Here is a 56,706-nt window from a genome sequence, read left to right as displayed (position 1 = left end):
TATCAATTTTCTCGGCCAGCGGCTGCAGCCGGACGGCGCCACGGGGAGCGAATCAGGTTAAACTATAATATTGCGATATGGCAATATTATGAGGGAGTAAGTTTTGCTAGTCATACTCGGATTTATCGTCGTGCTGTTTTCCGTCTTCGGCGGCTTCGCCATGCAGGGGGGCCATTTGGGCGCCCTGTTCCAGCCGCTGGAGCTGCTGATGATCGGCGGCGCCGCGCTGGGCACCTTCTTTGTCGGCAATGACGCCAAGGCCATCCGCGCCACCTTCGCCGCCATTCCCACCCTGTTCCACGGCGCGCAATACACGAAGGCCCGCTATATGGAACTGATGGGGCTGATGTATGAAATCCTCAGCAAGATCCGCAAGGAAGGCTTGATGTCGGTCGAGGACGATATCGACGACCCTTACCGCAGCCCCATCTTCGTGAAATACCCGTACACGCTCGGCGACGAGCACATCCTGGAATTCATCACCGATTATCTGCGCCTGATGGTGTCGGGCAATATGGACGCCTACCAGATCGAAAACCTGATGGATAACGAGATCGAGACGCACCACGAAGATGCGGAAATGCCGATCCAGACGATTTCGCAGCTGGCCGACGCCATGCCCGCCTTCGGCATCGTCGCCGCCGTGATGGGCGTGGTGCATACCATGGCGTCCGTGGGCTTGCCGCCCGCCGAGCTGGGCGTGCTGATCGCGCAGGCGCTGGTGGGTACCTTCATCGGCATCTTGCTGGCCTACGGCTTCATCGCGCCGCTGGCCAGCTTGCTGCGCCGCAAGCACCATGAAACGGCGAAAATGTACCAGTGCGTGAAAGTCACCCTGCTCGCCAGCCTGAACGGCTACGCGCCGGCGCTGGCCGTGGAATTCGGCCGCAAGGTCATTTCCGCCACGGAACGCCCCTCGTTCAGCGAACTGGAAAACCACGTGCGCCAGGTGCGCACGAAGAACTGATACGGCCAGTTGCCCTTGCGCGGCGCGTCAGGCTTCCGGCGCCGTCCAGACCAGGTTCCACAGGTGGCCATCGATATCCTCGAAGCCCTGGTCATACATGAAGCCATGGTCCTCGGGCGGATGCGGGATGCGGCCACCGGCGGCCGCGGCCCTGGCGATCAGACTGTCCACCTCTTCCCGGCTTTCGCAGCTGAGGCAAATGACGACTTCATTGCCTTCCTTCGCATTCGCGACCGGCTTGCCGATCAGGGACTGGAAGAAGGCTTCGGTCGTCAGCATGGCCTGGATGCTGCCGTCGACGATGTTCATGAACGCCGCGTTCTCGCCGCTGAAGCGGGTATCGAAGGTAAAGCCGAGAGCGGAAAAGAAGGCCCTGGATGTCTCCAGGTCCTTCACGGGCAGGTTGAGGATGATCTGTTTATTCATGGCGCTTCCTTGCTTCCCTGGTGAAGGTGGAATGGGCAACCGGTGCGCCCGCCCCCTGCAGCGGGGACGGCATACCAAATTGACACGCTGACGAAAAAATCGCTCCTCTAGAATATCAACAAATTGTGCAAACGTCGCCAAAAGCGCGCTGGATGGCGTGACGCCGTGGCATGGCTGAAGAGCTGCCTGCCGACAGTTTTTTGCGCCCTGCCGAGCGGGTGCCTGTTTGTGCATGCCGCACAAATAATTTCTAGCAACGCCATCTTTCAGATACAGTTGTCATTCTGATCAATATGACAAGGATGACGGTATGCACAACAATACACAGCGGGATCCCGATGCCGCTGCAGCGGTGCTGGGCGCGCCGAGTTTGCAACTGAACTCCTTGTCATGGGCAGCGGCGGGCAGTTTGACCAAGTGGGTCGGCAAGAATGCCGCCAGCGGGATCGTCGGGGCGGCCGCTGGCATGCTGTTCCAGGAATTCCTGGGAGCGGTCGGCATGGGCGGCCCGGACCTGGCTGGCAAGCTGGACGTAATCAGTGACAAGCTGACTGAAGTCCAACGCTCGCTGGACCGGGTCACGTCCATGACCTCGGAAATTCTGTTGAAACTGGACGAGTTGCACAATTTCATGGAAAAGAGCCTGAAGGTGGAAACCTTGCTGACGGCCATGGGACGCATCGATGTCGCCTATGGCTACGCCGACGCCAGCCTGCTGAAGGCCGATGCCACTGGCGGCGCCATCTCTTTGCGGCTACTGACGGAAAATATGCCGCACTTTCCAGGCATGACGCCGGATTATCTGACGAAAGCGGCCCATGAGTTCGCGTCGTACGTAGCCGATATGCCGGATTGCATCGATACCATCCGCCGGGTCTTGGCGAAAGCGGCGTTTGGGCAAGATTCATTGCTCGATCATTGGGCCAAGGAGCTGGCTCAGCAGGTGCGCAACAAGAAGATCAGCCGCGAAGCGGCGTATCTGGTGCTCGAGGGATATTTCCTCCAGGCCGTCTCTGTGCAGCTGAAGGGCCTGTGCGTGCATTGCCTGGCACTCAGTACCGCCCCATTCGCTGCCAAGCGCATCGAGCAATATCTGCAGCAAAACTTCGGATTGTTGATGCGCGAACAGACTGAGGCTTATACCGCCGCAGTTGAGGATTTGGTTTTCCTGTCGCTCGATCCCATCATGCGCGCCGGCATGAGGGACATGGGCATGAGCGCACGCGAGTTTCCTGTGCATGTAGACGAGATACTGCTGCGTAGCGACTTGCTGTGCGCCGCATTGAATCTGGTGGGCCGAAAGTCGACAGGGCCGCTGGCGGCATCCCCGCAAGCGGCGATCCAAGGCATATATGCCCGTTCCCTGTTCCGTCCTTCTGATTTGCGCGATGGCAAAGTCCCGCCCATGGAGGTGAATGGCTACGCACCGGCCCAGGCCGGGCAGCAGCGTCAGGCGCCGTTCGGCTGCCTGGATCTGATCGCCTCCGATGACAGGGCCGTGCTGAGCGATGCAGCGACGACACGCGTGACGGTCGCGCGCTACAGATGGCACTTCCCGGCGACTGCGCCCGCAGTTGACGTATCGATCGATAGCAGGTTCCGTAGCGCCACGCCAGCGCTGTACCCGGTGTTTGGTGCCGACGAGCCGGTGCTGGCTGTGGGCATCTTTAACGGCAGCCCGCTGTGTCGCGGCGTTCCTGCCAGTGTCCCGCAAAGCCGCAAGTACACGCCATTCCCTACAGGCAATCCGCATGTCACGTATTTTAACGAAGCGCACACGCCCGGCAGACACCCGCTGACCAATGGCGAGGGCGAGGTTACTGAGACGTATTTTCAGGTCCAGAATGCCTACAAGGCAGACGCGCAGGAGCACAGTCTGGTAATGCAGCATCTGTTCAGCTACACAGGCCAGGAAATCGACGTCAGGATGCATGCGCAAGTGCTCACCCGATTGCAGGTCGGCCCCCGGGCGGATATGCATCTGGGCGCGGGCAGGCATCACTACTCGGTCTTTCACCGCTTGCTGGTACGTTTTCCCGACGGCACAGACAGGGCAATTTACAATTCGGAAATTGATTTTGATCACGCTGTCGATATACAGCGGGTCCATCATTCCTTCAATAACTTCGTCGATGTGGCGCGCTCGGGCTTGTTCGCCATGGACTTCAAGCTGATTCCAGGCCACTATCACCTGATACTCGACAACGAAACTTACTTTCCACGCGCGGCCAACAAATACAACGGCTGGAATTTAGCCAACCTGGTTTTCAAACTTGGCGGCGTGGCGCTGGAAATGCGCTACCCGACCAGTTAGTTATCACGGGGCAACGAACTGCAATGGGCGGCCATGGCGGTGGCTGGCGTGGAGGGCCGGAACAGCTCGCCGCACGGAGTCATTGCCGTCACCGAAGGCAAGCGTCTGGGCCGGCGCGCCAAGTCCTCCCACCGCCATTTACGGACCCGGAGCCGTTTCCTCCGGGCAGCTGACCTCTTCCTCCTGCGTGTACAGGGTCATCGGCACGCGCTGGCCATCGACTTCCAGTTCGCGCACCTTCGGCGGCACCAGCTGGAATTCGCCCGCCTGCAGCTTTTCGCGCAGGGGCTTGCAGCGCAGGGCGTCTGTGGGGATTTGCCCCCGCGCATACCAGCTGCCATCGTCCTTTTCCGCCAGCAAGACCGACGAGGCGCGCGGATCATTACTGATCAGCAACACTTCCTGCTTGCCGTCGCCGTCGAAATCGAGCAGGTAGGCGTCGCACTGCTGCCCTGCCCGTTTCAGGCAGGCGGGCAGGCGCCAGGCGGGACCGACTTGCGTCCAGTCCTGGCGCAGGAAGCTTTCCGGCAGTTTCGCCGTCGCCGGGCGCAGGGTCAGGTTGATGGACACGTCGCTCAGGGCACCCGTTTCGTCGAGGCGGTTCTGGCGCTTGAGCATCGCTTCGGCGCGGGCCCGCACGATGGCCGCGTCCGGCCCCGTCGTGCGTTTCGTCAATTCCTGCAGGGCCGCCTGGCCGTAGCGCGCCCCTTCGAAGCGCAGGTATTCGAAGTCGAACTTGTCCACGCCCACCTTGCCGCTGTCCAGGCGCGCCATCTGGCTGGCCACGGAGATGCGCGCCGGGTCGGCCAGCGGCGAGAACAGGGCGAACAGCACCAGCAGGGTGACGAAGGCCGTGGCCACGTTGACGTTGGCGATCAGGTGCAGCCAGTCGCCATACTTGCTGGCCGCCCAGGCATAGCCGACGGCGTAGCAGGTGGCGATCAGGAGGCAGGCGGCCGCGATCAGGCGGTCGGCCGTCCAGCCATGCGACATCACGCGCAGGGTCAGGGCATAGATGGCGATGCCCACCACCCACGGCAGCAGCAGGCAGGCCAGGCGCGTGCCCAGGCGGATGCCGCGCGCCACGCCATGCCCCACTTCGCCATTCTGGAAGGCGGCATTGATCAGCACCACCAGCACGCCGGCCATGCCCAGCAGCACGGACGCCGCATGGCGCGTGGCCCACAGGCGCTCAAAGCCGATGAATGGCAGGGTCAGCAGGAAACCAGAAACGAGCACGGCGGCAATCGGCATCAGCCACGACAGCAGCACCAGCAGCAGGGTGCGGATGCCGCGCACGATGGACGGACGCACGTCCGTGATATGGATGGCGAAGGAAAAGGCGAAGCAGATGACGGGAATCACGAACCACGCCTGGCCCAGCAGTTTCTTCAGGAAACCGAGCTTGATCAGCAGGAACAGCTGCCCGCCCAGCCACAGCACCAGCCACAGGCCCAGCACGAACAGCAGGGAGAACAGCAGCTGGATGCCCAGCTTCCAGGCGATTTCAAAATAGGTCGGATAGCGCGCGATGCGCTGGCCGTCCTGGGCGCTGGCCAGCACCAGCGCGTGGGCGATATAAAAGCCCACCACGCTGAAACCGAACAGCTGCGCGGAAATGACGCGCAGCGGCGCGCCCGGCTTGTAGTTGCCCCAGATGACGTGTTCGGCGCCGCGCGCCACGTCGTGCCAGGCCAGCACGGCCATCACGACGCCGGCGCCCGCCATCCACAGGGCGATGCGCTTGGCCGACATGTGGCCCAGGCTGGACACGAGCAGGATGGGCAGCAGCAGGCTGACCAGCATCAGCGGCCCCAGCAGGTAGGCTTCCGTTGCGGGCCACACCTTGTCCTGCGCCGTGCTATACAGCCAGTACAGCAGCAAGCCTTGCAGCAGGCCCGTCACCAGGCGCGTCACCGCGATGCGCGGCGCCACCACCGGATCGAGCAACGCCATGTTTTTTCCAGCGGCATCCTGCTGCATAGTCATTCCCTTAATAGTCGTTCATTGCAGCCATTGTTGCACTGCGAGCACGAGCATTATTGCATTTCGTTATCGTCATCTCAACAACGATTCGCGCGCCTGCCCTGCCCCCGCGCCTGCGCTGCGGCGCAGCGGCAGGCTCTGCGCCACGCCCCAGGCCAGCTCCGGCACGAGGAACAGCCACAGCAGGGGCTGGCCCGTCACCAGCAGCGCCCATGCCATCCAGGTGGAAAACAGGTAGCGGGCCGCCGCGTCGTAGCGGCCGAAGCGCGGCTGCGGGTCGCGCAGGCGCAGCACCGACCAGACCATCACCACGCTGCCAAACAAGCTGCTGATCAGCAAATGCAAGGGCTCGAAGAGCGGCAGCGGCGCGCCACCCAGGCCCACGTTGAGGTCGTTCAAGTGTTCGCGCAGGAGCAAAAAGGTCCACGGCGTGACAAACGGGACCGTCATGAGCACATCGTAAATGGCGCTGGCGCGCACCAGGCGGCGGAAAGCGGAAACGGACAACATGGGAACTCCTGTCGAATGGAAAGCGCCCATTCTCAAGCCTGGAGTACACTCCATGGTCAAGCATTTTATGAAGGAAATCCATGCAGATCGGCGAGATGGCGCAGGCGACGGGCTTGAGCCGCGATACCCTGCGCTTCTATGAAAAACGGGGCTTGCTGCGCGCGCGGCGCGGCGCGAACGGCTACCGCGATTACCCGCCCGAAGCGGCGGAATGGCTGCGCTACCTGCGCACGGCGCAGCAGCTGGGTTTTACGCTGGCCGAAATCGAGGCCGACATGCCGCTGCTGGCGGCCGCCGGCGATCCCGCCACGGCGGCACAGCTGCGCGCGGCGCTGGCGCGCAAGCTGGGCGATATCGATGCGCGCATCGCGGGATTGACGCAGTTGCGCGGCGAACTGGTGCGACGGATGGCGCCGGCGGCGGCGGCCGACTGTCCCTTGCGTGGCGATGCCGATGCTGTCCGCTAAATGGCTGCTGTGGCTATTGCTGCTGGGAGCGGGCGGCGCGCAGGGCGCGCCCCTGGCCTGCGGCGACTTCCTGTCCCGGCTGGGCAAGAAGCCCCCGTATCTAGTCTACCAGGGCTGCCAGCAAAACAGGGAGCGCCAGGACCAGCCCTTCGAAGCCCGCTACGCCGTCGATGGCAAGCATGCGCGGCAGGCGGAAGCGTACCTGCGGCGCGCGTATGGCTTGCCCAGGCTGCAGCGTTATTGCTGCATGTGGGACAGTACGCGGCACTCCTGGCGCGACCGCCGCACGGGCTACGCTTACGCCATGTTCATGGCCACGGGGGAAACGCCGGTGCGCACGCGGGCCGACTGGCCGCGGATCGAGCGCTTTGTGATCCAGGTCGACGGCTACGCGCACGATCCCTGAACGGCTAAAAACCGCCCGTGCGACGCAGCAGGCGGTTTGATCCCGGACAAAAACAGGCTTACTTGGCGGCCTTGCGGCGGCGCAGGAAACCCATCAGGCCCAGGCCGGCCAGCAGCATGGCATAGGTTTCCGGTTCCGGCACGGCAGCCAGGACGGCCACGTTGTCGATCACGGCGCCCGAGTAATTGTCGAACGGCGTGCCGGCCTTGGCGGCGCTGGCAAACGACAGGGTCGCCAGGCCCGTGGAGGCGGCCGTGAAGCTCAGGGTGTTGCTGTACAAGGTGTTCGAGGCGGCAGCCGTCGAATAGAAGTTCTGCGCCACGCCGCCGAAGTTGACGGCCACGCCCTGGCCTGCCGGGCCGCCCGGATTGCGCGCCATGTCAAAGCTCAGGTTATAGGTCTGGCCGGCAACGACGTTGAAACTTTGCGACAGGAAACCAGGACCAGGCGTGCCCAGCATGTCGATGCTGTAGCCGTTGATGGCATTGTAGGCATTGCGGATCAGGTCGACGGACGTGGCGCCCACGGTCCAGCCCGTAATCGCGGACGAGCCATTGTTGACCACTTGAAAGCCGCTGGAAAACGTGGAGCCCGGCGCGACGGCTTCAAAATCGCCATTCGTGATCAGGTTGACGGGGCTGGCGCTGGCGGTGGCGGCAGCAAACAGGGCGACAACTGCGGCGATGGTGGCGATTTTCATGATCAGTTTTCCTTGCCTGATTGATATTAAAGTTACCTTAAGTGAAATGATATCGTAGCTTTGACGGAAATCAAAGAACTTTGCAAAAATATATTGAATGTGGACGATTTGTAACGTTCAAGCGTGGTGGCGTAGCAAAAAAAACGCGCCGGGCGGCGCGTTGCATGGGGTGCTAGCGGCGGTCAGTCGAGTTCCTGGCGCGCCACCAGGATGCCGTCCGCGTCCGCATAGATCCAGTCACCGGGCTGCACGGCCACGCCGCTGATGTCCACGCGCACGTCGCGCTGGCCGGCCCCCGTCTTGCCGCTCTTGCGCGGGTGCGTGGCCAGGGCGCGCACGCCGATCTGGCAGACATTGATTTCCTCGCTGTCGCGGATGCAGCCGTGCACGACGATGCCGGCCCAGCCATTGCTTTCCGCCAGCACGCCCAGCTGGCCGCCCACCAGCGCGCGGCGCAGGCTGCCGCCGCCGTCGATCACCAGCACGTGGCCCTGTCCCGGCGCTTCCAGGGTGCGGCGCACGAGGGCATTGTCTTCAAACACTTGCAAGGTGGTGGCGGGGCCGCTGAAACGCGCGCGCTGGCCAAAGGCACGGTACACGGGCGGCAACACGGCCAGCGTGCCATCGTCCAGCATGGCTGCATAGTCGTCGCACAGGTCGGTGGTGGCAAAAGTCATGCTCGCTCCCTTCAGTAAGATGGTATCCGATGGCAACGATTCTATGCCTTTTGCAGCGCCGCGGCACGCGTTTTACCGCCCACGCCCACGGCCGTGGCGATCGCCAGCGCCTGGAACACGCCGATGAAGACGAACAGCAGGGCCGGATGGTCGCCATCCATCAGCGCGCCAAAGAACAGGGGGCCGACGGCCAGGCCGCTGTCGAGGCCCGAATACACGACGCCGTACACGCGCCCGGTGGCATTCTTCGGCGCCGCCGCCCGTATCATCAGGTCGCGCGACGGTCCGGCCACGCCGGAGGTCAGGCCGATGGCGCCCATCAGCAGCACCGCGCCCCAGACCGGCACGACGGCCATGCCCAGCAGCACGGCCAGCAGCGCGGCGGCGGAAAAGGCGATGGCCACGTTGCGGTCCGGCTGCTGGCTGCGCGCCCCCACCACGCCGCCGGCCAGCATGCCCACGGCCGAGGCCAGCATGTAGGCCGTGTAGGCGCTGGTGGCCAGCGCCAGGCTCATGCCGTACAGCTTGACGAGGGCCACGCTGGCGAAGCTCTGGATGCCGCCCAGGGCGATGGCGGTGATGAAGAAGAAGGCAAAGCACATCCACACGGCCGGCAGGCGCAAAAAGTCCAAGGTGCCTTCGCCGCCGCCCGCCTGGCCCGGCGCGGCCCGTTTCACGGGCTCGGGGCGGATGGCGTGGCGGTTCAGGTACAGCACCAGCAGCACGCCGAACGGCAGCACGGCCGCGCACTGCAGGGCCACCCGCCAGTCGTACTGGGTGGCGACATAGGTCATGAACAGGGGCGACAGGGCCCAGCCGATGTTGCCGCTGATGCCATGCACGGAAAAGCCGTAGGCCACGCGCGCGGCCGAGACGCGCTGGTTGAGGATGGTGTAGTCGGCCGGATGAAAGACGCTGTTGCCCATGCCGGCCAGCATGGCGCCCAGCATCAGGGCCGTGTAGCTGTGGGCGGTGGACAGGGCCAGCGCCGACACGCCCAGCAAGAAGACGCCGGAAAACAGCACGGCGCGCGCGCCGAAGCGGTCAACGACGAAGCCGGCCAGCGCCTGGCCCACGCCCGAAATGATGAAAAACACCGTCATCAGCAAGCCCAGTTCCGCATACGACAGGTTGAAGGCGGGCTTCAGCCAGACGAACAGGGCCGCCAGGATCAAATGATAGAAGTGCGACACGCCATGCGCCAGGCCCACCAGGCCGATGACGCGGGCATCGCTGCGCAAGGAGGGGCGCGGCGGCAGATGCGCGGGGGAGTTAGTTGTTATCATGTCATACCCTGTCTTATACTGGTGAAGCTCAAGTGTATGCAAAATACCATCGTCCGTTTTCCGACAGAACGACATAATTTATCGAATTAAGGCCAAGCTGATGGGTGTACCTATCCTCCACCATACCCGCATGTGTCCGCCACGGGAAGCGCCCAGCGCGACCATACCCGTGACCATGATCGCGCGCGACCTGCAACCCGATGAATTTTTATTACCGCACAGCCACCCCTGGGGCCAGGTCACCATGGCCCTCGAAGGCGTGCTGCGCATCACGGCCAACAACAGCAGCTGGGTGCTGCCGCCCATGCGCGCCATCTGGATCGCGCCCAACGTGGAGCATGCCGTCACGATACTGGAAAAAACCCGCTTGCGCCCCCTGTGCATCCATGCCGCGCGCGCGCCGTTCGCGGGCCGCGACTGCAAGGTGCTGGAAGTGTCGGGACTGCTGCGCCAGCTGATCATGGCGCTGGAACAGCTCGATCCGGGCCAGGAACCGGCGCGCGAGGCGCTGCTGGCCGAGCTGATCCTCGATGAATTGAAGCGCTCGGCCACGCGCCCCATCCGCGTTCCCCTGCCGGGCGACAAACGGCTGAAAAGCCTGTGCGACAGCCTCATCGACAAGCCCGGCTCGAACCTGACCCTGGACCACTGGGCGCAGCAGGTCGGCGCCTCGGAGCGGACCCTGGCGCGGCTGTTCGAACGGGAATTGGGCATGAGTTTTGGCCAGTGGCGCCAGCAGGTGCGCCTGGCCCACGCGGCGCCCATGATCGCGCGCGGCGTGCCGCTGTCGCAGGTGGCCGACGAGCTGGGCTACGCCAGCCAGTCGGCCTTTTCCGCCATGTTCAAGAAGACCTTCGGCAGCTCGCCGTCCGCGTTTTTTGCGCAGGGCAACAGAATGTAAGCAACTGCAAAGCGCGCCGATACGGCGCTCAGGGCAAGGCGGTGCAACGCCGCCATGGGCGCTTTAGCGGTGCGCCCTTAGGCCATGAAGTCGAAGAGGGAATTCTTGCCGGTATACCCCGGCAAGGCCGAATTCGTGCCCATCTGTTCCTGCGCGGAATAGGCTTTCACCAGCGCCTGCGCCTGCGCCGTCAGCGCCTTCGCCAGCACGGCCTTCTTGCTCGTCAGGGTGGTGATGTCCTTGCCCACCGTCTGCACTTCCTTGCGGATGATGCTCGTTTCGCCCGTCAGCTCGCCGATCTTGCTGGCGAACTGGTCCGCCACGCCCTTGCCGTTATTCGTAAACAGCTTGCTGACGGCGTCGGGATCGGCCGCGATGGCGGCCTTGAGTTTTTTCTCGTCCAGCACCAGCTCGCCGCTCTTGCCCAGGGTCACGCCTGCGCTGCCCAGTACCGACGATGGCACGCCCGTGCTGGCCGTACGCAGCACCTGTTCCATCTGCGAGCGCACCTGGCCCAGGGCTGTGTCGGACTTCAAGTCGCCCTGCTGCAGGCTCTGCAGCTTGCTGTTGAGTTCATTGTAGGCCGTGACGAAGCTGGCCACGTTGCTGGCGATCTGGCTGCTGTCCTTGGCGATGACGAGGTCGGTCGTGCCCTTTTTCTTCAGTTCGATGGTGGCGCCCTCGATGGCCGTCGTCAGAGTATTCGTGGCGCTCTTGATGTCCTTGCCGTCGACGGTCAGCAGCGCGTCCTGCGCGGCGGCCGTCTGCTGCATGCCCTTGCCGGCGCCGGGCGCGTAGGCCAGCAGGTTGCTGACGGCCGCATCGCCGGAGACGCTGATGCGCATGCTGCTGTCGGCGCCGCTCTTGCCATTGATCGCCAGCGCATAGCCGTCGGCGCCCTTCACCACGCTGGCGTCGACGCCCTGCTGCTTGAGCGCGGCGGCGATGCCGTCCAGGCTATTGTTGCTGCTGTCGATGGTCAGCGAGATGATCTTGCCGCTGCCGGGCGTAAATTGCTTGCCGTCGGCCGTGCCCACTTCGATCTTCACCAGCGCGGGCGCGCCCGTGCCGACCGGCGTGCTGGACGACTTCTGCGCGCCGCTCAGCAGGGTTTGTCCCTGCGCCAGTTGCTTGACGTTCAGTTCATGGCTGCCGCTGGCGGCCTTGTCGGTGGTGGTGGCGCTGAGCACGTCCTTGCTGCTCGACGTGGCCGAGGTGGCCAGGCCGCTGCCGGCCATGTTCTTGGCCACGGTCTGGAATTTCGCCAGCGCCGATTGCAGCTGGCCCAGGCCCGAAAACTTGGCCTGGCCGCGCGCCAGCGTGGCATTGAGCTTGACGACGCCCGTGTTTTGCGACTGCATCTGGCGCTCGACCTTGGCATACACGTCGGCCGAGATATTGCCCTGTGTGGTCTGCTGCGTATTGTTGGTATAGGTCTTGCTGCTGATGGTCGAATTAAACATGGTGGCTTTTCATCCGGTGAGAGTGTGGACCCACGGTTCAGGCTGGACCGTGCGCCGCGTCTGCAAGAGATGAGGCGGCAAGCGCTCAAGGCGCGGCAGCGTCGTCTCCACTGATTGATAATTATGCAGCATGGCTAAAAGATCAAAACAGCGAGCAAAGCCATGTTTACCGTCGTGCAAACCTGTTTGCACCATTTTAGCGCATTTCAAGGCATGCGCCAGGTCCACGACGGCAGCGGCGCTCCTAGCGCATGAACTTGGCAATGGCGCTGCTGACGGCCATGTCCAGCTGCTGGAAAGTGAGTCCCACCTTGAAACCGGCGCTGCTGAAAATGCAGTGCGACACGGCCGTGCGCGCTTCGATGATGTGTGCCTTGCCATCGTAAAAGAGCTCGAACAGCACCTTGCCCTGCTTGCCCGCCGGTACCGGATCGGCGATCACGGCCGACATCCCGCCTGGCCCCACATCGAGGGTGCGCGCCGCCACTGGCCCCGCGCCATCGATCACCAACATTGCCTTGGCACGCAAAATCTTGCGTGCGCCTTGCCTTTGTTCAACTGACACTGTATTCCGCTTCTCTATCAATTCATGGTCGACACGGATGCGCAAGGCGCATCCATCGGACAAATATTATAGTTCCAAACGGAAATTCTGTTTGACTTGTCTCAAACTTGGCATTTACACCATGCCAACTACTACTCGTGGTCGCGCAGCTTGTTGAACGCCTCGTCGATGCGCTCGACGCCGATGACCTTGATGCCCTCGATGGTTTGCTTGGGCAGGTTGGACTTGGGCACGACGGCCAGGGTAAAGCCCAGCTTGGCGGCCTCGCGCAAGCGCTCCTGGCCCCGTGGCGCGGGGCGGATTTCGCCCGCCAGCCCCACTTCGCCGAACACGACCAGCCCGCGCGGCAGCGGCTTGTTGCGCATCGACGAGTTAATCGCCAGCAACACGGCCAGGTCGGCCGCCGGTTCCGTGATCTTGACGCCGCCGACGGCATTGATGAAGACGTCCTGGTCGAAGGCGGCGATGCCCGCGTGGCGGTGTGCCACGGCCAGCAGCATGGCCAGGCGGTTCTGCTCCAGGCCGACGGACAGCCGGCGCGCATTCGGCAGGTGGCTGGTGTCGACGAGAGCCTGGATTTCCACCAGCAGCGGACGCGTACCCTCCTGCGTCACCATCACGCAGGAACCGGGCACCTGGTTGTCGTGCTGCGACAGGAACAGGGCCGACGGATTCGACACGCCCTTCAAGCCCTTTTCCGTCATGGCAAACACGCCCAGTTCATTGACGGCACCGAAACGGTTCTTGATGGCGCGCACGAGGCGGAAGCTGGAATGGGCGTCGCCCTCGAAATACAGCACCGTGTCGACGATGTGTTCCAGCACGCGGGGGCCGGCCAGCGCGCCCTCCTTCGTCACGTGGCCCACCAGGATGATGGTCACGCCCGTCTGCTTGGCCGCCCGCGTCAGCTGCGCCGCGCATTCGCGCACTTGCGCCACGGAACCGGGCGCCGAGCTGAGCGCGTCCGAATACACGGTCTGGATGGAATCGATCACCACCACTTCCGGCTTGAGGTCGTTCAGGGTGGAGAGGATCTTTTCCAGCTGGATCTCGGCCTGCAATTTGAGTTCCTTGGCGTCGATGACGAGGCGCTTGGCGCGCAGGGCGATCTGCGCCCCCGATTCCTCGCCGCTGACGTACAGCACGCGCTTGTGGTGCGACATGTTGGCCAGCGCCTGCAGCAGCAGGGTCGACTTGCCGATGCCGGGGTCGCCGCCGATCAGCACGACGCCGCCCGCCACCATGCCGCCGCCCAGCACGCGGTCGAATTCCTCGATGCCCGTGCCGAAGCGGGGCACGTCGATGGCGTCGATGTCGTCCAGCGACAGCACGGGCGCCGTCTGCGCCAGCGACATGTGCTGCGGATTCGAATAGCGGTTGTTGCCGCCCGTCTCGGGCAGGGTTTCCACCATGGTATTCCACTGGTTGCACGAGGTGCACTGTCCCATCCATTTATTACTGATGGCGCCGCAATCGCTGCACGTGTAGATGGTCTTGACTTTTGCCATGGTGTTTTTGCCCGGGTAAGGAATAATGCTGTCTATATATACAGTGGATTCACAGTATATACAAACCGCGCTGCCGCGTCACCTAGGCTTCAGCCACGGGCACGCGGGGCGCCAGTGCGCACATCAGCTCGTAGCCGATGGTGCCGGCGGCCAGCGCCACCTCGTCGACCGGCATGCCCTGGCCCCACAGGGTGACGCTGCTGCCGACTTGGGCGCCGGGCACGTGCGTCAGGTCCACCATCAGCATGTCCATCGACACCCTGCCGATGAGTCCCGTGCGCACGCCGCCCACGAGCACGGGCGTGCCTTCCGGGGCGTGGCGCGGGTAGCCGTCCGCATAGCCGCAGGCCACCACGCCCACCTTGACGTTGCCGGCCGCTTCATAGCGGCTGCCGTAGCCCACCACTTCGCCGGCGGCGATGTCCTGGATGCCGATAATCTGGCTGCGCAAGGTCATGGTGGGCAGCAAGCCGAAGGCCTGCGCCGACGTGCCGCCGGGGGCGCCGCTGGGCGTGCCGCCGTACAGCATGATGCCGGGACGCACCCAGTCGCTGTCCAGGTGATGCAGCAGCAGGCCGGCCGAATTGCACAGGCTGCGCGGCAAGCTTGTCCCGATGCTGGCGGCGCCGGCCTCGAAGCGCAGCATCTGCTGCTCCAGGGGCAGGCGCGTGGGGGCCGCCTCGTCCGCATTGGCGAAGTGCGTCATCAGGGTGATCGTGCCGACATGGGCAATGGCGCGCAGGCGCGCATAGGCGGCGGCCACGGCATCCGGCGTAAAGCCCAGGCGGTTCATGCCCGTGTTCATCTTCAGGTGCACGTCGATGGCGTGCGGCAGGCGCGCCGCTTCCAGCATGGCGATCTGCTCCACGCAATGCACGCTGCCATTCAAATGATGCCGCGCCATGACGGGCAAGTCGCTGGCGTCGAAAAAGCCTTCCAGCAGCAGGATGGGCTTGGTCCAGCCCAGTTCGCGCAAGCGCACGGCGTAATCGACCTCGACCAGCGCCAGGCCATCGGCCTCGGCGAAGCCCCGCATGGCCCGCTCCAGGCCGTGGCCATAGGCATTCGCCTTGACGACGGCCCACACCCTGGCGCCGCGGGCACAGGCACGGGCGCGCGCCAGATTGTGTTGCATGGCATCGAGATGGATGATGGCGATGAGGGGCCTGGGCATATGCGTGATTCACGGCGGGTGGGAAAGCCGTATTTTACCGGATGGGCAGGCCACGGATGCGGCGCACGCTCAAGGTCGTGTACAGAGGACAGCATTTACAAAATGCTCACATGTATGTGTATTTTTCTACGGCAGAATAATTAAGTGCGCCTTAGGCAAGCGGATGTGAAGCAGGCCCGTCCAAACTTGGGGTTTGCCGTTTTTTCGTGGTATAAAGCAAGCCAGATATGATTTCAGGCATTCCAGAATGAATCGTGGTTTTTATACCATCATGGCGGCGCAGTTCTTTTCCTCGCTGGCAGATAACGCCCTCTTTTTTGTCGCCGTCGATTTATTGGTGTCCATGAAATCCCCGGCGTGGATCACGCCACTGCTCAAACTGTCGTTCGTGCTGTTTTACGTGCTGTTGGCCGCTTTTGTCGGCGCCTTCGCCGATGCTCTGCCCAAAGGCAAGGTCATGTTCATCGCCAACATGGTCAAGATCTTCGGCTGCGCCCTCGTCTTCTTCCACGTGCATCCCCTGCTGGCCTACGCCGTCGTCGGCTTTGGCGCGGCCGTGTACTCGCCCGCCAAGTACGGCATCCTGACGGAACTGCTGCCGCCGGAAAAGCTCGTGGCGGCGAATGGCTGGATCGAAGGCTTGACCGTCACCTCCATCATCCTCGGCACCGTCATGGGTGGCGCGCTCGTCAGCGGCCATGTGTCCGACCTGCTGCTCTCCATCGACATCCCCCTGATCGACACGGGCATCACCAGCAAGACGGAAGCAGCCTTGTGCGTGGTGGTGGGCATCTATGCGCTGGCGACCCTGGCCAACCTGAAGATTCCCGACACGGGCTGCGTGTATCCGCACCAGGAACGCAATCCTATCAAACTGATCACCGATTTTGCCAATTGCTATTCCATCCTGTGGAAAGACAAGCTGGGCCAGATCACCCTGGCCGTGACGACCCTGTTCTGGGGCGCCGGCGCCACCTTGCAGCTGATCGTGCTGGAATGGGCCAAGCAATCGCTGAACATGCCGTTCGACAAGGCCACCAGCCTGGTGGGCGTGGTCGCCATCGGCGTGGCGGGCGGCGCCGTGCTATCGGCCCGCTTCATTCCGCTGCGCAAGTCGCTGACCGTGATTCCATTGGGCATCGCCATGGGCGTGATCGTGATGATGATGACGCAGGTGCACTCCGTGTGGATCGCCTACCCGCTGCTGATATTGATCGGCGCCCTGTCCGGTTTCTTCGTCGTGCCCATGAATGCCCTGCTGCAACACCGTGGCCACGTGCTGATGAGCGCAGGCCATTCCATCGCCGTACAGAATTTCAATGAAAACCTGTCCATTCTGACCATGCTGGCCGTGTACTCCATCATGATCCGCCTGCACCTGCCGCTGAACATCATCATCACCCTGTTCGGCCTGTTCGTCGCCGGCACCATGTACATGATCATGCGCAGGCACAAGCTGAACCAGCTGGAACATGACAATCTGTCACTGATTGGCGAGCAAAAACACTAACCCCAAGCAAGGACTGGGGTCAGACTTGACAGTCTGACCGTGGATTCCGTTTGGGGCCCGGCGTCTTAAATCGGTAAGGCACCCGCCAGCCGCCGCGCGGCAGCCTGCTCCGTCCAGTCAGGCGGCACGACAAAACCGCGCGTGCGCTCCACTTCCCAGCCTTCGATAGTATCCACCATGGCCACCATCACCGGTTGCGCCAGATCAAACAACTGCGCGCGCAAGGCAGCCACGTCGAGCACTTCCACCTCGCGCCCCTTGAACGGCGCCAGCCATTGCAGGCGGGGCAAGATGACGTAACGCTGCCCGGGCAACTGCGCGGGCGTGCACCAGAAACCGTGTCCATGTTCGTGAGAAATACCGTCCATGCCCGGCATCGTGCCGATGGCATAGAACAGCCAGCCCTTGACGAGCGCCTGCGCCGCCCGCACGGGCTGCGCCAGCAAGCCTTGCGCGGCCGGATGGCGGGCCAGGGCTAGTTGCTTGTCGAGAATCTTGCGCATCTTCAAGCCCAAGGTATCGGCCAGGTTGGGGCCGATCAAGTGGTGGAAGACGCCGGGATCGGGCGTGCCTTCGAGCAGGTAGAACTTGGTGGCAAACTCCCAGTGCAGCAGATCGTCGCCGTCACGCAGGAGGAAATCGAATTCGCCCACCGTGTCGTTGCGGTTGACCTGCACCTGCAAGCCATGCGCCTGCAGCAATCCCTGCTGCTCAAAATAAAAGGCCAGCAGCTTTTCAGCGTACAGGCCCAGGCGGGAATAGAACTTGGGGCCCAGCGCCGCATCGAGCGGCGCAGGATCGCGCTGCAAGGCGTCCAGCCAGGCGGCCACGGCAGGCGTGACGGCCGGCAGGCTGGCGATGCGCCCGCCCCAGTGGCCGCTGGCCGGGTCGAGCAAGTCGGGCGAGTCGAGCAGCCAGGCCAGCGCCCGCACGCGGGGGTGCGTCAGATGCCCCCAGCGGCGTTCGAAGCGGGCCTGGAAAGTCTCGCCGGCCCCGTCAGCCGCCCGCATGCGTACTTTTCGCCAGGCACAAATCGGCCCAGGCGCGCGCCTTGGCCTTGCCCGTCTCGTCCTGCAGCAACATTTCCGGATGGAAGGTGGCGACGACGGCCGCGCCGCCCAGCTGGCGCACCGTGCCGCGCACGGGCTTTTCGCCGGGATTGATGCCGGCGGCGGCCATCGAACCCAAGGTGACGATGGTGCGCGGCTGCAGCAGGGCCAGCTCGCGGTCAAAATACGGACGGCAAGCGGCGGACTCGGCCTCTGTCGGCAGGCGCTCCTGGCCCGCCTCGTCGAGCGGACGGCATTTCAGCAAGTGCGTGATGTAGACATCGCTAGCCGCATCGACTTCGATGGCTTTGAGCATATTGTCGAGCAATTTTCCCTGCTCGCCCGGCAAGGCGCGCCCTTCCCGCTCTTCCAGGCGCGAGGGACTGCTGGCCAGCATCAGCCAGCTTGCCTGGCGGTCGCCGCGGCCCATGACGACGCCCTTGCGCGTCTTGCACAAGTCGCAGCGCGCACACTTGGCGACGGCGGCCGCCAGGCCATCCCAGTCGAGGGCGGCGATGTCGGCGTCGCTCAACTGCTTCACGGGCGGCGGTGGCGGCGCATCGTCGAACCAGGCCGTGTCGTCGGACGGGGCGGCGGGCATTGACGCTGCGGCAACGGCGACGGGCGCCGCGGCTTGCACCTCAGCAAGAACTTCGGGCACGGGGGCGGGTGCGGGTACCGCGACCGGAACCGTAACGGGCGCAGGCGCAGCGGCTACAGGCTCGACAGGCTCCGCCGGCGCGGCTTCGGCCGCTTCAACGGCCTCGGCTGCGGCGCCCTGGCGCAAGCGCCACAATGGCCCCACGCCCATTTCATCGAGGAAAACGGCGCTACGGCTCATAAGGTATAACGCATCACGATGGCGTCCTCACGTTGCGAGTTGCTGGCCGGATAGTATCCCTTGCGCCGGCCGATCTGGGCAAATCCGTAGCGCTGGTAAATGTCGAGCGCGCGCACGTTCGACGGACGCACTTCCAGCAGCATCGATTCCATGCCCAGCTGGCGCGCGCAGGCGCAGGACCGGTTCAGCAGGAAGCGGCCCAGGCCCTGGCCCTGGATGGCGCCGTCGACGGCCACGTTGAGCAAGTGCGCCTCGTCGACGACGAGCATCAGCAGGAAATAGCCAAGCAGGGTGCCGTCCGTATCGCGCAGTACCCAGGCCGGGTAGCCGCTCTTGAGCGAATCGACAAAGTTGCCATGCGTCCAGGGATACGGATACACGCGCTGCTCCAGCGCCAGCACCTCGGCCAGGTCCGCTTCGACCATCGGCTGGTAGTCGAGGCGCAGCAAGTCCCAGCCTGCCCCGTCGTCGCGCACCTTGCCCGCCTCGCTCATTGCGCGGACTCCGCAGCGGCCTTGGCGGCCTGCATGTCGAGCCGCTCGGCGCTCGTGTAGGCGATCTTGTTGCGCAAATACAAAGGCTGTGCCTCGGCCGCCGTCACGACATGACCGGCCGCAAAGGCGATGCGCGCCAGTTGCCCCACCTGCACGGCGTGCGGCATGATGGCGGCGTCGGCCGTGGCGGCGCACGGCAGCGCGGCCAGTGCCTCGGCATAGGCGGCAAAGCCGTTGCCGCAAGCAATGACGTCGCCATGCGGCGCCACGCCGGCCGGCGCGCTCAGGACGGGCGGCAATACGGCTTGCAAGCCATCCTGGTAATCATATTGCGCCCAGTACACTTCGCCCATGCGCGCGTCGAGCACGGTCACGATGCGCTGCGCGCCATGCTGCTGGTGGCAGGCCAGCGCCATGGCATCGAGCGTGACGATGGGCACGACGGGAAGGCTGGCGCCATAGGCCAGGCCTTGGGCGATGCCGCAAGCCGTGCGCACGCCCGTAAACGAGCCGGGGCCGGAGCCGTAGGCGATGGCGTCCACGTCGGCCAGGGTCACGCCCGCTTCGGCCAGCAATTCCTGCACCATCGGCAGGATGGACTGGGAATGCGTGCGCACGCCCGACGAGGCGCGGGACAGGACGACGTCGCCGCGCAGCAAGGCGCAAGAGGCGAGTTCGGACGAGGTTTCGATAGCGAGGAGAGTGGGTAATAAGGTAGACATAGCGTATTTTACCCTGCCGCGCCATGCTGCGGCACTCCCCGCCCGGGCCTGGCTTGCGCGGGAACGCCATCGCCCGCGGCATGGCGCCCGCACAGCGCCGGCGCGAGGGCGGCTATAATGCAAGGCTCAGCGGCCTTGCCTGGCATGCGTCATGGCGGCGCCGAGTGCCAGCGCGATGCCAGCGCCGCCCAGGCGCCCGGCGATCGTCGCGCAATGAAACGCTGAGCAATACCGTCTTCCACTCTTGCCCTGGTCCGTTCCGTGAATCCACTTCTTGCTAAACTGCAACCATATCCATTTGAAAAGCTGCGCCAGTTGTTTGCTGGCGTGACGGTCAATCCCGAGTATGCGCCCATCAGCCTGGGCATGGGCGAACCCAAGCACCCGACGCCGGCCTTCATCGAGCAGGCCCTGGTCGACAATATCCATGGCCTGGCCAGCTATCCGACCACCATCGGCTCGGAAGCCTTGCGCGGCGCCATTGCCGGCTGGCTGGAGCGCCGCTACGGCATCCCCACGCTCAATCCTGCCACGCAAATCCTGCCCGTGAACGGTTCGCGCGAAGCGCTGTTTGCGCTGGCGCAAACGGTGATCGATCCGGCGGCCGGTTCGCTCGTGATCAGCCCGAATCCGTTTTACCAGATCTATGAAGGCGCGGCTTACCTGGCCGGCGCCGAACCGTATTTCGTCAATTCCGACCCGGCGCGCAATTTCGGCTGCGACTACGACAGCGTACCGGCCAGCGTGTGGGAAAAGGTCAAGCTGCTGTTCCTGTGCTCGCCCGGCAACCCCACGGGCGCCGTGCTCACCCTGACGGACTGGGAACACCTGTTCGCCCTGTCCGAGCGCTACGATTTCGTCATCGCCGCCGACGAGTGCTATTCCGAGATCTACCACGGCGACACGCCCCCGCTGGGCGCGCTGCAGGCGGCGCACATGCTGGGCCTGTCCACGGTCGAGCGCCCGTATGCGCGCCTGGTGGTGTTTTCCAGCCTGTCGAAGCGCTCGAACGTGCCGGGCATGCGCTCGGGCTTCGTCGCCGGCGACGCGGAAGTATTGAAAAAATTCCTGCTCTACCGAACCTACCACGGCGGCGCCATGAGCCCCGCCGTGCAGGCGGCCTCCGTCGCGGCCTGGAACGACGAAACCCATGTCGAGGAAAATCGCGCCAAGTACCGCGCCAAGTTCGACGCCATCACGCCGCTGCTGCAATCGGTGATGGACGTGCAATTGCCGGACGCCGGCTTCTACCTGTGGGCCGACGTCAGCCGCACGGGCCTGTCCGACACCGAATTCGCGCAACGCCTGTACGCCGAATATAATGTCACGGTATTGCCTGGCAGCTACCTGGCGCGCGACGCGCACGGCATCAATCCGGGCCGCAACCGCATCCGCATGGCCCTCGTGGCCGAAACGGCCGAAGGGCTGGAAGCGGCCTTGCGCATAGTAAAATTCTGCCAGCAGCTTTCCGCATCCGCATCAACCCACTAAACAAGACATCATCATGAGCCAACAACTGCAAACCATCATCGACCAGGCCTGGGAAAACCGCGCCGAGATCAATCCGCGCAACGGCACGGCCGAACTGCGCGACGCCGTCTCCCACGTCATCAATGGCCTGGACAACGGCAGCATCCGCGTGGCGGAAAAAACCTCGGGCGACTGGGTCGTCAACCAGTGGGTCAAGAAAGCCGTGCTGCTGTCGTTCCGCCTGGAAGACAACGTCGTCCTGCCGTCCGACGGCACGATGCAGTTCTACGACAAGGTGCCGACCAAGTTCGCCAACTACACGGCCGAAGACTTCGCCAAGGGCGGTTTCCGCGTGGTGCCGCCCGCCGTCGCCCGCCGCGGCAGCTTCATCGCCAAGAACGTCGTGCTGATGCCGTCCTACGTCAATATCGGCGCCTACGTCGATGAAGGCGCCATGGTCGACACCTGGGCCACCGTCGGCTCCTGCGCGCAGATCGGCAAGAACGTCCACCTGTCCGGCGGCGTCGGCATCGGCGGCGTGCTGGAGCCGATGCAGGCAAACCCGACCATCATCGAAGACAACTGCTTCATCGGCGCCCGCTCGGAAATCGTCGAAGGCGTGATCGTCGAGGAAAACTCCGTCATCTCGATGGGCGTGTACATCGGCCAGTCGACCAAGATCTACGACCGCGCCACGGGCGAAGTCACCTACGGCCGCGTGCCGGCCGGTTCCGTCGTGGTCTCGGGCAACCTGCCTTCGGAAGATGGCAAGTACTCGCTGTACTGCGCCGTGATCGTCAAGCGCGTGGATGCAAAGACCCGCGCAAAAACGGGTATCAACGAGTTGCTGCGCGGTATCTGATGACTGCGCCGCAAGGCGCGCGCAACACTCCGAATGTCCCGCCCCGGCGGGACATTTTCATTTCCGACTAGCAACTTCAATCGTCCCGCTGTCCTCTCCCATCCTGTCCTATACTGGATGGCATGAATACTCCTCCCGTATTGATCGTCGGCGCCGGTCCTACCGGCCTCATGCTTGCCTTGCGCCTGGCGCGCCATGGCGTCGATTGCCGCATCATCGACAAGAACAGCGGGCCGGGCCAGGCGTCGCGGGCCATGGCCGTGCATGCGCGCACGCTGGAGTTTTACCAGCAGCTGGGCTTTGCGGACGAGCTGGTGCACCTGGGCATCAAGATCAATGCCATGCACATCCATGAAGGGGGCGAGGAGCTGGTCAAGCTGGCGCTGGGCGAGATCGGCGAAGGCCTGAGCCCCTACCCTTTCGTGCTGAGCCTGCCCCAGGACGAGCATGAACGCTTTCTGATCAGCAAGCTGGCGGCGGCCGGCGTGCACGTGGAATGGAACGTCACCCTCGACTTGTGGACGCAGGACGATAGCGAAGTGCAAGCCATCCTGCTCAAGGATGGCGAACGACAATATTGCACGTTTGACTATATCTGCGGCTGCGACGGCGCCCGCAGCGCCGTGCGCGAGATCGCCGGCTTTGACTTTTCCGGCGGCACCTACGACCACCTGTACTACGTGGCGGACGCGCAAGTCGCCGGCAGCAATACGGATCTGCACGCCCACCTGGGCGCCAACACCTTTGCCCTGATGTTGCCCGTGCGCACCAGCGGCATGCAGCGCCTGATCGGCATCCTGCCCGACCGTCCGGAAGGCGCCCCCGCGCCCGTGTTCGACGACGTGCGGGAACAGGTGCAAGCCCTGCTGGGCATCGAGGTCGAGCACGTGAACTGGTTTTCCACCTACAAGGTGCACCACCGGGTGGCCGGGCAATTCCGTGAGCGGCGCTGTTTCATCCTCGGCGACGCGGCCCATCTGCACAGTCCCGTGGGCGGCCAGGGCATGAACACGGGCCTGGGCGACGCCGTCAACCTGGCGTGGAAGCTGGCGCAAAAACTGCGGGGCCAAAGCAACGACGCCCTGCTCGACACCTATGAAAGCGAGCGCATCGTGTTTGCCCGCAAGCTCGTCGCCACCACCGACCGCGCCTTCCAGGCCATCGTCGCGCAGGGCATCGCCGGGCAATTCCTGCGCCGATGGCTGGTGCCGCACGCCCTGCCCTTCCTGTCCGGCTTCGCGCGGGCGCGCCGCTTGCTGTTCAAGACCGTGTCGCAAATCCAGATCAGCTATGAAGACAGCGCCCTGTCCGCCGGCTATGCGGAACACTTGCGCGGCGGCGACCGCCTGCCGTGGTTTTCCGACGGCACGCAAGACAATTTTATCGCCCTGCGCAGCATGGATTGGCAATTGCACATCTATGGCGAGCCTGCGCCGGAACTGCTGGACGAGGCCCGCGTGCTGAAACTGCCCGTGCATTGCTACACCTTCAACGTGGCCGCCAAGCTGGCCGGCCTGGGCCGCGACGCCGCCTACCTCGTGCGCCCGGACGGCCACATCGCGCTGGCCCTGCACCTGCAGGAAAGCGGCGCCCTGCGCGCCCTGGCCCTGCGGCTTGGGCTACATTTCGGCCCTGCGGAAGCCGGCAAGGCGGTGCCCCGCCCTGTGTAGTCCGCTGCACTCAAGGTTTGTGCTGCATCAACGCGTTGAGATTTAATTTACTTGCTTTGTTTGCTTTGTTTGACTTCGTGTCCTATGCTGAACTATGCGTTTCAAGGATATAGCCATGTCAAACACATCAAACACTCGCCCCCCTGCCGGCAATGGCGACACCGGCACAATTGATGAGGCAGCCACCGAAGCCGCGCATGCTCCAGCCGCGCCCTCGCTGGCCAGACAGCTGGCCGATACGCTGGCTGCCAGCGCCACAGGCTTGCGCTTCAACATTGCGCAAGACACCTTCCAGGAAGCCTATGCATCGCTGCTCGATGCCGTGCCGCGCGATGATCGCCCCGCACTGCTGGCGCAAATGCGGCGCGACCTCGATATCGTGGCCGAGCGCGAACTGAACCTGGCTTCAGGCAGCGACGCACAGACAGGCCGCGTCAGTACCCGGCAATTCATGCGCGGCCTGGAAGAACAGGAACGGCAGCAGCGTGAAAAAGACCTGGCCTCGCACAGCTTGCTATCCGGCCCCGAATTGCGTGCCCGGCTGGAAGTCACGCCGCAGGCACTCAGTGCTGCATTGAAAGCCAGGCGCCTGTTCGCCTTGCGCGGCGCCTCCGGCGAATATGTTTATCCGGCATTTTTCGCCGATCCCCGCCACGACCGCCACACCCTGGAAAAAGTCAGCAAGATTCTCGGCGACTTGCCCGGCGCCGCCAAATGGGACTTTTTTACCGTCCCGCGCCTGTCGCTGGGCGGCAAATCACCGCTGGAAGCCTTGGCCAAAGGAAAACTCGATGCCGTGATGGCGGCCGCCCGCGCCTACGCCGACGAATAGCGGCGCGACCGTGGCAACCTTGCTGCGCCTGCCCAAGCTGGCGATGGCATCCGCCACGCCGCTATCGACCCATCCGGATTTCGGCCAGGTGGCCACGCAACTGGGCATCCGCAGCGCCTGGCCCTGAACCTGCCCGTAACATGCAACAGTGTTGCACTGCCGCATCGGCTGCGCATCGACTGTATAATGACGGCTACCATCGCATTTTTCTCTGGCGCAAGCGCCGCGATCAAGCGAACCGCATTCATTCCCCCTTAGCCCGACCACTATGACCATTACACTCTACGGTATCCCCAATTGCGATACCGTCAAAAAGGCCCGCACCTGGCTGGCCGCGCAGCAGCTCGACTTTACCTTCCACGACTTCAAGAAGCAGGGCCTGGAACGCGCCACCGTCGAGGCTTGGCTGGCGCAATTGCCATGGGATGTGCTGGTCAACAAGAAAGGCACGACCTGGCGCGCCCTGTCCGACGAGCGCAAGGCGTCGATTACCGATGCGGCCAGCGCCCTGGACCTGATGCTGGAAAACCCGTCCATCATCAAGCGCCCCGTGCTGGACAAGGATGGAAAGTATAGCGTGGCGTTTTCGGATGCGCAGTACAAGAACATTTTTTCAGTTTAAACCCGACACCTGCAAGGCTGGGGTCGTACGGGGACGCCGAGTCCCAAAGGTACGACCCCGCTCCACACCATGACCACCTCCAAAACCCTCGCCCTGACCGAAAAACTGATCGCCCGGTCCTCCGTCACGCCGGACGACAAGGGCTGCCAGCAGCACCTGATCGATATCCTCACGCCGCTGGGCTTCGTCTGCGAGACGATACAGTCGAACGACGTCACCAACCTGTGGGCGCGCCGCGGCACCACCTCGCCCGTATTCGTCTTTGCCGGCCACACGGACGTGGTGCCCACGGGCCCCGTCGAGCAGTGGCGCTCGGAACCGTTCATTCCCACGCAGCGCGACGGCAAGCTGTACGGCCGTGGCGCAGCCGACATGAAGACCTCGATCGCCGCCATGGTGGTTGCTTGCGAGGAATTTATTGCCGCCACGCCCGAGCATACGGGCTCGATCGCTTTCCTGATCACGAGCGACGAGGAAGGCCCGGCTACGGACGGCACCGTCATCGTCTGCGACAAGTTGAAGGAACGGGGCGAGCAGATCGACTATTGCCTCGTGGGTGAGCCGACCTCGAGCGCACAGTTGGGCGACATGATCAAGAACGGCCGCCGCGGTTCCCTGTCGGGCCGCCTGACGATCAAGGGTGTGCAGGGCCACATCGCCTATCCGCACCTGGCGAAAAACCCCATCCACGAAGCGGCGCAGGCGCTGGCCGACCTGGTCGAGGAACAATGGGACGCGGGCAACGAGTATTACCTGCCGACCACGTGGCAAATGTCCAACATCAACGCGGGCACGGGCGCGAATAACGTCATTCCCGGCGACATGGTAATCGACTTCAATTTCCGCTTTTCCACGGCCAGCACGGCGGAAAGCCTGCAGGCGCGGGTGCACGCCATCCTCGACCGGCATGACTTGCAGTATGACTTGCAGTGGACCCTGAGCGGCCTGCCCTTCCTCACGCCGCGCGGCACGCTCTCCGATGCGCTGTCGTCCGCCATTCTGGAAGAAACGGGCCTGGCGACGGAGCTGTCGACCACGGGCGGCACCTCGGATGGCCGGTTTATCGCGCAAATCTGCCCCCAAGTGATAGAATTCGGGCCGCCCAATGCCAGTATTCACAAGATCGACGAGCACATCGAACTGCGCCACATCGATCCCCTGAAGAATATTTACCGGCGCACGCTGGAGCATTTGCTGCCCGCCTGAACCTGACATACCGAGGCCCGTCACGGCGGGCCAGAACACCGTCTTTTCGAGAATGCCATGACCCCGAACCCGTTTTCCACGCCACGCGACCTGCTGCGCTACGCCGTCACCCGTTTCAATACCGCCAAGCTGTTTTTCGGCCACGGCAGCGCCGAAGCGTTCGATGAAGCCGCCTACCTGGTCCTGCACACCCTGAAATTGCCGCTCGACCGCCTGGAACCCTTCCTCGACGCCAAATTGCTGCCGTCGGAAATCGCCAGCGTAATGAGCGTCATCGACCGCCGCAGCATCGACCGCGTGCCGGCCGCCTACATCACCAAGGAAGCATGGCTGGGCACGTATAACTTCTACGTCGACGAGCGCGTGATCGTGCCCCGCTCCTTCATTGCCGAGCTGATCCCGGAATACTTCGCGCCATGGGTGCCGGAACCGGACGCCGTGGAAAACATCCTGGAACTGTGCACCGGCTCGGGTTGCCTGGCTATCATGATGGCCGATGCCTTCCCGAACGCCAGCGTCGATGCCGTGGACATTTCCGCCGACGCGCTGGCCGTGGCCAAGCGCAACGTCGACACGTATAAACTGCAGGACCGCGTGCACCTGATCGAATCGGACCTGTACGCCAACGTGCCGGCCAAGAAATATGATTTGATCATCAGCAACCCGCCGTACGTAAATTCCGCGTCGATGGGCGCGCTGCCCCAGGAATACCTGGCCGAACCGCAGATCGCCCTCGACGGCGGCAGCGACGGCATGGACCTGGTGCGCAAGATCATCGCCGGCGCGGCCGAGCGCCTGACGGACGACGGCATCCTGATGATTGAAATCGGCAACGAGCGCGCCTACGCAGAAGCGGCCTTCGGCGAGCTGGGCCTGACCTGGCTGACGACGAGCGCCGGCGACGACATGGTGTTCCTGCTGACGGCCGAGCAGCTCAAGCTGGCATAAACGCTGGCGCAAGCGGCGCACTGCCTTAATTTACAACACAAAGAAAATAATGATACGTTTCCTACAAGTAAGCCTGATGCGCGGCATCAAACCGTTGCTCGAACAAGTCGATGTCACCCTCAATCCGGGCGACAAGATCGGCCTGATCGGCGCCAATGGCGCGGGCAAATCGAGCCTGTTCGCCATGATGCGTGGCGAATTGCACCCTGACCAGGGCGAGATCGATTTCCCGGCCAAATGGCGCGTGGCTTACGTGGCGCAGGAAACCCCGCCGCTGGACCGCGCCGCGCTCGACTACGCCATCGACGGCGACGTCACCCTGCGTAAACTGGAAGCGGAACTGGCGCGCCTGGAATCGGAACCGGCGACGTCAGAAAACGGCATCGCCATCGGCGAAATCTACAGCGCGCTGGCCGATGCCGACGCGTACACGGTGCAGTCGCGCGGCGAGCAATTGCTGCTGGGCCTGGGCTTTACCCTGGACCAGATGCAGCAACCTGTCGCCAGCTTCTCCGGCGGCTGGCGCATGCGTCTGAACCTGGCGCAAGCGCTGATGTGCCCGTCCGACCTGCTGCTGCTCGATGAACCGACCAACCACCTGGACCTGGACGCCATCATCTGGCTGGAAGACTGGCTGAAGCGTTACGCCGGTACCTTGCTGATCATTTCCCATGACCGCGACTTCCTCGATGAAGTGGTCAACGTCGTCGTGCACATCGACGAGCGCAAGCTGAAGCGCTATTCGGGCAACTATTCGAGCTTCGAGCGCCAGCGCGCAGCGCAGATGATCCTGGCCGCCGGCGCGCTGGAAAAGCAGCAGCGCAAGCGCGCCCACCTGGAGTCCTTCGTGAACCGCTTCAAGGCGCAAGCTTCCAAGGCCCGCCAGGCACAGAGCCGCATGAAGGCACTGGCGAAGATGGAAGAGCTGGCGCCGCTGCGCGCCGCCGCCGAATTCTCGTTCGAATTCCGCGAGCCGCTGTCGGCTCCGAATCCGCTGCTGGTGATGGAAGACGTCGATGCGGGCTACAAGATCGAGAACGAAGCGACGGGCGAGATCACGCACAAGACCATCGTCAACGGCATCAAGTTTTCGCTGCAGATCGGCCAGCGCATCGGCCTGCTGGGCCAGAACGGCGCCGGTAAATCCACCCTGATCAAGACCATCGCGGGCGAACTGATGCCTTTGACGGGCGACGCCACCCTGGGCAAGGGCCTCAACATCGGCTACTTCGCCCAGCACCAGGTGGAAATGCTGCGCCACGACGAGTCGCCACTGTGGCACTTGTCGAAGATCGCGCCGACCACGCGCGAGCAGGAATTGCGCAACTTCCTGGGCGGCTTCAACTTCCCCGGCAACATGGTGACCAGCTCGATCGCGCCGTTCTCGGGCGGCGAGAAAGCCCGCCTGGCGCTGGCCCTGATCGTCTGGCAGCGTCCGAATTTGCTGCTGCTCGATGAACCGACCAACCATCTGGACCTGGAAACGCGCGAAGCGCTGACGGAAGCGCTGGCGCAGTTCGAAGGCACGCTGGTCGTCGTTTCCCATGACCGCCATTTGCTGCGCGCCACCACGGACGAATTCATCATCGTTGCCGACGGCAAGCTGCAGCCGTTCGACGGCGACCTGGACGACTACAAGGACTGGCTGTTCAAGACCAAGCTGGGCAAGGGCACGGACGTGCTGCCGGCCGCCGGCAAGGCCAACAAGACGGACTTCCCCGTAACGTCGTCCGTCCCTGCGCCGGCCGCCGCCCCTGCCGCGCCCGTGCGCGACAAGCGCAAGGAAGCGGAAGAGCGCCAGAAGACGGCCGCCCTGCGCAAGCCGATCGAAAACAAGATCAAGCGCCAGGAAGAACAGATCGCCAAGCGCAACGCGCAAAAGGCGGAAACGGACGTCAAGCTGGGCGAGCCGAGCATCTACGACGCCGCCAACAAGGCCAAGCTGAAGCAGTTGCTGGCCGACCAGACCTTCTTCACCAAGGACCTGGCCGAACTGGAAGCGGAATGGCTCGATTTGCAGGATCAGCTGGAAAAACTCGGTTAATCAAGCAGCGACACAAGACGACCTTCGGGTCGTCTTTTTTTTAGGCGACCTGCATGGGACGGGGGCTGCGGATCGCCATCAGGCGGTCGATGTCGACGAGGATCAGGCGGCGCCCCGCTACCGTGCCCAGGCCCAGCAGGTAATCGGCCTCCGTCTCGCCCAGGCCCGGCACGGCGGCGATGTCGCCGGGCGCCAGGGTGACGATATCGGTGACGCCGTCGACCACCATGCCCATCACGCCATTGCTCAGCTGCAAGATGATGACGTCCGTGGACGGATCTGGCGCGCCGCGGGCGCTGCCGAACGCGGCGCGCATGTCGACGATGGGGATGATCACGCCGCGCGAGACGGCCACGCTGTGCAGCACTTCCCCTTCCGAGGAAAAACGGTCGAGCTCCTTCAGGGGCCGCAATTCCCGCACGCAGCGGTAATCGAGGCCGTACTCCAGGCCGCCCAGCCGGAAGCTCAGGTACTGCGTCAGGGATGGCGCGGTGCCGCGCTCCGCCGTTCCAGCGGCGCCGGGTGGTGTCATGGGCTGCATGGTCTTCCTTTCATCCGGTAAGCGCTGCCTGGATGCGCAGTGGCGCAATGCTGCAAAAGTGCAACTTTGGCCCCATGCTAACGGGCATCGCCGCGGCCGACGTTGAGAAACATCAACTTTCCAGGAAGACATCGGCGCATGGGCACACGGCCTTGCGCGGGCGCAGTGCCGTCCGTCTTGGCTTACAATACCACCATGTTTTTTCCACAGGCCGGCCATGCAACACCTCGTCAATCCCGCTGAAGTCGAGTTTTCCGCCATCCGCGCCCAGGGCCCGGGCGGGCAAAACGTCAACAAGGTGTCCAGCGCCATCCACCTGCGCTTCCCCATCGCCGCCTCATCGCTGCCGGAAGCCTACAAGGAACGCCTGCTGGCCCTGCGCGACAGCCGCATCAGCAAGGATGGCGTGCTGGTGCTCAAGGCGCAGCAGTCGCGCAGCCAGGAGCAGAACAAGGAGGAAGCCTTGCGGCGCCTGCAGGAAATCATCGACAGCGTGACCTTTTTGCCCGCCGTGCGCCGCGCCACCAAGCCCACGCGCAGCTCGCAGCGGCGCCGCCTCGACAGCAAAAGCACGCACAGCATCCTGAAACAGTCGCGCGGCAAGGTGACGGATTAGGCGGATGCGCTACGGCGGCGGCGCGTAGGTCCAGTCCAGGCTGCCGCTGCTGTCCGCAAACACCAGCTGCGCGGACGGCGTGGCGCTGCGCAGCAGCGCCTTGATCTCCTTCGGCGGCCGGTCGTAGACCTTGGCCGGCCCGGGCGGCACCACCATGGCGCGCACCGTCGTTTCGCCGTCGACCAGGCCCAGGGTGCAGCGCGACTGGCCGGCCGTCGCCTGCCGCGACTGGCGCAGCTGCTGCACCAGCGCCAGCATCTGCGCCTGCAGGATTTCCGACTGCTTCACTTCCAGCCGCAGGCGCGCCACCTCCTTCAGGACGGGGGCGATGCGCGCAGCCAGCTTGTCGTACTGCACTTGCTGCGCCGGCTGCAGCTGCAGCTCGCCGCGCCGCAGCTGGCCCGCCAGGGTCAGGTAGTTGCGCACCTCGGGCAATTGCGCGATGGCGTCGATTTCCTGCTGCCGCTTGGCCTGCATGCGTGCATGCTGCTCGCCCTTGGCCAGGCTGTCGGCGATCCGCTGCTCCAGCGCGCTCAGATCGGGCACCAGCGGAAACAGCAGCATCTCCACCTGCCGGCGCGGGCCGGCGCTGCCGATGCGGATGGTGCGCGCCGCCACGGCGCAGCCTTCGGCCAGTTCAATGACGACCTCGTCGGCGATGATCTCGCAATTGCTGGCATGGTCGATCACCACGCGCGTGCCGGCGATGACGCAGCTTTCCGCGCGCTTCAGGTGCACCTCGCCGCTCAGGGCCTGCACCACGGAGCCGGACGCCACGCCCGCGATGCGCACGTCGCCGTGCTCGTTGAAGGCCGTGCCGCCCACGAGGTTGCGTTGCAACAGGATCAGTCCGCCGTGCGAATGCAGGTGGCCATACACGTCGCCGTGGATGGTGATGTCGCTACCATCCACCTGGCGCTGCTCCTGCACTTCGCCATATTCCTCGTAGGCGGCGCGCAGCTTCAGGTTGCCCGTGGTGCGGCTGCTGACGCCGTCGCGGCTGACGATCTTGTTTTCGACGGAAATCTTGCCGTGTTCATCGACATTCACGTAGCCATCCTGCGTGGCCACGACGAAGTCGCCTTCGCTGTAGCGCTCGACGGCCGTGCCATTGCCGGCTACGGCCGCCGGGTCCAGTTCCAGCGGCGCGGGCGGCGGCAGCACATTGCCGGCCAGGTCGTAGCCAGGCAGGCCGGGCACGCCCGGCAGCAAACGCAGCAGGCGCGCATGCTTCTTGACCTGCGGGAAGCGGTTCTTGAAGCTGAGCAAGTCGAGCCGGCCGTCGGGGCGCTCGCGCGGCGCATCGTCGCGGTGGATGCCCTGCGACACTTCGACCAGCTGGGCATCGCGCCCCGGCTGCGGCGGCAGCACGCGCGCCACCGTGATGCGCTCGGCCTTGCCGGCGTCGAGTATGGCGCGCACGGCCGCGCTGTCGAGGCCATAGCGCACGCCCTTGCCCCACAGGTCGGCCACCAGCTCGTCGAACTCGCGCCGCGCCGGCACCTGGCCGTCCGCGTCGGGCGGCAGCGCCTCGAAGTAGAACTCGGCGCTGTCGCCGCGGATCTTGACTTGCTTGTAGAGCAGGAGCCGCAGGGGCGGGAAAGGCGCCACGCGGGCAGCGATGCGCAGCAGGGCCTCGCCCCTGGGCGGACTGCCCGGCACGGGCGCATGGAACAGGGTCAGCAGGAACAGGGCGTAATCGAGTCCGGCCAGCATCTGCCCCGACTGGAACAGCTGGTCGACGGCGGCGCGCAGCTGCGCGGGCGCCAGCGCCAGGTCGAGAAACACGCCATCGTGGCGCTGGACCAGGCCGCGCGGCAAGCCGCCAGCGGGAACCGCCTCCGGAACGGGCCTTGCTTCGTCGCTCACCACTTGCCTCCAGAATGAAAAATTCAGGGAATTGCCTCAGTGCACTAGAACAATATCACGGGGCGTGGCGCTGTGCCTGACTCGGCAACAATGTGCCTGCCAGATGCGGACAGGGCCATGTCTTGCGACATGGCCCTGCGGGATGGGATGCGGGAAGCCTAGCGGCGCGGCGGGTTGGAGTAAATGTCCTGGCCCACTTCATTGATCTGGCGGCGCAGGTCGCGGCGCTCGTCGGGCGTCATGCGGCCCGTGCGACGCGACGCATCGGCCCCTTCGCTGGCGCGGCGCTGCTCTTCCACGCGCGTGTCGAAGCTGCGTGCGTCACGCTGCTCGCGCACTCGCGTATCATTGCTATTGCTGCGCTGTACCTGCTCATAGCGCTGGGCCTGCATTTGCTGCTGCTCGTCACGGCGGGGCGGCGGCTGGTTCTGTGCCTGCGCCAGGCTGGCGCCCAGGATGGAACAGGCGACAAACGCGGACAGCACGGACGAGGAAGTGCGCGCTGCGAAAGCTGCGCTGGGAGCGGCGTGAATGTTTTTAGTAAAGATATTCATTGAGTTCCTCTTCCGCGATGCCGTATAAACTAAAGCTGATTTCCACTGTGGCCCCAGTGTATGATGCTTTACACGGTGCAGTAAGAGTAATTGGGTAAAGTTTGTAACAGTTTGTAATGGGTCGCCACAGCCCCTTGTGAGCGCCGCGCGAGGCGTTACTATAGCAACCAATATAAGATAACACGACACCTTAAATGACCACAACCTCCACTTCCGGCAGCAATACAACAACGCAATCCGTCCACGGCCACCAGGCCAAGATCATGGTGGTGGATGACGATGTGCGCCTGCGCGATCTGCTGCGCCGCTACCTGACCGAACAGGGATTCAACGTCTTTACGGCCGAGAGCGCCACCGCCATGAACAAGCTGTGGCTGCGCGAGCGCTACGACCTGCTGGTGCTCGACCTGATGCTGCCGGGCGAAGACGGCCTGTCCATCTGCCGCCGCCTGCGCGGCGCGGGCGACCAGACGCCCATCATCATGCTGACGGCCAAGGGCGAGGACGTGGACCGCATCGTGGGCCTGGAAATGGGTGCCGACGACTACCTGCCGAAGCCGTTCAATCCGCGCGAACTGGTGGCCCGCATCGGCGCCGTGCTGCGCCGCAAGGGTCCCGATGAAATCCCGGGCGCGCCGTCGGAAACGCCGCAAACCTTCGAATTCGGCGACTTCGTGCTGGACCTGGGCACGCGCACCCTGAAAAAGAATGGCGAAACGGTGCCCCTGACAACAGGCGAATTTTCCGTGCTGAAAGTGTTTGCCCGCCATGCGCGCCAGCCCCTGTCGCGCGAAAAACTCATGGAACTGGCGCGCGGCCGCGAATACGAAGTGTTCGACCGCAGCCTGGACGTGCAGATTTCGCGCCTGCGCAAGCTGATCGAACCCGATCCGTCGAGCCCGCTGTTCATCCAGACCGTGTGGGGCCTCGGCTACGTCTTCATCCCGGACGGACAGCCGCGCTGATCGCTGGCGAGGCATGATGAAGCTTGTTCCCGATATCAGCCTGGCGCGGCTGAAAAGCGGCCTGTTCTGGCGCACCTTTTTGCTGCTGGGTACTTTGACCACCGTCAGCATGATCACCTGGATCGGCATGATTTCCGTCATCCAGCGCGAGCCGCAGGCGCAGCAGATTTCCGCCCAGATCATTTCCGTCGTCACCATCACGCATGCGGCGCTGACGCACTCGGCCCCCGAGCTGCGTCGCGAGCTGCTGTTCGACCTCGTCAGCAATGAAGGCATCCGCATCTTCTCGCTGGAAGAGGACGACCGCATCGAGCCGCCGCCCGACAATTACCTGATGCCCGACATCGAGGCGCTGGTGAAGGCCAAGCTGGGCAAGGACACGCGCTTTTCCGCGCGCGTCAACGGCGTGGCCGGCTTCTGGGTCAGCTTCAAGATCGACGACGACGAATACTGGCTGATGCTGGACCGCGAGCGCCTGCGCGGCCTGACAGGCTTCCAGTGGCTGGGCTGGGCCAGCCTGGTGTCCCTGCTGTCGCTGCTGGGCGCGGCCATCATTTCCAGCCTGATCAACCTGCCCCTGTCGCGCCTGACGGCGGCCGCGCGCGACATCGCCAAGGGCAAGCAGCCGGCGCCGCTGCCGGAAAAAGGCCCGATCGAGATCATCGAGGCGAACCGCAGCTTCAACCAGATGGTCGACGATTTGAAGCAGGTGGAATCGGACCGCGCCGTCATTTTGGCGGGCATCTCGCACGACTTGCGCACGCCGCTGGCGCGCATGCAGCTGGAAGTGGAAATGGCGAATCTGTCGGACGAGGCGCGCGAAGGCATCCAGTCCGATATCGGGCAGATGGACGCCATCATCGGCCAGTTCCTCGACTACGCCAAGCCGACGGAAGCGTCGAGCTTCACGGATGTGGACCTGAGCGGCCTGCTGGCCGACATGACGCGCGAAGCGATGCGTCTGCCGGACGTGAAGATCAACGCCACCATCGCCGAAGGCGCGCACGCGATGGGCAACCCCACCGACCTGCGCCGCGTGCTGAACAACCTAATCGAGAATGCGCGCCGCTACGGCAAGACGCCGGGCAGCGACGTGACGGAAATCGACATCGCCTGCCACGTGCGCACCAGCCATGGCGCGAAAAAGGTGATCATCGAGGTGCAGGACCATGGCACGGGCGTGCCGGCGGAAAAGATCGAGCAGCTGATGAAGCCGTTCACCCGCCTCGATACCGCGCGCGGGCAGGCCAACGGCGCCGGACTCGGCCTGGCCATCGTCGACCGGGTGCTGCTGCGCCACGGCGCCGAACTGCAGGTGCGCAACCGCGAAGGCGGCGGCCTGGCGTTCCAGATCAGCTTGCCGGCGGTGTAGGAGACACCCGGCGCAGGCAGGTGGACGATCGTCTAGGCCTGGCCATCGTCGACCGCGTCCTGCTGCGCCATGGCGCCGAACTGCAGGTGCGCAACCGCGAAGGCGGCGGCCTGGCGTTCCAGATCAGCTTGCCGGCGGTGTAAGCCGGCATGCCGGGGTCAGTCCCGTCGGGCTTGACCCCGCGCAATCAAGCGGACGCCTGCTCCTGCGCCAGCAATTTATTCATCAACAATTCCGTTGCCCCGTAGCCGTACAGGGAATCGCTTTCCATGCCGGGCGTGTCGAAGGGGATCGATTCCTCGCGATTCAGCTTGGCAGGGTCGGCGTCCGCATAGCTGGCGCGCCAGGCGCGCTGCAGGGATTCATTGCGGCGGATGAAGGCCGGCATGGGCCAGTCGTCGCGCTCCCAGCGGCGGCTGTCGCCCAGCAGGGGCCAGCGCTCGTTGAGCAGGGCCATGTCGCCCGTGCGCAGGCGGCGCACGGCCTGTTCCGGCCGCAAGCCTTCCACCTCTTCCAGCGTGGGCAGGCTGTCGCGCTTCGGCCCGAACATATACGCCAGCATGATGCGCCCGGCAGGCGCCCTGCGCGCCACCACGCCGACGGCATAGCCGCCGCCCGGCAGGGGCACGGCAAACCAGCTGCCTTCTCGGTATGGTAATGATTTCATTTCTGCAAACTCCCCCAAAATCGTGATCGGGGCACAGTCTACGCGAAACGGCGCCGGAGTGGCGTATGGTACGCCACAGCAACAAACCAATAGTTACAGCACGTTCTGATCGTAATGGTACTGCGCCACGATGGGACCCGCCTTGAACAGCGCTTCCTTCATTTCCTTGTCCAGGCGGGCGTCGCGGCGGCGCATCCATTCGAGCAGCATGGCCACTTCCTTGCGGCTGGTGTCGCCCGCATGCGCCAGCACGCGGCGCAGTTCCGGGTCCGTGCAGGCCTCGAAGCGCTGGCTGTTCAAGTCCAGCACCTGCAGCGCGGCGATGGCGGCGCCGATGGCGCGGTGCATGTCCAGCGCCGTGGCGGGCAGGTCGGATTCTTCCAGTGGGAGGGTGGTCATGCGCATTCCTTTTCGCGTGGTGGGTGACATCGGCTGCATTCTCCGCCGCGCGGGCGAAAAGCTCAAGCGTCCACGACACGATTCCACCCGTTCGGCCATAATCATGGCTCGGCAGCAGCCTACCCTACACATCCGCAGCGGGAGCCCCATGTTCAATTTCGACTTTTACAATCCGACGCAAATCCTCTTCGGCCAGGGCCAGATCGCCGCCATCACGGCGCTGATCCCGCCGCAGGCCCGAGTGCTCATGACCTACGGCGGCGGCAGCATCAAGCAGAACGGCGTCTACGATGAAGTACGGGCGGCGCTGGCCGGCCACACGGTGCTGGAATTTGCCGGCATCGAACCCAATCCCGGCTATGAAACGCTGATGCAGGCCGTCGCCCTCGTGAAAAGCGAGCGCATCGATTTCCTGCTGGCTGTCGGCGGCGGTTCCGTGGTCGACGGCACCAAGTTCATCGCCGCCGCCGCCCTGCATGAGGGCGAAGCCTGGGACATCCTGGCCAGGGGCGGCAAGATCGTCGAAGCGGCCCTGCCCTTCGGCACGGTCCTGACCTTGCCGGCCACGGGTTCGGAAATGAATGGCTCGGCCGTGATCACGCGCAAGGCCACGCAGGAAAAGCGCTCCTTCATGAGCCGCAAGGTGTATCCTAAATTTTCCGTGCTGGACCCCACGAAAACGTTTACCTTGCCGCTCCGCCAGGTGGGCAACGGCGTCGTCGATGCGTTTGCGCACGTGATGGAGCAATACCTGACCTACCCTGTGAATGCTTCCGTGCAGGACCGCTTCGCCGAAGGCATTTTGCTGACCCTGATCGAGGAAGGACCGAAAGCCCTGTCGCAGCCGGACGACTATGACGTGCGCGCCAACGTGATGTGGAGCGCCACCCTGGCCTTGAACGGCCTGATCGGCGTGGGCGTGCCGCAAGACTGGTCCACGCACGCCATCGGCCACGAATTGACGGCCCTGTACGAACTCGACCACGCGCAGACCTTGGCCATCATCCTGCCCAGCATGCTGCGCGTGCGCAAGCAGGCCAAGCGCGCCAAGCTGCTGCAGTACGCGGCGCGCGTGTGGGGCCTCGATGGCGGCGACGAGGATGGCCGCATCGAGGCCGCCATCGCCCGCACGGAATTCTTTTTCCGCCACATGGGCGTCAAGACGCGCCTGGCCGACTACGGCCTGAACCATGCCAGCGTGGACGCCGTCGTGGCCGCCCTGGAAGCGCACGGCATGACGGCCCTGGGCGAGCAGCGCGAGGTGACGCCGGAAGTCAGCCGCAAGGTGCTGGAGCTGAGTCTGTAGTTTCGACCTGCAGTGTTGTAAAACGGTCGGCAGGGTGGGACAGCGGGCCGTGGTTCATGCTAAGCTATCAATTCGCTAGGGGTCCTGGAGTAGTCATCCGGGTGAGAGATACCCTTCGTACCTGATCTGGATAATGCCAGCGAAGGAAAGCGCAAAGTACCTCCCTCCTTTGATAGCTCCTGCGTTGGCGCCAGCCGAACAAGCAGCCTGCCGTGCTCTTTCCCGAGACGGCTTGAACCACGAGCAATCTATGTCCACACCGAATTTATCTATTTCCGCTTTGACCCTGGCCATCCTGCACGCGTTTGCCGCGCCTGCCCTGGCCGCCGGCGACACCGCCGATGCCGCCGATGCCGCCGAAGCACCAGCCCAGAACATGGCCGAAGTGGTCGTCACGGCCAGCAAGGCCCCGGCCGCCAAGCGCGCCTCCGTCGGCGGCTTTTCCGATGCGCCGCTGCTGCAGACGCCGGCCGCCGTCACCGTGATCGGGCAAAAAGAGCTGCAAGACTTGCAAATCCGCAACCTCAGCGATGCCGTCAAGCTGGACGCCAGCATCAACGATTCCTACAACGCCGTCGGCTACGCGGAGCAATTCACCATCCGCGGCTTTGAACTCGACAACAACTCCAGCTACCGCAAGGATGGCGTGGCCATTCCCGGCGACACGCAGATTCCGCTGGAAAACAAGGAACGCATCGAAGTGCTGAAAGGCCTGGCCGGCTTGCAGGCAGGCATGGCCGCGCCGGGCGGCGTGATCGACTTCATCGTCAAGCGCCCCACCGCCGCGCCGCTGCGCACCGTCACCGTGGAAACGCGCGAGCGGGGCACCCTGTACGGCGCCGTCGACCTGGGCGGCCGCCTGGAAGACCGGCGCTTCGGCTACCGGATCAACGTGGCGGCCGAACGCCTGCGCTCCTACATCCAGGGCGCCGACGGCAACCGCAAGTTCATTTCCGGCGCCTTCGACTGGCAGATGTCACCCCAGGCCCTGCTGCAGCTCGATGCCGACTACCAGGACAAGGCGCAGGTGACGGCGCCCGGCTTCCAGCTGCTGAGCAATGGCAGCCTGCCCGCGAACGTCAGCGCCGACACCATGCTCAACAAGCAGCCGTGGACGCACCCGGTGGAAACCGTCACCAGCAACCTGGGCCTGCGCTTCCAGTACGCCTTCAATGACGACTGGCATGCCACCCTGTCGGCCAACCAGCACTCGTTCAAGCGCGACGACTACACGGCGTATCCGTATGGCTGCAGCCCGGAAGGCTGGAACCCCGTGTTCTGCAGCAATGGCGATTTTTCCGTGTGGGACTACCGCAGCCTCGGCGAAACGAAGAAGCCCCTGAGCGCGCAAGCCATGCTCCAGGGCAAGTTTGCCACGGGCAGCCTGCGCCATGAATTCACGGCCGGCGTGTCGTATTTCAACCGCAAGGACCGCGCCGGCCTGTACGTCTATGATGAAGTGGGCATCAGCAACATCTACCACCCCGTCGTCGTGGCTCCGTCCGATGGCGTCACGGGCCCCGTGCGCCTGGTGCGCAACGACAAGGAAAAATCCGTCTTCGTGCAGGACATCGTCAGCCTGGGCCAGAACTGGAAACTGCATGGCGGCTTGCGCCATATCGATGTCGACGGCTACCAGTACGTGCTTAAGGCCGCCACGGAAATCCGCGCCAAACATGACTTCCTGCTGCCCAACGTGGCGCTGGTGTACAACCCGCAAGACAATATCGCCGTGTATGCATCCTACTCGCACGGCATGGAACATGGCGGCACGGCCGACCGCTATGCCAACAATGCCAACGTGGAACTGACGCCGAGCCGCTCGAAACAGCTCGAGTTCGGCGTGAAGGCCGATGTGACGCCGGACTTCATGGTCGCGGCCAGCCTGTTCCAGATCCGCAAGGGCCTGGAATTCAACCAGTACCTCGACAGCAGCATGAGCACCTACAACTTCGTGCGCGCAGGCCAGGCCCAGCACCGGGGCCTGGAACTGTCGGCCCAGGGCAAGGCCAGTGCCAACCTGAGCCTGGGCGCCTCGCTCACGGCCTTGAACAGCCAGCAGTCCGGCACGGGCAATGCGGACCTGGACGGCAAGCGCGTGCCCAACGTGCCGGCCCTGAAGGCGGCCGTGCGCGCCGACTATGCCGTGCCGCAAGTGGCAGGCCTGAACGTGAACGGCAGCTGGGAATATGCGGGCAAGAAGGCCTTTGAATTCAGCAACACCACCTTCGTGCCGTCGTACAGCGTGTTCAACCTCGGTGCCGCCTATGCCACGCGCCTGGCGGGCACGTCGGCCGTGCTGCGCGCCACCATCAATAACGTGACGGACAAGTTCTACTGGCGCGACGTGACGCCGGACGCGGGCGGCTATCTGTTCCCGGGCGCCAGCCGCACGTTCAAGGTCTCGGCGCAGTTCGACTTTTAAACACCTAACCAAACCTACTGCGCGTCGCGATTTGCGGCTTCCGATGCTCACTGTGCATTCGCACAGCTCCGCTTCTCGGCCACAACTCGCTGCCGCTCGCTACGGTTTTGTTAGGCGTTGTAGGGAAAGGAAATGGCAGGCGCCGCAGCGAGCGCCTGCAGCAGGGGCGCCGCCTGGGCCAGGCGCGCCTCCAGGCTGTCGTGCAGCACGTGGTAGGCGATGCCGCGCGTGTCAAGCTCGTCGAGCAGCAGGCGGTAGATCAGCTGGCGCACGGCTTCCGACTCGCGCTGCAGGCCATCGGCTACCCACGGGCTGTCGGGCGCCGTCACCAGCGTCAGGTCGTAATGCGTGGCAGCGGCCAGGGCCGCCAGCGGCGCATCGGCGCCGGCAAAGTAATGGCGGCTGTAGACCACCGTCATCAAGGGCGTCGTGTCGCAAAACAGGAAGCGCTTCGCTTGCGCGGCGGCGGCCGCCTCGCGCTCGACTTGCGTTAGCGCAATCCCATACTGGTCTTCCGCGACGGGCACCCTGCCCTGGCTTTCCACGAATTCACGCAGGTATTCCGGTACCCAGACGCTGCCGTAACGCTCCGCCAGCGCGGCCGCCAGGGTCGACTTGCCCGACGATTCCGCCCCCAGGATGGCCACGCGCATGCAGTGCGCCGTCACTTGAGGACCATCGCGCCGGGCGCGGCCGGCGCCGACTTGCGCCACGCCAGCAGGCCGATGACGGCCATCACGACAAAGAAGGCATACAGCACGGCCGTCAGGGCCAGGCCCTTGTGCACGTACAGCCACACGTACAGCACATCGACGATGATCCAGGCGACCCAGTTTTCCAGCTTCTTGCGCGACAGCAAGAATTGCCCCACCAGGCTGCCCGCCGTGAGGAAGCCGTCCGCGTGCGGCACGTCCGTGTCCGTCGTCGTCAGCAGCCAGGCGATGAGCAGAAAGCCCACGAGCCAGCCCGCGGCGCAGGCTAGCCAGCCGCGGCCATCGAGGCGCGTCACGGGCAGGGTCGTGCCGCCGCTGGACGGGTGCAGCCACTGGTACCAGCCCCAGAACGAGACGCTGATGAACAGCAGTTGCAAGGCCATGTCGCCATACAGGCGCGACTCGAAAAACACGAAACCGTAGGCGGCCGAGGAAATGATGGCGAACAGCCACGCCCAGTGATTCTGGCGGATGTTCAGCGCAACGGTTGTCAGTGCCAGGACAAAGGAAATCAGTTCAAGCGGCGTGGTGGCAAAACCCAGCAGGAGAAGCGTATCGTTCATGGGAATCGTGATGAGGCTGGTGGTGCAGTATGCAATACCGGCCATGAATAAGCAAGATTGCCCTTGCCGCTCGCCACTCCCCGCCTCAGGCGAAGCCCGTCCTGGCCGCCCGCGCCAGCGAATGGCGCACGATCAGCTTGTGAAACGGACGGATCAGCAGGATGTAGGCACGCCCCACCCGGTTATGGCAATGCACGACGCTGGAGACGGTCACGCTGCCATGGCGCCCCGCGTCCCTGTTGCGCAGCACGGACAGGCGAAAGTCCAGGTGGCTGTCATCCTCGCCCAGGATGATTTCGTCGTCGCTGACGGCATAGATGCGGAAGATGCCGATGCGCTTGCCGGGCCGCGCTTCCATCTGTTTTGCCGTCCGGATGCCGAAACGCGCCACGATGGCGTCGCGCAGCACCATCAGCTTGCGCGCCCAGCCCGGCTGCTTGCCCAGCAGCTGGCGCGCCAGGCTCTGCATGTCCATCTGGCGCGCCTGCGCGGTGGGCAAGTCGACGGCGTAGGCGTCGGCCAGGTTGCTGCCGGGATACAGCGGGGCGATGCTGGCGCCTGGCGGCAAGTCCACGGTGCGGACGGCAATGTTCATCTCATGCATGTGCTCTCCATGTTTTCAGTGATAACATGCCCATCATACACGACAATGTGAACAGCGATAACATCGAATGACAACCGCAATGACCACTTACCATCACGGCAACCTGCGCGACACCCTGGTCGCCGCCACCATCGCGCAACTGGCGCAGCAGCATGACGCCGCCCTGTCGCTGCGCGAACTGGCGCGCACGGTGGGCGTGTCGGTCGCCGCCGTGTACCGCCACTTCCCCAGCAAGGAAGCCCTGCTGGCCGAGGTGGCGGCCGCCGGCTTTGCCAGCCTGATACGGAAATGGGAAACGCAGCTGCCGCCGCCGGGCAGCTTGCCCGCCGAACAGCGCTTTCAATTGCTAGGCCAGCAATACATCGAATTCGCCCTGACCGCGCCAGCCCACTACCGGCTGATGTTCGAACACCAGGACGTGCGCCAGTTCCCCGTCCTGCAGGAGGCGGCGCAAGCGTGCTTCCAGTATGTGCTGCAGACGGCGGGCGCCGCCGTGCGCGAGGCGGGCCTCGACCCGCGCTGGGACAAGGCCGCCGCCAGCGCCGGCTGGTCGCTGGGCCACGGCTACGTGATGCTGCTGTTGAGCGGCCGCCTGGCCATGGCGGACGGCGGCGACGCGCTGTCGCCGGCCATGGTGCCGCGCTTTTTTCAATTGCCGGTGAAGGCGCTGCGGCAAGCGCATCAGCAAGCGGAAGAAAAGCCGTTATGACTGCAGAAATGGACATTGCCAGAGGAGACGACTGATAATGCAGGAAATGCAGGATCCCATGGACTCATCTACTGTCCCGGGCACCGAGGGCTATGCAGAAAACGCAGGGCAGCTCATTGCACGATACGACAACGTTACATTCCTTGATAAATACCGGCCCGTCAGTCATCTCTTGCCGACGATATCAAGCGCCGTGCTCGACATCGGCGCCGGGACAGGCGGCGACGCGGCGTGGCTTGCAAGCTCAGGCCACAAAGTGACCGCGCTTGAGCCCGTTGCAGCCTTCCGCGAGGCGGGCATGAAGGCACATGCCCTGGCCAACATAGAATGGGTGAACGACAGCCTCCCCGCTCTTTCCACGCTAGGAGCGCGTCCTGCCAAGTATGACCTTATTGTCGTCGCGGCCGTCTGGATGCATCTGGCAACGGAAGAAAGGATCGAGGCGATGGACAATATCAGCAAGTTGCTCAAGCCCGGCGCCATACTCGTCATGTCCCTGAGGCATGGCCCAGCCCCTGAAGGCCGTCGCATCTTTGATGTCTCTGCCAATGAAACAATAAACCTCGCGATGCAATATCAGCTCAAATTGATGTTGAGTACGCAGGCGCCATCCGTTCAGCAGCAGAATCGCCAGGCGGGGGTAAGCTGGTCCTGGATTGTCTTTGAGAAATGATTCGAGCTGAAGCAGCGTGCGCCAGGGCGTTGACAAGGCGCGCATTCAGCCGAGGCTAGCCGTTATTTTTTTGAAACACCATTATTTATGCATGACATATCGATAGATACGCTCTCCGTAATCGCCAAGCAATGCCTTGCCGTCACCTGCCTGCAACGCTTTTGCCGGCGCTTTGATATGGATCATCCCGCCCTGTCCGCGTTCGCCGCTCACGTGTGGAAAGTGGCGCAGCTCGGGCCAGGGGATTTTGCGGCCTGGGAACGGGGCTTTGCATCCCTGGCTGTGACGGGCATGGGCGATCCCTGGCCGGACGAGGTACGCATGGCCATGCCCGGGCACCTGCTGGGCACGCTGGAAACACTGGTGCAGCATGTGCTGGAAACGAGCGCCTGCACCTGGCATGGCGATGACCTTGCGGCAAGCCGGCGCCAGCTGGAAGCCGTCTTTGACATCTGCGCCCGGCATGACGTGGCCGTGCCGCAGCTGGAGCACTACGTGCAGCACGATGCGGCGCTGCGCGGCGGCTGGGGGCCGGCGCTCACGGACGAAGAAGTCAGGGCCTGGCAAGCCCTGATATAGCGCTTACGCCAGAAGGCCTTGGCGCACCTGCTCGAGCAGGCGCTCCTCTTCATCCGTATCGGCATCGATTTGCGTGACCACGGTCCAGAACGGCGCACACGTCTTGATCTGCTGGAAAGCACGGCTCGTTTCCAGCCGCACCATGGTTTTCCTGAGGCTATGCAGATAGCCTTCCTCAATGGCGCAGAGCAACTCGTCATCGGCAGCGTCGATCAGCTCGCTTAAAGCATCTTCGATCCTTGCGTGGCCCTCCTCCCATAATTGCCCGATTTCCGGCATATCGGCTTCCATGCACGCGTTCGACCAGTCCGGAGGATAGTAATCGCGCGCCCTGTTACCGGGATCGGTGTCAAAGCTCAGCGAAATGGACGGGAACGATACGGCGTTAAAGGCGAAGGCTGAAAATGCCTGATCCTTGAAAGCGGACGCGCCCAGCAGCGCCAGCGATGCGCTGGCCAGCCTGAACCAGGTAGCCTCAACGTCATATGTCGTTTCAAACGCGTGCCAATCCGGCGGCAAATCGGTAGTCTGGGGCATGGGGGGCCTGTCGAAAAAGAATAGCGGTGGATAGTGCGGGAAATTATACGTGGCGCAGGCAATATGGCAGGCGATGGCCGCGCGTACTGTGCGGGCGGATGCAGGAACCGCAAACCGGAGAACGGGAGCCGCGGATCCTCCCTTGTATTGCCGCAAAAAAGCCGCATCGGCCCTGCGGCGGATGCGGCTTTGTGCCAGCGCAAGCTGACGCTTACTTCTTCGCGGCCTTGGCGGCCTTCGGATACTTGATCGTCATTTCCTGCAGCAAGTTATCCGCGTGGTCCACTTCCTTCATCACCCACAGCATGTAGCGGATGTCGAGGTGGATGGCGCGCGTGATGGCCGTGTCGAAATACCAGTCCTTGGTGATCGATTCATACGTGGAATCGAAGTTCAGGCCGATCAGTTCGCCGCGCTTGTTCATCACGGCCGAGCCGGAATTGCCGCCCGTGGTGTCGGCGCTGGTGAGGAAGTTGACGGGTACCGTGCCCAGGGCCGGATCGCGGAACTGGCCGTAGCGTTTTTCCTTCACGGCGTCGATCAAGCCTTGCGGCGCCTCGAACGGGGCCTTGCCCGTGACTTTCTCGACGATGCCTTCCACGGTCGTGAACGGTCCCTTGGTGATGCCGTCGCGCGGCGAGTACGGCGAGACGGTGCCGTAGGTCACGCGCAGGGTCGAGTTGGCGTCAGGATACACCGGCTTGCCTTGCGATTTCTTCCAGGCAATCACGGCTTGCATATATTGCGGAATCACGCGCTCCAGGTTTCCGTCGACTTCCTTGCGGCGCTCTTCCAGCGCCAGTTCCACGGGCTGCAGCTTGACGGCCAGTTGCATGAAGGCATCGTCAGACTGGGTAACGGCAGCCTGGTCCTTTTCCAGCCAGGCCAGGCGCTTGGCCGTGTCGGCCAGCTGGGTCTGCTGGTACAGGGCCGCTACGGCGGCGGGTGCCGGCAGCAGCGCGTCCAGTCCTTGCGGATGGGTCTTGGCCGCCAGCTGGGCGTAGCGCTTCAGGCCCGCTTCGAAGCGCGCCTGGTCGACCTTGTTGACGTACGACTGTTCCAGGCGCGCCAGGCGTGCCTTGATGAAGGCCAGGTCGCGCTGCTGGAAGCCCGATTCGCGCTCGGCGTCCGCCTTCTGGCGCTCCTGCGACAGGCGGTAGACGGTGCGCGCGCTTTTCAGCAGGTCGCTGTTGGTGGCCACCGTCCAGGCGAACTCTTCTTCGCTGAGGGCCATGTCGGTGGCAATCGCCGCGTCCAGTTCGGCCAGCAGGGTCGGCGACACGTTCGGCTGCTTCGCGTACCAGGCGCGGAATTCGGCGTCCTGCACGTCCTTGATGGCGGCGATGTCCTTGCGGGCGAAACCGTCGAGCAAGCCCTGGGTTTTCTTCAGCACGTTATTGATGCTTTTCACCACGCTGGCATAGCGCACGGCAGCGGCCGCGTCGCCCTGCGTGGCGTCGGCCATCACGGCCAGGTCCGCTTGCAGTTCCGCCACTTTCAGGGGGAAGCCCGTATCGCGCGCGAAGCGGATTTCCGCCGGCAGCTTGTAGCGGCTGGTGCGGCCGGGGTAGCCCGCCAGCAAGATGCCGTCACCGGCCTTCAAGCCTTCGGCCGAGACGACGAGGAAGTCCTTCGAGTGGTACGGCACGTTGTCCGGCGACGGGTCGGCCGGACGGCCATCCTTGCCCACGTAGGCGCGCAGGAAGGAGTAGTCGCCCGTGTGGCGCGGCCATTCGTAGTTGTCGATGTCGCCGCCGAAGTTGCCGATCTTGTCCGATGGCGCGTACACGAGGCGCACGTCGCGTATCATCATCTGGCGGATGCGGTAGTACTCGAGGCCGCGGTGGAAGGCGGGCACGGAGCAGCGGTACATCTTGTCCGTCTCGCATTCGGCGATCAGGTCCTTGACGCGCTTTTCCACGGCTTCGTGGCGCGCGCGGCCCGTCATGTCGGCCGTCAAGCCTTTCAGGACGCGGTCGCTGACGTTTTCCACCTTGTCCGTCACATACACGAGGCTGTTCGGACCGCCCGGCAGCTCGCTAGCACGAGTCTTGGCCAGGAAGCCGTTGGTGATGTAATTGTGTTCCGGCGTGGAATTGCGCTGCACGGCGCCATACGCGCAGTGGTGGTTCGTCACCACCAGGCCCGCGTCGGAGACGAAGGCGGCCGAGCAGCCGCCCAGCGACACGATGGCGCTCATCGGGTGCTTGCTCAGGTCGGCCAGTTTTTCCGCAGGAATTTCGATGCCGACCCGTTTCAATTCGGCTTTCAGCTGTGGCAGCTGGTGTGGTTGCCACTGCCCTTCGTCGGCGTGTGCGCCGGCGAACGCGCCCATCAAGGCGACTGGTAGTACGATTGTCTTGAACAAGATATGCCCCTCCATAAAAAGCAGGCGAAAGTATAGCCTGTCCCGACCGCCTGGGTCGGCAAAAAATTATCCTGGTGCAATCTGCGCGTCAGGCGGGCGGACGCGCCACGCCCGGCAGGGGAATGTGCAGGGCCAGGCGGCAACCGCTGCCCGACGCCGGCACGCCCACCTCGAAGTGCCCGCCCAGCGCCGTCACCCGTTCGGCAATGCCGATCAGGCCAAAGCACTGTTTCTTGCGCTGCTGCAAGGGCGTGATGCCGATGCCATCGTCGCTGATGGCCAGGTACACGGCGCAGGCGTCCGAGCTCAGCTCGATCTCGACCACGCTGGCCTGGGCATGGCGCATGACGTTGCTGAGCGCTTCCTGCACGATGCGGAACAGCACGATCTCGACCTGGCTGCCGATGGCGGCGAACAGCGCCTCGTCGCGTATCAGCAGGTGGCAGGCCACGCCGCTGCGCTTGCGGAAGTCGCCCACCTGCCACTCGACGGCGGCCTGCAGGCCCAGGTCCAGCGCCATCGGGCGCAGCTCGTTCATGATGCCGCGCACGCTCTTGATGGTGGTGTCGACGTTGCTGAGCACGGCACCGACCCGGCGGTGTAGGCGCGGATGGGAGCCTTCCGTGCGGGCGCTGAGCATGGAAATGTCGATGCGCAACGCCAGCAGGTTTTGTCCCAGCTCATCGTGGATATCGCGCGAAATGCGCTTGCGCTCGTCTTCCTTGGCCGTTTCCAGGTGCAGCGCCAGCTGGCGCAGCTGGGCGTGCGACTGGCGCAGGGCACCGTCCATCAGCTTGCGTTCGGTGATATCCGTGTGCGCCACCACCACGCGCAGCGGCCCCTCGCCGAGGAAGCGGCTGACCCGGGCCTGCGACCAGCGCGGCCCGACGCGCGTGGCGAATTCGTACTCGAGCGCGTACGCATCGGCCTTGCCGGCGATCACGGCGCGGATGCCGGCGGCCAGCTCGCGCCCGGCGCTGCGCTGCCAGCGCGGATCGGTATCGCAGAATTCCAGGTAGTGCAGCGGCCTGGGCGTCTGGCCGACGAAGGCCAGGCAAGCCTGGTTGGCATGCACCAGGTCGCCCGCCTGGTCCAGCACCAGCACGCGGTCCGTCAGCGAATCGATGGTCGCATGAAAGAAGCGCTCGGCATCGCGCAAGGCTTCCTGGGCCCGTTCGCGCTGGTGCACTTCCAGCTGCAGGTGCTCGTTGGCGCGCAGCAGCTCGGCCGTGCGGTCGATGACCCGCTGGTCCAGTTCGCGGTGCAGTTCGCGCAGGGCCGCCTCGGCCAGCTTGCGCTCGGTGATATCGGAAAACACGCCGACAAAATGGCTGATGCTGCCGTCGGGTGCGCGCATGGGCGTGATGGACAGCGATTCGACGAAGCGTTCGCCATTCTTGCGCCGGTTCACCAGCTCGCCATACCAGCTGCCATCCTGGTGCAGGCTGTGCCACATGGCTTCATAAAACTGCGGCAGATGCGTGCCGCCGCCGAGGAAGGACGGGTCGCGCCCGATGGCTTCCTCCGCCTGGTAGCCGGTGATGGCCGTGAAGGCGGGATTGACGGAAATGATGCGGTTGGCGCTGTCGGTCACCAGCACGCCTTCGCGGATGCTGTCGAGGATGACGAAGGCGCGCCGCAAGGCCGATTCGCGCGCATGTTCGTCGCCCAGGTCCGTCACCAGCATGCGCGCCGTGCTGCTGCCGGCATCGAAATTGGCCTCGATGCGCACCATGCCGCCCGTGCCGTCCGCCTCGCCCTCGAACAGCTGCGCCTCGAGCACCTGCCGCGCGCCGCTGGCGAAGACGGCGTCGAGGAAGCGGCGGAAACCGCCCTGCGCCTGGGGCGCGATGAACTGCTCGAAGCGCCGTCCCAGCAGCCGGCTCTTTTCGCGCCGCAGCAAGCCGCAGGCGGCCTCATTGGCGCGCGTGATGACGCCTTCGCGCGCCAGCGAGAAATAACTGACGGGCGCCTGCTCGTACAGCTGCGCATACCGGTCGCGGCTGCTTTCAAATTCACTCTTCAGCTGTTCCAGCTCGGCCAGGGCCGCATTCTGCATTTCCAGTTCGATCTGGCTCACCTGCAATTCATGCAGCTGGCGCATCACCTCTTCACTCGACAGCGGCGGCGGCACGGGCTGGCCCTGCTGTTTCGCCAATTGCTCGGCCTGCTCTCTGAGCCGGGCCGGCGTGATGCCACCGTCGAATGGCTCGCTCATGCCGCGCTTTCTCCACCCGCCCCGTCGGACTGCATCTGCCGCAGCTGGGCTTCCAGCAGCTTCGATTCCGTGATGTTGATGAAAGTGACCACCACGCCGTCGATCACGTTTTCGATCGTGCGGTAGGGCATGATGCGCACGTTGTACCAGCGCCCCGTCTTGGTCGGCACCTGGCGCTCGCAGAACACGAGGCTGCGGATGACTTCCAGCGCATCGTCTTCCAGGCCCGGATAATCGAGGTCGTTGACGATGTCGCTGAGGGGACGGCGCAAGTCGGTCTGGATCAGCTTGTAGATTTGCGTGGCCGGCGCCGTGAAGCGGCGGATGCGCAAGTCGCTGTCGAGGAAGATGGTGGCGATATCGGTGCTGTTGAGCAGATTCTTCATGTCGCTATTGACCAGCGACAAATCATCGACCTTCGACTGCAGCTCCGCATTGACCGTGTACAGTTCCTCGTTGAGCGACTGCATCTCTTCCTTCGACGTGGTCAATTCCTCGTTCGTCGATTGCAGCTCTTCATTGGTCGACTGCAATTCTTCATTGGCCGATTTCAGTTCCTCGCGCGAGGTCTGCATCTCGTCGCGCACGGCCTGGATTTCATTGCGCGCCTGCGCCAGCTGCTGCTCCAGCTCCAGCACCTTGGGATTGGGCGAACGGCCGCGGCGCGCTTCGGCCACCAGGGGCACGCTGGAAAACGTGACAAACACCATGCCGCGCAAGGATTCCGGCTGGCTCAGGGCTTCCGCGCTCAAGTCGACGCCCAGCGACTGTCCCAGGTGGTCCTTGACCACCAGGCCCTTCAGGCGCACCACGCTCTCGCTTTGCAGCGCCTGCTTGATGAGGCCGGCCAGCTCGTAGCGCAAACCTTCGCGCGCCATGGCGTGGATATTCCAGTTGGCCTTGCCGGCCGCCGGTTCCAGGAAGGCGCCCGTGCGGCCGTTGATATACAGGATGTCCCCATCCTGGTTCAGCAGCGCGGCGGCCGGTGAATATTTCTGGAGCAATAATTGCTCGACATGGGATTGAATCTTTCCAGTCATGCTGACTTCTCTCGTGTCGCTAGGTGTGGGGGGGGATGCCAACGAAACCTTGGTGGGAAAATACGTGGGCAGGCGCTGCCGCGCCAGGTTGTCGAGGCGGCGATACAGCCGGGTCGACGTGGTCAGCGGCGAAAACAGCTCGGAAAAGTGACCGGGCGTATCGGCGCTGCCCAGCAGTAAAACCCCGTCGCGGTTCAAGGCGTAATGAAACAGGGGAATCAGGCGCTGCTGCAGCTTGGCATTGAGATAGATCAACAGGTTGCGGCAGCACAAGATGTCGAGCTTGGTAAACGGCGGGTCCGAAATGATGTTTTGCTGGGCGAAGATGATCGTGTTGCGGATCTCTTTCTTCACGTGATAGCCGTTCTTATCATTGAGAAAGAAACGCTCCAGCCGTTCGGCGGACACGTCGCTGATGATGCTGTGCGGAAAACGCCCCTGGCGCGCGCGGTCGATGGCGTCGGCCGACAGGTCGGTGGCAAAGATCTGCAGGCTGTATTTCGACGGCGGGTTGATGCCGGCCACCACTTCGTGGAAGACCATGGCCAGCGAGTACGCTTCCTCGCCCGTGGAACAGGCGGGCACCCAGGCCTTGAAGGCGCGCCCGTCCGGGTGGGCCGCCAGCATTTGCGGCAAGACCACCATCTTCAGGTATTCCCATACCTTCTGGTCGCGGAAAAAGCTCGTCACGCCGATCAGCAATTCCTTGAACAGCAAGTCGATTTCCGCCGGATTGTCGCGCAAATACGGCACGTACTCTTCCATCGACGTCATTTGATACAAGCTCATGCGCCGTTCGATACGGCGCAGCACCGTGTTGATCTTGTAATCCGTGAAACTGTTGCCCGTATGCTCGGACAGCAAGGCGACGATTTCCTGCAGGGAATTGCGCCCGTTCGGTTCATGGCCCGGCAGGCTGAGGAAACTGCTGCGGAACAGATAGCTGATGATCTTGTCAGGCATCTTGTCGGGAAAATCGACGAGGTCCACCACTTCGGCGGAAATCGCGCTTTGCGGCATCATGTCGAACTTGGCCGTGTCGGGATGCTGGGCCAGGGTCAGGCCGCCCGCCTGCTTGATGGCCTGCAAGCCGCGCGTGCCGTCGCTGCCCATGCCGGAAAATATCACGCCCACGGCCAGTTCGCCCAATTCGGCGGCCAGGCTTTCGAAAAAAGCATTGATGGGCAGGCGGTGCCCGCGCAGCTGCACCGGCTCGCTGAGCACGAAACGACCTTTCGACAGCCCCAGGTCGGCATTCGACGGAATCACATAGATATGATTGGGGCGCAATTCCGACTGATGCGTGATTTCCGTGACAGGGATGCTGGTGGCGCGCTGCAGCAATTCCGGCAGCATGGCCTTCTGCGTGGGGTCCAGGTGCTGGATCACCACGTAGGCGATGCCGCTTTCCTGCGGCACATTGGCGAGGAAGGCGACGATGGGATCGAGCCCGCCAGCGGAAGCGCCGATGGCCACCACGGGGAAAACGATGGTGGCCACCTCGGGAACGGACAGATTGCTGTGTTTGTTGCGTGTCATCGTCGGCAAGAAAGCAGCCACGGCAAGACCGTCAGGCTGGGAATTGATAATCTTGCATTCTAGCACTCAAGATGCGCAGTAAAACACGAATTTGGCGCAGCGCTTTTGCCTGCGCCAGGCGGTCCCGTTACTGCGCCTGCGGCGCGTGCCAGCCGCCGCCCAGCGCCTGGATCAGCGCCACGGCCGTCGTCTGGCGGTCCGCCTGCGCCTGCACCAGCGAACGGCGCGCCGACAGGGCCGTCACCTGCGCCGTCACCACGTCCGTGTAGCCGACCTGGCCCGCGTTGTAGCGGTTCAGCATCTGCTGCTCGACCTGGTCGGCGGCCGACGAGGCCTGCTTGCGCAGCTCCAGCTGCTCGGCCAGCGCGCGCGTGGCCGACAGCTGGTCTTCCACGGCGCCGAAGGCGGCCAGCACCGTCTGGCGGTAGCGCGCCACGGCCGCCTCGTGCCCCGCCTTGGCCGCATCCACGCTGGCCGTGGTGGCGCCCGCGTTGAACAGGGTCTGCGCGGCCGACACGCCCAGGGACCACAGGCTCGATGAGGCATTGAACAGGTCGCCCACCTCGCTGGCCCCGCCCCCGTAGGAACCCGTCAGGTTCAGGCTCGGGTAGTAGGCGGAACGGGCGATGCCGATCTGTTCGTTGGCCACGGCCACCCTGCGCTCGGCGGCGGCGATGTCGGGACGGCGCTGCAGCAGGGTCGATGGCACGCCCAGCGGCACCTCGGGCACGGTCAGGGTCCACGGCGCCACGGCCAGGCTGAAGTCGGACGGCGCCTTGCCCAGCAAAATCGCGATCGCATGTTCCAGCTGGGCGCGCGAGCGCACCTGGCTAGACAGGTCGATCTGCGCGTTGGCCAGCTGCGTCTGCGCCTGCAGCAGGTCGGACTTGGCGGCGATGCCGGAATTGAAGCGGTTGCTGGTGATGTCGAGCACGCGCTTGTAGCCGGCTATGGTGGCATTGAGCAGCGCGATCTGCGCATCGCTCTGGCGCAGCGAAAAGTAATTCGTCGCCAGTTCGCCCTGCGCCGACAGGCGCGCGGCAGCGAGATCGGCCGCGCTGGCCGCCGCACTGGCGTCCGCCCCCGTCACGCCGGCGCGCAGCTTGCCCCACACGTCCGGTTCCCACGACGCGCCGATGGCGGCCCGGTAATTGTTGCCCGTCTGCTGCTCGCCCCCGCCGCCCGAGCGCGTACCGCTGCCCGTCAGGTTCACGGTGGGGAACAGCGAGGCGCGCTGTTCGCGCACCAGCGCGCGCGCCTGCTCATACGAGGCGATGGCTTCGGCCACGTTCTGGTTCGATACTTCAATGCCTTCGGCCAGCTGGTTCAGCTGCGCGTCGCCAAACAGGGTCCACCAGGGACCGCGTTCGAGGGTGTCGGCCGGCGCGGCAGGCTGCCAGCCGGCCGCTTCCTTGAACGCCTGCGGCGCGGCGGCCGTCGGCACTTCATACGTGGGGCTGACGGCGCAGCCGGCCAGCAGGACGGCAGCAGCCACGGCCAGCAGGCGGCGTGCGGGGACGGCGGAGGACATAGGTTTTACTTGCTTCATGATTGTGTGCTCGGGTTATCTGGCCCAGGAATGCGGCTCAATTGCTGCTCGTCGGCGCTGCGCGTGCGCAGCTTGTCGAGCAGGATATAGACCACCGGGGTGGTCAGCAATGTGAGTAACTGGCTGGCAATCAGGCCGCCGATGATGGCGACCCCCAGGGGCTGGCGTAGCTCGGACCCCTCGCCGAAACCGATCGCCAGCGGCAAGGCGCCAAGCGCCGCCGCGACGGTGGTCATCAGGATGGGGCGGAAACGCAGCAAACAAGCCTCGCGCACCGCTTCCACCGCTGTCAGGCCGCGCGAACGCTCGGCCTCCAGCGCGAAGTCGATGATCAATATAGCATTTTTCTTGACGATACCGATCAACAGGAACACGCCGATCAGGGCAATGATGGAAAACTCCATGCGGAACATGAGCAGGGCCAGCACGGCGCCCACGCCGGCCGAGGGCAGGGTCGACAGCACGGTGACGGGATGCACCAGGCTTTCGTACAGGATGCCCAGCACGATGTAGATCACCACGATGGCCGCCAGGATCAGGAGCGGCTGCTCCTTGTTGCTGTCCTGCGCGCTCTTCGCCGTGCCCTGGAAGCTGCCGCGCACGTTCACGGGCATGCCGATTTCCGCCTCCGCCTGGGCCACGGCTGCCTGGCCGTCGCCCAGGGTGTAGCCGTCGGACAGGTTGAACGACACGGTGGTCGCCAGTTCGCCGCCCTGGTGGTTGATGGACGTCGCCGTCGCGCTTTCGGCAAAGCTGCTGAACGACGACAGCGGCACCATGGTGGTCAATGTCGTGGCCAGCGCATTGCCGCTGGACGGGTCGCGCGCGGCCGTGATGTTGGCCACCGTGGCCGACGCCGTGGCGGCCGTGGCCGGCACGTACACGGAGCGCAGCGCTTCCGGGCTTTGCGCGTAGCGGGGCGCCACTTCCATGATCACGTGGTACTGGTTCAGCTCATCGTAGATGGTCGCCACCTGGCGCTGGCCGAAGCTGTTGTACAGCGCATTGTCGATGTCGCGCACCTGCACGCCCAGCTGCGTGGCGCGGTCCTTGTCGATGGAAACAAAGGTTTCCACGCCGTTTTCCGCCTGGTCCGTGTCGACGTCGATCAGGGCCGGCTGCAGCTTCATCTGGTCAGCCAGCTTGGCCGCCCATTTCTTCAGGTCCGCCTGGTTGTCGCTGATCAGGGTGTACTGGTAGGTGGAATTGCTGGAACGCCCGCCCATGCGCAGATCCTGCACCGGGTTGAGGAACAGCGAGATGCCCGTCACCTTGGCCAGCTGCGGGCGCAGGCGGGCGATCACGGCCTGGCCCTTGTCGGTGCGCTGCGAGGCGGGCTTCAAATCGATGAACATGAAGCCGCCCCCTGCCCTGCCGCCGCCGGTAAACCCCACGACGGTGGCGACGGCGGGATCGTCCTTGATGATGTTGACCAGCTCGCGCAGCTTGCCCTGCATGGCCTGGAAGGAGATGCTCTGGTCGGCGCGCATGCCGCCATTGATCTGGCCCGTGTCCTGCTGCGGGAAGAAGCCCTTGGGCGCGGCGGCGAACAGATACACGTTCAGGCCGACGACGAAGACGAGGATGGTCATCACCAGCGCGGCGCTGGACAGGGCCCAGTCCAGGCAGTGTTCGTAGATCTTCAGCATGCGCTCGAAACCGCGTTCGAACCAGCGCGCCACGGCGCCGGGCGGCTTGTGCGGCGCGCCGCTTTTCAGCAGCCAGGCGCACATCATCGGCGTGGTCGTGAGCGAAATGACGAGCGAAATCATCACGGCGGCCGACAGGGTCACGGCAAACTCGCGGAACAGGCGTCCCACCTGGCCGCCCATGAACAGCAGCGGGATGAAGACGGCCACCAGCGACAGGCTGATCGACAGCACGGTAAAGCCCACTTCGCGCGCGCCCAGCAGGGCCGCCTTGAAGCGGTCCATGCCGGCCTCGATGTGGCGCTGCGTGTTTTCCAGCACCACGATGGCATCATCGACGACAAAGCCCGTGGCCACCGTGAGCGCCATCAAGGAAAGGTTATTCAGCGAAAAGCCCAGCATGTACATCACGCCGAAGGTGCCCAGCAGCGAGACGACGGTGGCGACGGCGGGGATGATGGTGGCGCGCACGCTGCGCAGGAAGGCGCTGACCACCAGCACGACGAGCGCGATGGAGATGAGCAGCGTGAATTCGATCTCGTGCAGCGAGGCGCGGATGGAGTTGGTGCTGTCGGACGCCACCTGCAGCTTGATGTCGCCCGGCAGTTGGGCCTGCAGTTCGGGCAGCAGCGCGCGCACGCCGTCCACCGTGGCGATGACGTTGGCGCCGGGCTGGCGCGTGATCAGAACGATGACGGCCGGGTCGCCATTGAACAGGCCCAGGGTATTCGTGTTTTCCACGCCGTCGACCACTTCGGCGACGTCGTCGAGGCGGATGGCGGCGCCGTCGCGCCAGGCCACCACCAGGCTGCGGTAGTCGGCCGCGCTGCGCCCGCCGGACGCCGTGCTGGCGCCCGAATAGATCTGCAGGCTGCGCTCGTCGCCGGAAATCGCCCCCTTGGGGCGGTTGGCATTCGTCGCCTGCAGGGCCGCGCGCACGTCGTCCATCGACACGCCGTAATGATTGAGCTGGTACGGCAGCAGTTCCACGCGCACGGCCGGCAGCGAGCCGCCGCCCAGTTCCACGTCGCCCACGCCCTTCACCTGCGCCACCTTCTGCTGCACCAGGTTCGAGACGGCGTCGTAGATCTGGCCCGGCGTGCGCGTCTTCGACGTCAGCGCCAGGATGATCACGGGCGCGTCAGACGGATTGGCCTTGCGGTAGGTCGGGTTGCTGCGCAGGGTGGCCGGCAGGTCCACGCGCGAGGCGGCGATGGCCGCCTGCACTTCGCGCGCGGCCGAATCGATCTTGCGGTTCAGGTCAAACTGCAGGTTGATGCGCGCCGAGCCCGTGCTGGATGACGAAGTCATCTCGTTGACGCCGGAGATCACCCCCAGGCGCCGCTCCAGCGGCGTGGCCACGGAGGTGGCCATGGTTTCCGGGCTGGCGCCGGGCAGGCTGGCGCTGACGGAAATGGTCGGATAATCGACCTGCGGCAGCGGCGAGACGGGCAGCACGAAAAAGGCGCCGATGCCCGCCAGCGCGATGCCGATGGTCAGCAGCACGGTGGCGATGGGCCGCTTGACGAACGGTTCGGACAGGTTCACGCGGCGCTCCCCGTGCTGTCGGCCGGCTTGTCCAGGTTCACCGCGCCGCCCGTCTTGCTGCCGAAACGGCGACCCAGGCGGTC

At 64.2% G+C, this 56,706-nt stretch carries 53 protein-coding genes and 1 riboswitch (2 of these 54 running past the window's edge); of the genes, 24 read left to right on the top strand and 29 right to left on the bottom strand.

Annotation, left to right across the window (positions count from 1 at the left end; translation table 11 throughout):
* Window positions 1–61: the final stretch of a LysR family transcriptional regulator gene (locus AC07VL_RS07065; protein WP_494805207.1), read on the top strand. It extends 860 nt beyond the left edge of the window; 61 of the gene's 921 nt are visible here — the last part of the coding sequence; the start codon falls outside the window, past its left edge; its stop codon occupies window positions 59–61.
* Window positions 62–103: 42 nt separating this feature from the next.
* Window positions 104–967 carry a flagellar motor stator protein MotA gene (gene motA, locus AC07VL_RS07060; protein ID WP_290604316.1) on the top strand — a complete coding sequence of 288 codons (864 nt, stop codon included), beginning with the start codon at window positions 104–106 and terminating at the stop codon, window positions 965–967.
* A gap of 27 nt (window positions 968–994) precedes the next feature.
* Here motA and AC07VL_RS07055 read toward each other — a convergent pair whose 3' ends face one another.
* A complete protein-coding gene (locus tag AC07VL_RS07055; RefSeq protein WP_494805206.1) occupies window positions 995–1,393 on the bottom strand; it encodes a VOC family protein in 399 nt (132 codons plus the stop codon).
* 310 nt (window positions 1,394–1,703) lie between these two features.
* Here AC07VL_RS07055 and AC07VL_RS07050 point away from each other — a divergent pair, with 310 nt between their 5' ends.
* Window positions 1,704–3,707 (top strand): hypothetical protein, encoded by a 2,004-nt coding sequence (locus AC07VL_RS07050; RefSeq protein WP_494805205.1) that lies wholly within the window; start codon window positions 1,704–1,706, stop codon window positions 3,705–3,707.
* Between the two features lie 138 nt (window positions 3,708–3,845).
* Here AC07VL_RS07050 and AC07VL_RS07045 read toward each other — a convergent pair whose 3' ends face one another.
* Together AC07VL_RS07045 and AC07VL_RS07040 are read right to left on the bottom strand one after the other, a co-directional pair.
* Complete coding sequence (locus tag AC07VL_RS07045) at window positions 3,846–5,663, bottom strand: DUF4153 domain-containing protein (protein WP_494805204.1); 1,818 nt, start codon at window positions 5,661–5,663, stop codon at window positions 3,846–3,848.
* 102 nt (window positions 5,664–5,765) lie between these two features.
* A complete protein-coding gene (locus AC07VL_RS07040) occupies window positions 5,766–6,203 on the bottom strand; it encodes a hypothetical protein (RefSeq protein ID WP_494805203.1) in 438 nt (145 codons plus the stop codon).
* Between the two features lie 80 nt (window positions 6,204–6,283).
* On the opposite strand from AC07VL_RS07040, the gene AC07VL_RS07035 reads away from it, so the two are divergent.
* Complete coding sequence (locus AC07VL_RS07035) at window positions 6,284–6,670, top strand: MerR family transcriptional regulator (RefSeq protein WP_494805202.1); 387 nt, start codon at window positions 6,284–6,286, stop codon at window positions 6,668–6,670.
* Window positions 6,657–7,076, top strand: a complete 420-nt coding sequence (locus AC07VL_RS07030; RefSeq protein ID WP_494805201.1) for a DUF4952 domain-containing protein — start codon at window positions 6,657–6,659, stop codon at window positions 7,074–7,076. Before AC07VL_RS07035 ends, AC07VL_RS07030 begins: the two co-directional genes overlap by 14 nt.
* Window positions 7,077–7,134: 58 nt before the next feature.
* On the opposite strand, the gene AC07VL_RS07025 is transcribed toward AC07VL_RS07030, so the two are convergent.
* The 3 genes from AC07VL_RS07025 to AC07VL_RS07015 all read right to left on the bottom strand — a co-directional run bounded on the left by AC07VL_RS07025 (window position 7,135) and on the right by AC07VL_RS07015 (window position 9,739).
* The gene (locus tag AC07VL_RS07025) at window positions 7,135–7,776 is read right to left on the bottom strand and encodes a choice-of-anchor C family protein (RefSeq protein ID WP_494805200.1); all 642 of its coding nucleotides are present in this window, start codon (window positions 7,774–7,776) and stop codon (window positions 7,135–7,137) included.
* 182 nt (window positions 7,777–7,958) lie between these two features.
* Window positions 7,959–8,453, bottom strand: a complete 495-nt coding sequence (gene rraA, locus AC07VL_RS07020; protein WP_494805199.1) for a ribonuclease E activity regulator RraA — start codon at window positions 8,451–8,453, stop codon at window positions 7,959–7,961.
* 41 nt (window positions 8,454–8,494) lie between these two features.
* Window positions 8,495–9,739 (bottom strand): MFS transporter, encoded by a 1,245-nt coding sequence (locus tag AC07VL_RS07015; RefSeq protein ID WP_494805198.1) that lies wholly within the window; start codon window positions 9,737–9,739, stop codon window positions 8,495–8,497.
* 100 nt (window positions 9,740–9,839) lie between these two features.
* On the opposite strand from AC07VL_RS07015, the gene AC07VL_RS07010 reads away from it, so the two are divergent.
* On the top strand, window positions 9,840–10,640 hold the full coding sequence (locus tag AC07VL_RS07010; protein ID WP_494805197.1) for an AraC family transcriptional regulator: 801 nt from the start codon (window positions 9,840–9,842) through the stop codon (window positions 10,638–10,640).
* Window positions 10,641–10,717: 77 nt separating this feature from the next.
* On the opposite strand, the gene fliD is transcribed toward AC07VL_RS07010, so the two are convergent.
* The 4 genes from fliD to alr all read right to left on the bottom strand — a co-directional run bounded on the left by fliD (window position 10,718) and on the right by alr (window position 15,350).
* On the bottom strand, window positions 10,718–12,103 hold the full coding sequence (gene fliD, locus AC07VL_RS07005) for a flagellar filament capping protein FliD (RefSeq protein WP_494805196.1): 1,386 nt from the start codon (window positions 12,101–12,103) through the stop codon (window positions 10,718–10,720).
* A 244-nt stretch (window positions 12,104–12,347) separates the two neighbouring features.
* Complete coding sequence (locus AC07VL_RS07000) at window positions 12,348–12,668, bottom strand: PilZ domain-containing protein (RefSeq protein ID WP_290607695.1); 321 nt, start codon at window positions 12,666–12,668, stop codon at window positions 12,348–12,350.
* 131 nt (window positions 12,669–12,799) lie between these two features.
* Window positions 12,800–14,176, bottom strand: coding sequence for a DNA repair protein RadA (radA, locus tag AC07VL_RS06995; protein ID WP_494805195.1), 1,377 nt, complete (start codon window positions 14,174–14,176; stop codon window positions 12,800–12,802).
* An 82-nt stretch (window positions 14,177–14,258) separates the two neighbouring features.
* A complete protein-coding gene (gene alr, locus AC07VL_RS06990; protein WP_494805194.1) occupies window positions 14,259–15,350 on the bottom strand; it encodes an alanine racemase in 1,092 nt (363 codons plus the stop codon).
* A gap of 247 nt (window positions 15,351–15,597) precedes the next feature.
* On the opposite strand from alr, the gene lplT reads away from it, so the two are divergent.
* Complete coding sequence (lplT, locus tag AC07VL_RS06985; RefSeq protein ID WP_494805193.1) at window positions 15,598–16,860, top strand: lysophospholipid transporter LplT; 1,263 nt, start codon at window positions 15,598–15,600, stop codon at window positions 16,858–16,860.
* A gap of 65 nt (window positions 16,861–16,925) precedes the next feature.
* Here lplT and AC07VL_RS06980 read toward each other — a convergent pair whose 3' ends face one another.
* From AC07VL_RS06980 to tsaB, 4 genes are read right to left on the bottom strand one after another with little or no spacing between them, the layout of a single operon-like run.
* The gene (locus tag AC07VL_RS06980) at window positions 16,926–17,870 is read right to left on the bottom strand and encodes a DUF1853 family protein (RefSeq protein ID WP_494805192.1); all 945 of its coding nucleotides are present in this window, start codon (window positions 17,868–17,870) and stop codon (window positions 16,926–16,928) included.
* The gene (locus AC07VL_RS06975) at window positions 17,857–18,750 is read right to left on the bottom strand and encodes a uracil-DNA glycosylase (protein WP_494805191.1); all 894 of its coding nucleotides are present in this window, start codon (window positions 18,748–18,750) and stop codon (window positions 17,857–17,859) included. The genes AC07VL_RS06980 and AC07VL_RS06975 overlap by 14 nt, the downstream gene beginning before the upstream one ends.
* Window positions 18,747–19,244, bottom strand: coding sequence for a ribosomal protein S18-alanine N-acetyltransferase (gene rimI / locus AC07VL_RS06970; RefSeq protein ID WP_494805190.1), 498 nt, complete (start codon window positions 19,242–19,244; stop codon window positions 18,747–18,749). The genes AC07VL_RS06975 and rimI overlap by 4 nt, the downstream gene beginning before the upstream one ends.
* Window positions 19,241–19,966 (bottom strand): tRNA (adenosine(37)-N6)-threonylcarbamoyltransferase complex dimerization subunit type 1 TsaB, encoded by a 726-nt coding sequence (gene tsaB, locus AC07VL_RS06965; protein WP_494805189.1) that lies wholly within the window; start codon window positions 19,964–19,966, stop codon window positions 19,241–19,243. Before tsaB ends, rimI begins: the two co-directional genes overlap by 4 nt.
* A 261-nt stretch (window positions 19,967–20,227) precedes the next feature.
* On the opposite strand from tsaB, the gene dapC reads away from it, so the two are divergent.
* The 8 genes from dapC to AC07VL_RS06925 all read left to right on the top strand — a co-directional run bounded on the left by dapC (window position 20,228) and on the right by AC07VL_RS06925 (window position 29,620).
* A complete protein-coding gene (gene dapC, locus AC07VL_RS06960; RefSeq protein ID WP_290607679.1) occupies window positions 20,228–21,457 on the top strand; it encodes a succinyldiaminopimelate transaminase in 1,230 nt (409 codons plus the stop codon).
* 13 nt (window positions 21,458–21,470) lie between these two features.
* Window positions 21,471–22,298, top strand: a complete 828-nt coding sequence (gene dapD / locus AC07VL_RS06955) for a 2,3,4,5-tetrahydropyridine-2,6-dicarboxylate N-succinyltransferase (RefSeq protein ID WP_070223998.1) — start codon at window positions 21,471–21,473, stop codon at window positions 22,296–22,298.
* A gap of 122 nt (window positions 22,299–22,420) precedes the next feature.
* A complete protein-coding gene (locus AC07VL_RS06950) occupies window positions 22,421–23,968 on the top strand; it encodes an FAD-dependent oxidoreductase (RefSeq protein WP_494805188.1) in 1,548 nt (515 codons plus the stop codon).
* 115 nt (window positions 23,969–24,083) lie between these two features.
* Window positions 24,084–24,800, top strand: a complete 717-nt coding sequence (locus AC07VL_RS06945; RefSeq protein ID WP_494805187.1) for a hypothetical protein — start codon at window positions 24,084–24,086, stop codon at window positions 24,798–24,800.
* A 268-nt stretch (window positions 24,801–25,068) separates the two neighbouring features.
* Complete coding sequence (locus AC07VL_RS06940) at window positions 25,069–25,422, top strand: ArsC family reductase (RefSeq protein WP_494805186.1); 354 nt, start codon at window positions 25,069–25,071, stop codon at window positions 25,420–25,422.
* Between the two features lie 69 nt (window positions 25,423–25,491).
* Complete coding sequence (dapE, locus tag AC07VL_RS06935; protein WP_494805185.1) at window positions 25,492–26,628, top strand: succinyl-diaminopimelate desuccinylase; 1,137 nt, start codon at window positions 25,492–25,494, stop codon at window positions 26,626–26,628.
* Between the two features lie 57 nt (window positions 26,629–26,685).
* Window positions 26,686–27,576: a 50S ribosomal protein L3 N(5)-glutamine methyltransferase gene (gene prmB, locus AC07VL_RS06930; RefSeq protein WP_494805184.1), complete on the top strand. Its 891-nt coding sequence runs from the start codon at window positions 26,686–26,688 to the stop codon at window positions 27,574–27,576.
* A gap of 49 nt (window positions 27,577–27,625) precedes the next feature.
* Window positions 27,626–29,620, top strand: coding sequence for an ATP-binding cassette domain-containing protein (locus AC07VL_RS06925; protein WP_494805183.1), 1,995 nt, complete (start codon window positions 27,626–27,628; stop codon window positions 29,618–29,620).
* A 40-nt stretch (window positions 29,621–29,660) separates the two neighbouring features.
* On the opposite strand, the gene AC07VL_RS06920 is transcribed toward AC07VL_RS06925, so the two are convergent.
* Window positions 29,661–30,152, bottom strand: a complete 492-nt coding sequence (locus AC07VL_RS06920) for a chemotaxis protein CheW (protein WP_494805182.1) — start codon at window positions 30,150–30,152, stop codon at window positions 29,661–29,663.
* Window positions 30,153–30,378: 226 nt separating this feature from the next.
* Between AC07VL_RS06920 and arfB the strand changes: the two genes are divergently transcribed.
* On the top strand, window positions 30,379–30,777 hold the full coding sequence (gene arfB / locus AC07VL_RS06915; protein ID WP_290607661.1) for an alternative ribosome rescue aminoacyl-tRNA hydrolase ArfB: 399 nt from the start codon (window positions 30,379–30,381) through the stop codon (window positions 30,775–30,777).
* A gap of 9 nt (window positions 30,778–30,786) precedes the next feature.
* Here arfB and AC07VL_RS06910 read toward each other — a convergent pair whose 3' ends face one another.
* Window positions 30,787–32,646 (bottom strand): flagellar assembly protein A, encoded by a 1,860-nt coding sequence (locus AC07VL_RS06910; protein ID WP_494805181.1) that lies wholly within the window; start codon window positions 32,644–32,646, stop codon window positions 30,787–30,789.
* Between the two features lie 158 nt (window positions 32,647–32,804).
* Entirely contained in the window at window positions 32,805–33,200 is a 396-nt protein-coding gene (locus tag AC07VL_RS06905) for a hypothetical protein (RefSeq protein ID WP_494805180.1), read from the bottom strand.
* A gap of 263 nt (window positions 33,201–33,463) precedes the next feature.
* On the opposite strand from AC07VL_RS06905, the gene ompR reads away from it, so the two are divergent.
* From ompR to AC07VL_RS06890, 3 genes are read left to right on the top strand one after another with little or no spacing between them, the layout of a single operon-like run.
* A complete protein-coding gene (gene ompR / locus AC07VL_RS06900) occupies window positions 33,464–34,165 on the top strand; it encodes an osmolarity response regulator transcription factor OmpR (protein WP_223278807.1) in 702 nt (233 codons plus the stop codon).
* 13 nt (window positions 34,166–34,178) lie between these two features.
* On the top strand, window positions 34,179–35,537 hold the full coding sequence (locus AC07VL_RS06895) for a sensor histidine kinase family protein (protein ID WP_494805179.1): 1,359 nt from the start codon (window positions 34,179–34,181) through the stop codon (window positions 35,535–35,537).
* Window positions 35,538–35,557: 20 nt separating this feature from the next.
* A complete protein-coding gene (locus AC07VL_RS06890) occupies window positions 35,558–35,680 on the top strand; it encodes a hypothetical protein (protein WP_290608574.1) in 123 nt (40 codons plus the stop codon).
* Between the two features lie 44 nt (window positions 35,681–35,724).
* Here the strand turns inward: AC07VL_RS06890 and AC07VL_RS06885 are convergent, their stop codons facing one another.
* Together AC07VL_RS06885 and AC07VL_RS06880 are read right to left on the bottom strand one after the other, a co-directional pair.
* On the bottom strand, window positions 35,725–36,204 hold the full coding sequence (locus tag AC07VL_RS06885) for an Imm26 family immunity protein (protein ID WP_494805178.1): 480 nt from the start codon (window positions 36,202–36,204) through the stop codon (window positions 35,725–35,727).
* A gap of 93 nt (window positions 36,205–36,297) precedes the next feature.
* On the bottom strand, window positions 36,298–36,603 hold the full coding sequence (locus AC07VL_RS06880) for a ferritin family protein (RefSeq protein ID WP_494805177.1): 306 nt from the start codon (window positions 36,601–36,603) through the stop codon (window positions 36,298–36,300).
* Window positions 36,604–36,751: 148 nt separating this feature from the next.
* Between AC07VL_RS06880 and AC07VL_RS06875 the strand changes: the two genes are divergently transcribed.
* Both AC07VL_RS06875 and AC07VL_RS06870 read left to right on the top strand, forming a co-directional pair.
* Window positions 36,752–37,909, top strand: coding sequence for an iron-containing alcohol dehydrogenase (locus tag AC07VL_RS06875; RefSeq protein ID WP_494805176.1), 1,158 nt, complete (start codon window positions 36,752–36,754; stop codon window positions 37,907–37,909).
* A gap of 67 nt (window positions 37,910–37,976) precedes the next feature.
* Window positions 37,977–38,074: riboswitch (TPP riboswitch) on the top strand.
* A gap of 85 nt (window positions 38,075–38,159) precedes the next feature.
* Entirely contained in the window at window positions 38,160–40,334 is a 2,175-nt protein-coding gene (locus AC07VL_RS06870) for a TonB-dependent siderophore receptor (protein WP_494805175.1), read from the top strand.
* Between the two features lie 110 nt (window positions 40,335–40,444).
* Here the strand turns inward: AC07VL_RS06870 and AC07VL_RS06865 are convergent, their stop codons facing one another.
* From AC07VL_RS06865 to AC07VL_RS06855, 3 genes are all read right to left on the bottom strand, one after another.
* Entirely contained in the window at window positions 40,445–40,987 is a 543-nt protein-coding gene (locus AC07VL_RS06865) for an AAA family ATPase (RefSeq protein WP_494805174.1), read from the bottom strand.
* 11 nt (window positions 40,988–40,998) lie between these two features.
* The gene (pnuC, locus tag AC07VL_RS06860; protein ID WP_494805173.1) at window positions 40,999–41,610 is read right to left on the bottom strand and encodes a nicotinamide riboside transporter PnuC; all 612 of its coding nucleotides are present in this window, start codon (window positions 41,608–41,610) and stop codon (window positions 40,999–41,001) included.
* Between the two features lie 85 nt (window positions 41,611–41,695).
* Entirely contained in the window at window positions 41,696–42,214 is a 519-nt protein-coding gene (locus tag AC07VL_RS06855; RefSeq protein WP_494805172.1) for a DUF2867 domain-containing protein, read from the bottom strand.
* A gap of 79 nt (window positions 42,215–42,293) precedes the next feature.
* Between AC07VL_RS06855 and AC07VL_RS06850 the strand changes: the two genes are divergently transcribed.
* The 3 genes from AC07VL_RS06850 to AC07VL_RS06840 all read left to right on the top strand — a co-directional run bounded on the left by AC07VL_RS06850 (window position 42,294) and on the right by AC07VL_RS06840 (window position 44,175).
* Window positions 42,294–42,923 (top strand): TetR/AcrR family transcriptional regulator, encoded by a 630-nt coding sequence (locus tag AC07VL_RS06850; protein WP_494805171.1) that lies wholly within the window; start codon window positions 42,294–42,296, stop codon window positions 42,921–42,923.
* Window positions 42,924–42,981: 58 nt separating this feature from the next.
* Window positions 42,982–43,596, top strand: coding sequence for a class I SAM-dependent methyltransferase (locus tag AC07VL_RS06845; protein WP_494805170.1), 615 nt, complete (start codon window positions 42,982–42,984; stop codon window positions 43,594–43,596).
* A gap of 177 nt (window positions 43,597–43,773) precedes the next feature.
* The gene (locus tag AC07VL_RS06840) at window positions 43,774–44,175 is read left to right on the top strand and encodes a hypothetical protein (protein WP_494805169.1); all 402 of its coding nucleotides are present in this window, start codon (window positions 43,774–43,776) and stop codon (window positions 44,173–44,175) included.
* A 3-nt stretch (window positions 44,176–44,178) separates the two neighbouring features.
* Here the strand turns inward: AC07VL_RS06840 and AC07VL_RS06835 are convergent, their stop codons facing one another.
* From AC07VL_RS06835 to AC07VL_RS06805, 7 genes are all read right to left on the bottom strand, one after another.
* Window positions 44,179–44,712 (bottom strand): hypothetical protein, encoded by a 534-nt coding sequence (locus AC07VL_RS06835; protein WP_494805168.1) that lies wholly within the window; start codon window positions 44,710–44,712, stop codon window positions 44,179–44,181.
* Window positions 44,713–44,923: 211 nt separating this feature from the next.
* A complete protein-coding gene (locus AC07VL_RS06830; protein WP_494805167.1) occupies window positions 44,924–47,080 on the bottom strand; it encodes a S46 family peptidase in 2,157 nt (718 codons plus the stop codon).
* 88 nt (window positions 47,081–47,168) lie between these two features.
* Complete coding sequence (locus AC07VL_RS06825; RefSeq protein WP_494805166.1) at window positions 47,169–49,298, bottom strand: sensor histidine kinase; 2,130 nt, start codon at window positions 49,296–49,298, stop codon at window positions 47,169–47,171.
* On the bottom strand, window positions 49,295–51,877 hold the full coding sequence (locus AC07VL_RS06820; RefSeq protein WP_494805165.1) for a chemotaxis protein CheB: 2,583 nt from the start codon (window positions 51,875–51,877) through the stop codon (window positions 49,295–49,297). Before AC07VL_RS06820 ends, AC07VL_RS06825 begins: the two co-directional genes overlap by 4 nt.
* Before the next feature lie 127 nt (window positions 51,878–52,004).
* The gene (locus tag AC07VL_RS06815) at window positions 52,005–53,408 is read right to left on the bottom strand and encodes an efflux transporter outer membrane subunit (protein WP_494805164.1); all 1,404 of its coding nucleotides are present in this window, start codon (window positions 53,406–53,408) and stop codon (window positions 52,005–52,007) included.
* Between the two features lie 14 nt (window positions 53,409–53,422).
* The gene (locus AC07VL_RS06810; RefSeq protein ID WP_494805163.1) at window positions 53,423–56,623 is read right to left on the bottom strand and encodes an efflux RND transporter permease subunit; all 3,201 of its coding nucleotides are present in this window, start codon (window positions 56,621–56,623) and stop codon (window positions 53,423–53,425) included.
* Window positions 56,620–56,706, bottom strand: the 3' portion of a protein-coding gene (locus AC07VL_RS06805) for an efflux RND transporter permease subunit (protein ID WP_494805162.1). It continues 3,036 nt past the right edge of the window; only the last 87 of its 3,123 coding nucleotides appear in the window; the start codon falls outside the window, past its right edge; its stop codon occupies window positions 56,620–56,622. Before AC07VL_RS06805 ends, AC07VL_RS06810 begins: the two co-directional genes overlap by 4 nt.

The organism is Janthinobacterium sp. GW821-FHT03C08, from assembly GCF_059420905.1.
The sequence above is the reverse complement of the archived record's forward strand: the minus strand, read 5'-3'. Positions and strand labels throughout refer to the sequence as shown.

Coding starts and splice junctions, on each gene's coding strand:
- AC07VL_RS07055 (WP_494805206.1), bottom strand. CDS start 1,393: ATGAATAAACAGATCATCCTCAACCTGCCCGTGAAGGACCTGGAGACA.
- AC07VL_RS07050 (WP_494805205.1), top strand. CDS start 1,704: ATGCACAACAATACACAGCGGGATCCCGATGCCGCTGCAGCGGTGCTG.
- AC07VL_RS07045 (WP_494805204.1), bottom strand. CDS start 5,663: ATGGCGTTGCTCGATCCGGTGGTGGCGCCGCGCATCGCGGTGACGCGC.
- AC07VL_RS07040 (WP_494805203.1), bottom strand. CDS start 6,203: ATGTTGTCCGTTTCCGCTTTCCGCCGCCTGGTGCGCGCCAGCGCCATT.
- AC07VL_RS07035 (WP_494805202.1), top strand. CDS start 6,284: ATGCAGATCGGCGAGATGGCGCAGGCGACGGGCTTGAGCCGCGATACC.
- AC07VL_RS07030 (WP_494805201.1), top strand. CDS start 6,657: ATGCTGTCCGCTAAATGGCTGCTGTGGCTATTGCTGCTGGGAGCGGGC.
- AC07VL_RS07025 (WP_494805200.1), bottom strand. CDS start 7,776: ATGAAAATCGCCACCATCGCCGCAGTTGTCGCCCTGTTTGCTGCCGCC.
- rraA (WP_494805199.1), bottom strand. CDS start 8,453: ATGACTTTTGCCACCACCGACCTGTGCGACGACTATGCAGCCATGCTG.
- AC07VL_RS07015 (WP_494805198.1), bottom strand. CDS start 9,739: ATGATAACAACTAACTCCCCCGCGCATCTGCCGCCGCGCCCCTCCTTG.
- AC07VL_RS07010 (WP_494805197.1), top strand. CDS start 9,840: ATGGGTGTACCTATCCTCCACCATACCCGCATGTGTCCGCCACGGGAA.
- fliD (WP_494805196.1), bottom strand. CDS start 12,103: ATGTTTAATTCGACCATCAGCAGCAAGACCTATACCAACAATACGCAG.
- radA (WP_494805195.1), bottom strand. CDS start 14,176: ATGGCAAAAGTCAAGACCATCTACACGTGCAGCGATTGCGGCGCCATC.
- alr (WP_494805194.1), bottom strand. CDS start 15,350: ATGCCCAGGCCCCTCATCGCCATCATCCATCTCGATGCCATGCAACAC.
- lplT (WP_494805193.1), top strand. CDS start 15,598: ATGAATCGTGGTTTTTATACCATCATGGCGGCGCAGTTCTTTTCCTCG.
- AC07VL_RS06980 (WP_494805192.1), bottom strand. CDS start 17,870: ATGCGGGCGGCTGACGGGGCCGGCGAGACTTTCCAGGCCCGCTTCGAA.
- AC07VL_RS06975 (WP_494805191.1), bottom strand. CDS start 18,750: ATGAGCCGTAGCGCCGTTTTCCTCGATGAAATGGGCGTGGGGCCATTG.
- rimI (WP_494805190.1), bottom strand. CDS start 19,244: ATGAGCGAGGCGGGCAAGGTGCGCGACGACGGGGCAGGCTGGGACTTG.
- tsaB (WP_494805189.1), bottom strand. CDS start 19,966: ATGTCTACCTTATTACCCACTCTCCTCGCTATCGAAACCTCGTCCGAA.
- dapD (WP_070223998.1), top strand. CDS start 21,471: ATGAGCCAACAACTGCAAACCATCATCGACCAGGCCTGGGAAAACCGC.
- AC07VL_RS06950 (WP_494805188.1), top strand. CDS start 22,421: ATGAATACTCCTCCCGTATTGATCGTCGGCGCCGGTCCTACCGGCCTC.
- AC07VL_RS06945 (WP_494805187.1), top strand. CDS start 24,084: ATGTCAAACACATCAAACACTCGCCCCCCTGCCGGCAATGGCGACACC.
- AC07VL_RS06940 (WP_494805186.1), top strand. CDS start 25,069: ATGACCATTACACTCTACGGTATCCCCAATTGCGATACCGTCAAAAAG.
- dapE (WP_494805185.1), top strand. CDS start 25,492: ATGACCACCTCCAAAACCCTCGCCCTGACCGAAAAACTGATCGCCCGG.
- prmB (WP_494805184.1), top strand. CDS start 26,686: ATGACCCCGAACCCGTTTTCCACGCCACGCGACCTGCTGCGCTACGCC.
- AC07VL_RS06925 (WP_494805183.1), top strand. CDS start 27,626: ATGATACGTTTCCTACAAGTAAGCCTGATGCGCGGCATCAAACCGTTG.
- AC07VL_RS06920 (WP_494805182.1), bottom strand. CDS start 30,152: ATGACACCACCCGGCGCCGCTGGAACGGCGGAGCGCGGCACCGCGCCA.
- arfB (WP_290607661.1), top strand. CDS start 30,379: ATGCAACACCTCGTCAATCCCGCTGAAGTCGAGTTTTCCGCCATCCGC.
- AC07VL_RS06905 (WP_494805180.1), bottom strand. CDS start 33,200: ATGAATATCTTTACTAAAAACATTCACGCCGCTCCCAGCGCAGCTTTC.
- ompR (WP_223278807.1), top strand. CDS start 33,464: ATGGTGGTGGATGACGATGTGCGCCTGCGCGATCTGCTGCGCCGCTAC.
- AC07VL_RS06895 (WP_494805179.1), top strand. CDS start 34,179: ATGATGAAGCTTGTTCCCGATATCAGCCTGGCGCGGCTGAAAAGCGGC.
- AC07VL_RS06885 (WP_494805178.1), bottom strand. CDS start 36,204: ATGAAATCATTACCATACCGAGAAGGCAGCTGGTTTGCCGTGCCCCTG.
- AC07VL_RS06880 (WP_494805177.1), bottom strand. CDS start 36,603: ATGACCACCCTCCCACTGGAAGAATCCGACCTGCCCGCCACGGCGCTG.
- AC07VL_RS06875 (WP_494805176.1), top strand. CDS start 36,752: ATGTTCAATTTCGACTTTTACAATCCGACGCAAATCCTCTTCGGCCAG.
- AC07VL_RS06870 (WP_494805175.1), top strand. CDS start 38,160: ATGTCCACACCGAATTTATCTATTTCCGCTTTGACCCTGGCCATCCTG.
- AC07VL_RS06865 (WP_494805174.1), bottom strand. CDS start 40,987: ATGCGCGTGGCCATCCTGGGGGCGGAATCGTCGGGCAAGTCGACCCTG.
- pnuC (WP_494805173.1), bottom strand. CDS start 41,610: ATGAACGATACGCTTCTCCTGCTGGGTTTTGCCACCACGCCGCTTGAA.
- AC07VL_RS06855 (WP_494805172.1), bottom strand. CDS start 42,214: ATGCATGAGATGAACATTGCCGTCCGCACCGTGGACTTGCCGCCAGGC.
- AC07VL_RS06850 (WP_494805171.1), top strand. CDS start 42,294: ATGACCACTTACCATCACGGCAACCTGCGCGACACCCTGGTCGCCGCC.
- AC07VL_RS06845 (WP_494805170.1), top strand. CDS start 42,982: ATGGACTCATCTACTGTCCCGGGCACCGAGGGCTATGCAGAAAACGCA.
- AC07VL_RS06840 (WP_494805169.1), top strand. CDS start 43,774: ATGGATCATCCCGCCCTGTCCGCGTTCGCCGCTCACGTGTGGAAAGTG.
- AC07VL_RS06835 (WP_494805168.1), bottom strand. CDS start 44,712: ATGCCCCAGACTACCGATTTGCCGCCGGATTGGCACGCGTTTGAAACG.
- AC07VL_RS06825 (WP_494805166.1), bottom strand. CDS start 49,298: ATGAGCGAGCCATTCGACGGTGGCATCACGCCGGCCCGGCTCAGAGAG.
- AC07VL_RS06820 (WP_494805165.1), bottom strand. CDS start 51,877: ATGACACGCAACAAACACAGCAATCTGTCCGTTCCCGAGGTGGCCACC.
- AC07VL_RS06815 (WP_494805164.1), bottom strand. CDS start 53,408: ATGTCCTCCGCCGTCCCCGCACGCCGCCTGCTGGCCGTGGCTGCTGCC.